This is a genomic window from Acidihalobacter sp., from assembly GCF_037381185.1.
Classification (GTDB): domain Bacteria; phylum Pseudomonadota; class Gammaproteobacteria; order DSM-5130; family Acidihalobacteraceae; genus Acidihalobacter_A.
Window position 1 is genome coordinate 113658 of the sequence record NZ_JARRQY010000010.1, and the last position, 40840, is coordinate 154497.

Annotated in this window: 38 protein-coding genes and 1 pseudogene (1 of these 39 running past the window's edge); 13 read left to right on the forward strand and 26 right to left on the reverse strand. The window is 63.9% G+C overall.

The genetic code is table 11. The features are described 5' to 3' along the window. A protein-coding gene (locus tag P8014_RS05060) for a glycosyltransferase (protein ID WP_337816213.1) crosses the window boundary here: on the reverse strand, positions 1-245 show its start. 955 nt of this gene lie to the left of the window's left edge; 245 of the gene's 1200 nt are visible here — the first part of the coding sequence; its start codon is at positions 243-245; the stop codon falls past the left edge of the window. Between the two features lie 142 nt (positions 246-387). Here P8014_RS05060 and P8014_RS05065 point away from each other — a divergent pair, with 142 nt between their 5' ends. Genes P8014_RS05065 through P8014_RS05080 form a run of 4 tightly spaced genes read left to right on the forward strand, consistent with a single transcriptional unit; the run spans position 388 to position 5141 of the window. After that, entirely contained in the window at positions 388-807 is a 420-nt protein-coding gene (locus tag P8014_RS05065) for a secondary thiamine-phosphate synthase enzyme YjbQ (protein WP_337816214.1), read from the forward strand. Between the two features lie 16 nt (positions 808-823). Continuing rightward, positions 824-1489 carry an ABC transporter ATP-binding protein gene (locus tag P8014_RS05070; protein ID WP_337816254.1) on the forward strand — a complete coding sequence of 222 codons (666 nt, stop codon included), beginning with the start codon at positions 824-826 and terminating at the stop codon, positions 1487-1489. Beyond that, positions 1486-3993 carry an FtsX-like permease family protein gene (locus P8014_RS05075; RefSeq protein WP_337816215.1) on the forward strand — a complete coding sequence of 836 codons (2508 nt, stop codon included), beginning with the start codon at positions 1486-1488 and terminating at the stop codon, positions 3991-3993. Before P8014_RS05070 ends, P8014_RS05075 begins: the two co-directional genes overlap by 4 nt. Then, positions 3990-5141 carry a lipocalin-like domain-containing protein gene (locus P8014_RS05080; RefSeq protein ID WP_337816216.1) on the forward strand — a complete coding sequence of 384 codons (1152 nt, stop codon included), beginning with the start codon at positions 3990-3992 and terminating at the stop codon, positions 5139-5141. The genes P8014_RS05075 and P8014_RS05080 overlap by 4 nt, the downstream gene beginning before the upstream one ends. Positions 5142-5158: 17 nt before the next feature. Here P8014_RS05080 and P8014_RS05085 read toward each other — a convergent pair whose 3' ends face one another. The 3 genes and pseudogenes from P8014_RS05085 to P8014_RS05095 form a co-directional block, all read right to left on the reverse strand. Beyond that, positions 5159-6028: a DUF945 family protein gene (locus tag P8014_RS05085; protein WP_337816255.1), complete on the reverse strand. Its 870-nt coding sequence runs from the start codon at positions 6026-6028 to the stop codon at positions 5159-5161. 27 nt (positions 6029-6055) lie between these two features. Next, a pseudogene (locus P8014_RS05090) lies at positions 6056-6748 on the reverse strand (DUF945 family protein); the annotation flags it as partial. 36 nt (positions 6749-6784) lie between these two features. Further along, complete coding sequence (locus tag P8014_RS05095) at positions 6785-7378, reverse strand: HAD family phosphatase (RefSeq protein WP_337816217.1); 594 nt, start codon at positions 7376-7378, stop codon at positions 6785-6787. Between the two features lie 223 nt (positions 7379-7601). On the opposite strand from P8014_RS05095, the gene P8014_RS05100 reads away from it, so the two are divergent. Beyond that, complete coding sequence (locus tag P8014_RS05100; protein ID WP_337816218.1) at positions 7602-8474, forward strand: DMT family transporter; 873 nt, start codon at positions 7602-7604, stop codon at positions 8472-8474. 24 nt (positions 8475-8498) lie between these two features. Here P8014_RS05100 and P8014_RS05105 read toward each other — a convergent pair whose 3' ends face one another. Both P8014_RS05105 and P8014_RS05110 read right to left on the reverse strand, forming a co-directional pair. Beyond that, positions 8499-9389, reverse strand: coding sequence for a phospholipase D-like domain-containing protein (locus P8014_RS05105; RefSeq protein WP_337816219.1), 891 nt, complete (start codon positions 9387-9389; stop codon positions 8499-8501). Between the two features lie 85 nt (positions 9390-9474). Then, positions 9475-10323, reverse strand: a complete 849-nt coding sequence (locus P8014_RS05110; RefSeq protein ID WP_337816256.1) for an ATP-binding protein — start codon at positions 10321-10323, stop codon at positions 9475-9477. 176 nt (positions 10324-10499) lie between these two features. On the opposite strand from P8014_RS05110, the gene P8014_RS05115 reads away from it, so the two are divergent. Beyond that, positions 10500-11135, forward strand: coding sequence for a TetR/AcrR family transcriptional regulator (locus P8014_RS05115; protein WP_337816220.1), 636 nt, complete (start codon positions 10500-10502; stop codon positions 11133-11135). Positions 11136-11178: 43 nt separating this feature from the next. After that, positions 11179-12162, forward strand: a complete 984-nt coding sequence (locus tag P8014_RS05120) for an MDR family oxidoreductase (protein WP_337816221.1) — start codon at positions 11179-11181, stop codon at positions 12160-12162. A 79-nt stretch (positions 12163-12241) separates the two neighbouring features. On the opposite strand, the gene P8014_RS05125 is transcribed toward P8014_RS05120, so the two are convergent. The 7 genes from P8014_RS05125 to P8014_RS05155 all read right to left on the reverse strand — a co-directional run bounded on the left by P8014_RS05125 (position 12242) and on the right by P8014_RS05155 (position 18659). After that, entirely contained in the window at positions 12242-12973 is a 732-nt protein-coding gene (locus P8014_RS05125; RefSeq protein WP_337816222.1) for a class I SAM-dependent methyltransferase, read from the reverse strand. Beyond that, entirely contained in the window at positions 12970-13386 is a 417-nt protein-coding gene (locus tag P8014_RS05130) for a VOC family protein (protein WP_337816223.1), read from the reverse strand. Before P8014_RS05130 ends, P8014_RS05125 begins: the two co-directional genes overlap by 4 nt. Continuing rightward, positions 13383-13976: a GNAT family N-acetyltransferase gene (locus tag P8014_RS05135; RefSeq protein WP_337816224.1), complete on the reverse strand. Its 594-nt coding sequence runs from the start codon at positions 13974-13976 to the stop codon at positions 13383-13385. The genes P8014_RS05130 and P8014_RS05135 overlap by 4 nt, the downstream gene beginning before the upstream one ends. Then, on the reverse strand, positions 13966-14199 hold the full coding sequence (locus P8014_RS05140; RefSeq protein ID WP_337816225.1) for an acyl carrier protein: 234 nt from the start codon (positions 14197-14199) through the stop codon (positions 13966-13968). Before P8014_RS05140 ends, P8014_RS05135 begins: the two co-directional genes overlap by 11 nt. 33 nt (positions 14200-14232) lie before the next feature. Then, entirely contained in the window at positions 14233-15948 is a 1716-nt protein-coding gene (locus P8014_RS05145) for an HAD-IIIC family phosphatase (RefSeq protein WP_337816226.1), read from the reverse strand. Between the two features lie 64 nt (positions 15949-16012). Then, a complete protein-coding gene (ettA, locus tag P8014_RS05150) occupies positions 16013-17680 on the reverse strand; it encodes an energy-dependent translational throttle protein EttA (RefSeq protein WP_337816227.1) in 1668 nt (555 codons plus the stop codon). A 76-nt stretch (positions 17681-17756) separates the two neighbouring features. Beyond that, positions 17757-18659, reverse strand: a complete 903-nt coding sequence (locus tag P8014_RS05155; RefSeq protein ID WP_337816228.1) for a hypothetical protein — start codon at positions 18657-18659, stop codon at positions 17757-17759. A 367-nt stretch (positions 18660-19026) separates the two neighbouring features. Here P8014_RS05155 and ptsP point away from each other — a divergent pair, with 367 nt between their 5' ends. From ptsP to P8014_RS05170, 3 genes are read left to right on the forward strand one after another with little or no spacing between them, the layout of a single operon-like run. Next, entirely contained in the window at positions 19027-21513 is a 2487-nt protein-coding gene (gene ptsP, locus P8014_RS05160; RefSeq protein ID WP_337816229.1) for a phosphoenolpyruvate--protein phosphotransferase, read from the forward strand. 3 nt (positions 21514-21516) lie between these two features. Continuing rightward, on the forward strand, positions 21517-22467 hold the full coding sequence (gene pfkB / locus P8014_RS05165; protein ID WP_337816230.1) for a 1-phosphofructokinase: 951 nt from the start codon (positions 21517-21519) through the stop codon (positions 22465-22467). Positions 22468-22509: 42 nt separating this feature from the next. Further along, on the forward strand, positions 22510-24273 hold the full coding sequence (locus tag P8014_RS05170) for a PTS fructose-like transporter subunit IIB (RefSeq protein ID WP_337816231.1): 1764 nt from the start codon (positions 22510-22512) through the stop codon (positions 24271-24273). Positions 24274-24296: 23 nt separating this feature from the next. Here the strand turns inward: P8014_RS05170 and P8014_RS05175 are convergent, their stop codons facing one another. Beyond that, the gene (locus P8014_RS05175) at positions 24297-24752 is read right to left on the reverse strand and encodes a sulfur transferase domain-containing protein (protein WP_337816232.1); all 456 of its coding nucleotides are present in this window, start codon (positions 24750-24752) and stop codon (positions 24297-24299) included. Positions 24753-24826: 74 nt separating this feature from the next. Between P8014_RS05175 and P8014_RS05180 the strand changes: the two genes are divergently transcribed. Continuing rightward, positions 24827-25114 (forward strand): YrhK family protein, encoded by a 288-nt coding sequence (locus P8014_RS05180; protein WP_337816233.1) that lies wholly within the window; start codon positions 24827-24829, stop codon positions 25112-25114. A 78-nt stretch (positions 25115-25192) separates the two neighbouring features. Here P8014_RS05180 and P8014_RS05185 read toward each other — a convergent pair whose 3' ends face one another. The 8 genes from P8014_RS05185 to P8014_RS05220 form a co-directional block, all read right to left on the reverse strand. Further along, entirely contained in the window at positions 25193-25885 is a 693-nt protein-coding gene (locus P8014_RS05185; protein WP_337816234.1) for a glutathione S-transferase family protein, read from the reverse strand. A gap of 168 nt (positions 25886-26053) precedes the next feature. Beyond that, positions 26054-26926, reverse strand: coding sequence for a TIGR00341 family protein (locus P8014_RS05190; protein ID WP_337816235.1), 873 nt, complete (start codon positions 26924-26926; stop codon positions 26054-26056). Between the two features lie 657 nt (positions 26927-27583). Continuing rightward, entirely contained in the window at positions 27584-28333 is a 750-nt protein-coding gene (locus P8014_RS05195; RefSeq protein WP_337816236.1) for an alpha/beta hydrolase, read from the reverse strand. 7 nt (positions 28334-28340) lie between these two features. Beyond that, a complete protein-coding gene (locus P8014_RS05200) occupies positions 28341-29543 on the reverse strand; it encodes an HD domain-containing phosphohydrolase (protein ID WP_337816237.1) in 1203 nt (400 codons plus the stop codon). Beyond that, positions 29540-30646 (reverse strand): HDOD domain-containing protein, encoded by a 1107-nt coding sequence (locus P8014_RS05205; RefSeq protein WP_337816238.1) that lies wholly within the window; start codon positions 30644-30646, stop codon positions 29540-29542. The genes P8014_RS05200 and P8014_RS05205 overlap by 4 nt, the downstream gene beginning before the upstream one ends. Positions 30647-30650: 4 nt before the next feature. Then, the gene (locus P8014_RS05210; RefSeq protein ID WP_337816239.1) at positions 30651-31781 is read right to left on the reverse strand and encodes an ATP-binding protein; all 1131 of its coding nucleotides are present in this window, start codon (positions 31779-31781) and stop codon (positions 30651-30653) included. Positions 31782-31784: 3 nt separating this feature from the next. Then, positions 31785-32900, reverse strand: coding sequence for an FIST N-terminal domain-containing protein (locus P8014_RS05215; protein WP_337816240.1), 1116 nt, complete (start codon positions 32898-32900; stop codon positions 31785-31787). 275 nt (positions 32901-33175) lie between these two features. Beyond that, positions 33176-34069 carry an SDR family oxidoreductase gene (locus P8014_RS05220; RefSeq protein WP_337816241.1) on the reverse strand — a complete coding sequence of 298 codons (894 nt, stop codon included), beginning with the start codon at positions 34067-34069 and terminating at the stop codon, positions 33176-33178. A 183-nt stretch (positions 34070-34252) separates the two neighbouring features. Here P8014_RS05220 and P8014_RS05225 point away from each other — a divergent pair, with 183 nt between their 5' ends. Next, on the forward strand, positions 34253-34639 hold the full coding sequence (locus tag P8014_RS05225) for a helix-turn-helix domain-containing protein (RefSeq protein WP_337816242.1): 387 nt from the start codon (positions 34253-34255) through the stop codon (positions 34637-34639). Positions 34640-34696: 57 nt separating this feature from the next. Here P8014_RS05225 and P8014_RS05230 read toward each other — a convergent pair whose 3' ends face one another. From P8014_RS05230 to P8014_RS05245, 4 genes are all read right to left on the reverse strand, one after another. After that, positions 34697-34939, reverse strand: coding sequence for a hypothetical protein (locus P8014_RS05230; protein WP_337816243.1), 243 nt, complete (start codon positions 34937-34939; stop codon positions 34697-34699). A 111-nt stretch (positions 34940-35050) separates the two neighbouring features. Then, positions 35051-37306 carry a VWA domain-containing protein gene (locus P8014_RS05235; protein ID WP_337816244.1) on the reverse strand — a complete coding sequence of 752 codons (2256 nt, stop codon included), beginning with the start codon at positions 37304-37306 and terminating at the stop codon, positions 35051-35053. 181 nt (positions 37307-37487) lie between these two features. Continuing rightward, positions 37488-38294, reverse strand: a complete 807-nt coding sequence (locus tag P8014_RS05240) for a CbbQ/NirQ/NorQ C-terminal domain-containing protein (RefSeq protein WP_337816245.1) — start codon at positions 38292-38294, stop codon at positions 37488-37490. 87 nt (positions 38295-38381) lie between these two features. After that, positions 38382-39767, reverse strand: coding sequence for a ribulose-bisphosphate carboxylase (locus tag P8014_RS05245; RefSeq protein WP_337816246.1), 1386 nt, complete (start codon positions 39765-39767; stop codon positions 38382-38384). 79 nt (positions 39768-39846) lie between these two features. On the opposite strand from P8014_RS05245, the gene P8014_RS05250 reads away from it, so the two are divergent. After that, the gene (locus tag P8014_RS05250; protein WP_337816247.1) at positions 39847-40815 is read left to right on the forward strand and encodes a LysR family transcriptional regulator; all 969 of its coding nucleotides are present in this window, start codon (positions 39847-39849) and stop codon (positions 40813-40815) included. The last annotated feature ends 25 nt before the right edge of the window (positions 40816-40840 follow it).

Sequence of the window (40840 nt, forward strand, 5' to 3'; positions counted from 1 at the left end):
TCTGCAAGTTCGGCGGTCAGTTCGAGCAGCGCGTGGCGCTGCATCATGCGGTCTTCCGGGTCAGCGAAGACGTAACGCGAAGGCATGCGACGGATGCCGACTTCCGGTTTGGCGGTGGAATAGTCGGGAGCGATCACATGTACCGTGTGGCCCAGCGCTTCCAGTTCGCGGCGAAAGGTGGCGATGGAGGTGGAAACGCCGTTGACTCGGGGGAAGTAAACATCGCTCAACATCGCGATTTTCATGCAGTTGCCTCTGCACATGTAGATTCCCCGAAACTACACGGGGCAGGTTTCAGCAGCATGACTCGCTACCTTAAAGTGTAGCCGTCGGGCGGTTGATGAATATTTCGTCAGGTTCCGGCCGAGGCGCTGAGGGAATTCACCTATGACGAGTGCGCAGTATGAGATCATCGTTGCCACCCGTGGGCGCGACAGCGTCGAGTTGACCGCGCAGGTCGCCGCACATGTGCGCGAGTCGGGCGTGCGGATAGGGCTGTGCCACGCATTCGTGCAGCACACCAGTGCGTCGCTGATGCTGTGCGAAAACGCCGATCCGGACGTGCGCCGGGATCTGGAGGCATTCATGCAGCGCCTCGCCCCCGACGGCGATCCGTTGTTCGTGCACCAGAACGAAGGGCCGGACGATATGCCCGCGCACGTGCGTAGCGTGCTCACCGGTGTCGACCTGACCGTGCCGATACGCGAAGGGCGTCTCGCCCTGGGCACCTGGCAGGGCGTCTATCTGTGGGAGCACCGCAGCCATCCTCATCGGCGCCGCGTGCTGGTCACGGTGCAGGGTGACTGATTTCACCACCGCGGCCGTGTGCCTGCGCGGCCTGCGCCACGTCTATCGCGACGGCGCACGCGAGCATGTCGTGCTCAAGGGAGTGGACATGGATATCGTGCGCGGGGAACGGGTGGCGTTGCTCGGGCAGAGCGGCTCGGGCAAGTCCACGCTGCTCAATCTCATCGCCGGCATCGAGCCGCCGGCGGAGGGTAACGTCTGGGTGGCCGGCACCGAGTTGAGCCGGCTCGGCGAGCATGCGCGTACCTTGTTCCGGCGCAGCCACATCGGCTTCGTCTATCAGTTCTTCAATCTCATCCCCACGCTCACCTTGCTGGAGAACGTGCGCCTGCCGCGCGAACTCAACGGCGCAAGTCCGGCCGACGCGCGGCGAGCCGCGGCGGACTTGCTGGCGCGGGTCGGTCTCGGCGACCGTGCCGGTGCGTACCCGGAGCAGATCTCCGGCGGCGAGCAGCAGCGCGTGGCGATTGCCCGCGCACTGGCGCATCGCCCGGCGCTGATTCTCGCCGACGAACCGACCGGCAGTCTCGACGCCGATACGGGGACGCAGGTGCTCGAGTTGCTGGCCGAGACGGCTCGCGCGGACGGCAGCGCGTTGCTGATGGTGACGCACAGCGAGGCCGTGGCGCAGTCGGCGCAGCGTGTGTTGCGCCTGCGCGACGGCGTGCTGGAAAACGCGTGAACATTACCGGCCGGCCGCTGATCGCGCTCGCCGGCCTGCGCTATTGGCTGCGCAATCCGCTGCAACTCGTGCTGGCGTTGGCCGGCATCGCCCTCGGCGTGGCGGTGGTGGTTGCCGTTGCCCTGGCCAACGCCAGCGCCCTGAGGGGATTCGAGGCGAGCACCCGGGCCTTGGACGGAGCGGCCAACGCGCGCATCGTGGCCGGCCCGCGAGGCCTCGGCGAGACGTTCTACGTGCATCTGCGCGTGCATGACGGATTCACCCGTAGCGCCCCCGTGGTCGAGGGCTATGCGCGCGTGGACGGGCGGACGCTGCGCCTGATCGGCATCGACCCCTTCGCCCAGGCGACTCTGGCGCCGGGACTGCTCGGCGCCGGTGCCGGTCTTGCCGCGCTGATGACGTCCGGCAACGGCGTGCTCATGACGCCGGCGACCGCGCACGGCTTGGGGCTGGCGGACAATGGGGCGTTCACCGCGCAGATCGACGGGCGGCCGCGCCGTCTGCGCCTGCTCGGTGCTCCGGGCGGCGATGCAGCGGCGTTGCGTGGCGTGCTGATCACGGATATCGGCACGGCGCAGGATCTGCTCGGCCGGGTCGGACGGCTCAGCCGCATCGACCTGCGACTGTCCCCGGGTCAAATGGAGCGGGTGAAGACGCTGCTGCCGCCCGGGGTGCGGCTGGTGCCGGTCGCCGCCAAGCTGGCGGATGCCGCTCGCGTGACGCGGGCGTTTCGTCTCAATCTCCTCGCGATGAGCGGTCTGGCGCTGCTCATCGGCGCCTACCTGATCTACAACACGCTGGTCTTCTCGGTGCTGCGCAGGCGCCATCTGGTCAGTCTGATGCGGGCGCAGGGCGTGACGCGCGGCGAAGTCGTGCGGGGCATCCTCGGCGAGGCCACAGCGCTGGCGGTGCTTGGTGCGCTGCTGGGACTTGGGCTGGGAGTGTTGCTTGGGCGCGGCCTGGTGCGGCTGGTCACGCGGACCATCAACGACCTGTATTTCAGCCTGACCGTAGATCACCTGTTCCTGAGCCCCTGGGTGCTGACGGAAGGCTTTGCGCTGGCGCTGCTCATGGTGCTGGTCGCCGCCGCACCGTCTGCGCTTGAGGCGGCCGGGCTGCCGCCGCGCGGCCGCGGTCTGCCGATGTCGCTGGAGGCGGTGTCGCGGCGCCGCGAACCCTGGCGCGTGCTCGCCGGAGCGCTGATGCTGGCCTTGAGTGCGGCGATCCTGCTGTGGCCGGGCGGAGGACTGCTCGGCGCCTTTGCCGGCCTGTTCCTAGGCGTGGTCGGCGCGAGCCTGTGGGTACCCGTCTGGGTACGCGTAGTGCTGTGGCTGCTGGGTATGGCGACTTCGCGGCTGGGTATCGGCGTGCGTCTGGCGGTGGGGGGCGTGCGTGCTTCCCTGGGCCGCACCGTGGTGGCGGTGGCGGCGCTGTCGATTGCGCTGGCCGCATCCATCGGTGTCGGCATCATGGTCGACAGTTTCCGCGCCACGCTGGTGGACTGGCTGGGGCAGAGCCTGCGCGGGGACATCTACGTCAACGCCCAATCCGGTCCGGGTGGGCGTGGTTTGGCGCCGGGCTTCGTTGCGGCGGTGGCGGAGTTGCCGCAGGTGGCGAGGGTGACGTCAGGACGCCACGCGCGTATCGACGGCCCGGACGGGCCGCTGGCGCTGCTGGCCCTCGGCGAAGCCGCCGGACATCATCCGAACGCCGTACTCAAGCGCGCCGAGCCGGGCGTGTGGAAGGCCTTCGCCGCCGGTCGCGTGGTGCTGGTCAGCGAGCCGTTGGCGAGCCGCCTGGATCTCAAACCGGGCGGCACGATCGCGCTGGATACCGTGCAGGGGCCGCACCGTTTCCGCGTCGGCGGCGTGTTTTACGACTACGGGGGCGGTTCCGGTCTGGTGATGCTGGCCCGCGGCCTGTATCAGAGGTTCTGGGATGATCCGGCGATCGGCTCGCTGGCGGTCTACCTGCGTCCGGGGGCATCGCTGGATACGGCGCTGGAAGCCGTTCGCGCGCATGCCGGTACGGCGGGCGTGGACGTGTCGGTGCGCGCCAACGGAGCCATCGTGGCGAAGTCGCTCAGGGTGTTCGACCGCACGTTCGCCATCACCCGGGTGCTGCGCGTGCTGTTGCTCGCAGTGGCCATGGTCGGCGTGCTGGCGAGCCTAATGGCCCTGCATCTGGAGCGCAGCCGCGAGCATGCCACGTTGCGCGCACAGGGCATGACGCCGCTCGGGCTGTTCGCCCTGGTCGGCGGGCAGAGCGTATTGCTCGGGCTGCTGGCCGGCCTGGCCGCTCTGCCGTTGGGGCTGGGCATGGCTTGGGTGCTCACGGAGGTGGTCAATCCGCGCGCCTTCGGCTGGACGCTGCAGTGGCATTCGGAGCCGGCCCTGCTGCTGGAGGCGCTGGCGGCGGCGGTGACTGCGGCGCTGCTGGCCGCGCTATGGCCGGCCTGGCGCATGGCGCGCACGCCGCCGGCCCGGGCCTTGAGGGCGGAATGATGCGCGGTCTGCTCCTGGCTGTGGCAGTGTGCGGTTCGCTGATGCTGTCGGCCTGCGGACAGGGCGGCGATGCCCGCCGCACCGGCATCGATTTGCAGCAGGCCCTGGGCGGAGGCGATACGGCGGGCTTCGCGCGCGCGCTGGCGCCGCGGCCCTTCGTGTTTCCCGCCGACTACGGACCGCACCTGCATTTTCGTACCGAATGGTGGTATTTCACCGGCAACCTGCATGACACGCAGGGCCGTCCCTACGGTTTCGAGCTGACCTTTTTTCGTGTCGCACTCGATCCGCACAAGCCGACCGGTGCTTCGCGCTGGTTGACCAATCAGCTCTACATGGCGCATTTCGCCGTTACCGACGTGCCGGCCGGCCGCTTCTTCGCCCGCCAGCGTTTCGTCCGCGGGGCGCTGGGGCTGGCCGGTGCACGGGCGCGGCCGTTTCGTGTCTGGACGGGGGACTGGTCGGTGCGCGGCGGCGCCAACGGTGGTTTCCCGTGGCGGCTGTACGCCGCCGATAAGCAGGCGGCGCTGGAACTCGCCCTGAAACCTGGGCAGGGGGTGATTCTCAACGGCGATCGTGGCTTGAGCCGCAAGGGTTCGGCGCCCGGTGACGCTTCGTACTACTACTCCATGCCGCGCCTGGCCGCCACCGGGAGCCTGCGGCTGGGTGGACGCACGTTGAAGGTGAGCGGCACGGTATGGCTGGACCGCGAGTGGAGCACTTCGGCGCTTGCTCCCGAGCAGATCGGTTGGGACTGGTTCGCGCTGCGTCTGAGCGATGGTTCGGATCTGATGTTCTACCGTCTGCGCGACCGCGGCGGGAGCACCGACTCTCACAGTGCAGGCACCTGGGTGTCACCCCGGGGGCGGGTCGAACATCTCGGCGCGGATGCCGTGAAGATCGACGTGCTGAACCATTGGGACAGTCCACGCGGTGGACGCTATCCCGCGCGCTGGCGGCTGCGCGTACCTGAGCTGGGTCTGAACCTGGAGGTCCAGCCGCTGCTCGCCGACCAGGAACTGGATCTGGCGGTGCGTTACTGGGAAGGCGCCGTGCGCGTGCGCGGCACGCGCGCCGGCAGTCCGGTAAGCGGTGACGGTTATGTCGAGTTGACCGGTTACGCCGGGAAGCGGCCCGCCAGACGCTGACGGACCGCGTTCCGGACTCAGCCTCTCCAGACCGGGCGGCCGTTGACCAGCAAGGTGCTGTTGCGGTAGTCGAGCTTCAGCGAATAGTCGTTGCCCTGCTGACTCAGCAGCCCCTGACTCTGCAGCCGGTCCAGGTAGCGCTGCGAGGTTTCGGCAAGCTGGTCTGCCGGGACGCCCTGGCGGGTCAGGGCAAGCGCGGCGATCTGGTGCGCCAGCGGGCCGGGGATGTTCAGCGTCAACTGTGCGACGAGATCCTCCGGCAGCGTGGTCAGCGACGGCGTGGCGCCGTTGGCCGGCTCGATCCGGGCCTCGCCCTTGCCCTGCAGCGCACCATTCGGGGTGCCCAGGTGCAACTGCGTGAGTTGCAGTACGGGTTTGTGTTCGACCAGTCGCTGCAGCGGCGGCATCAGGACACCCGCCATGCGCTGGAACACGAACTGCGGCGGCACATCGCGCCGCGTGCGCTGCATTTCCTGCAATGCCTTGATGGCGTCACGCATGGCGGGTACGTACAGGTGGCTCATCTGCATTTCGAGGGTGGCGGGGGAGTAGTGCTGACCCTTGGCGTTGATGTCGGCCACGTTCCAGCGCACGCTGGAGCCGGTGTAGTTGTTTTTCGGGTCGTTCGTTGTGCTGTTGAGCGTCATGTCCTTCATGGCGAACAGCGGCGTTTTCGCGTTGGCCGGCTCGCGCATGCTCATTCCGCCCAACACCATGTCGGCCTTGCCGGCGACGATGCCCTGCGCGAAATGGCTGTCCGCCTCGATCTTCATTTTGCCGATGTCGAATGCGAAGGTCGTGTTGCGCCTCTTCTGCGGGCCGTTGGCCTGCATGCCGTCCCAGCTGATGCTGTAGCGCCCGGCACTCTGGTTGTCGACGATCTGCATGTCGTTGATGACCAGCCTGATCGGAGTGACGCGGATGTGCGCGGGGCGTGGACCTTCCTTGGCGACGGTCAACTCGCCGGTGTGGCCGGAGCCGCGCAGATGCTGGCCGTTCTGATCGAGCTGCAGATCGGAGGCGGTCCAGCGGATGTCGTCTCCCTTGGCGTTGGTAAGCTTGCCGGGAGTCATGTGGAATTTCAGTGCGTTGCTGCCGCCGAGCCCCACGACGTCGCGCAAACTGTAGCTGCTGCCGGATTTGCGCAAGGCCTTCTCCAGGCCGTCGATGCGTGTGTCGATGACGGCGCCGACGGGCATCAGGCTGATGCCGTCGCGCCGCCAGGCGGCGACTGGGATCGGGCCGTAGGCGATCGACAGGCGTAGAACGATTTCCTAGGTACCGTTGCGCTGCAGTTCTTTGAATCGGGGGTCGACGGGGAGCAGCTTGAGCGTTCCCTGCTGTCCGAACCAGTTGTAGGCGATGCGGTCGTAATGCGCTTCGAAGAGGCCCTGCTGATTGATCGCGTCGACGGTCGCGGTGATCTGGCGTTCGGTGATCCGGCTGGCGTACCAGGGGCCGAGGCCGATAACGAGCGCAAGCAGGGCGACGATCAGCCCCAGCGCGACGTAGAGCTTTTTCATGTCTTGTCTCCAGGAATAGTTGTTTGTCTCGGGGCGGAGCCGACATGGGGACGGCAAGCCCGCAGCCTCTATTTTTCCACGCATTTTGTGTTCTTTTCGTGTCTATTGGAACCCCGCCTCTTATCCCTCCAGTCGCGTGAGCAGGGCATCGCGGCCGGTGAATACATGGCCCTGCAGCCCCAGCTCCTCGGCGGCGGCGACGTTCTTGCCGGAGTCGTCTATGAACAGGATCTCCTGGGCCAGGGCGCCCAGCGCTTCGATGCAGTGGCGATAGGCTCCGGCCTCGGGTTTTGCGTGTCCGATGTGGCAGGAAAAGGCACGCATGGCGAAGTTGTCGAGCCAGGGGTTGCGCGGCTCGAACACGGCGGCGTGCTCAGGGGGAATGTTGGAGAGCAGTCCGAGGTGGCGGCCGGCGGCAGCGAGTTCGCCGATCAAGGCGACCATCTCGGAATCCACGGCGCTCCAACTCGATACGTCGGCGTCGATCAGCGCGGCGATGCGGGCCTGCGAGAACTCCGTGCCGACTTGGGCGGCGACCCGGTGCCAGTAGGCCCTACCGTCGATGTCGCCGCGATCGTAGTCCTGGCGCTGTCCCCAATAGGCGTCCCATAGAGCCTGGTTGTCGATGTCGGCAATGCGTTCGATCCGCGCACGTCCGGCTTCCGATTGCCGGCAGGCGATGACGCCGAAAAGATCGAACAGCAAGGTAGTCATGGTTTGGCTCCAGGGCTTGTATGGGCAGGCGTGAGGCTGGAGCCGATGGTACCCTATTGCGCCGGCAGTCAAATATATACAGCTTCCGCCCGCCGGTGCAGGGTATTCGACAATGCCCTGAAGACCTACTGGGTCAGCGGCCTAGGCAACGCAATTCGGTTGCCGCTGCATCGCAAGCCCGATTCTTTCCCGCCAACAAACGAACTCCGAGGAGTCTTTCGTCGTGATACGCGCCGTGGCCGCCCTGGCCCTCTATTCCGTGATTCTTGGCTACAACTGGGTAGTGATGAAACGCGCTCTGGCCGACGCGAGTCCGTTCGCTTTCGCCGCCCTGCGTGCAGCGCTGGCCGCGCTGACTCTGTTCGTGATCCTGCCGCTGATGGGGCGCTCGCTGCGTCCGCAACGGCTCGGGTGGGCGTTGCTGGTCGGTCTGCTGCAGACCACGGCGGTGATCGGTTTCATCTTTTGGGCGCTTGAGAGCGGCGCGGCGGGGCGCACCGCCGTGCTCATGTACACCATGCCTTTCTGGGCCGCACTGCTGGGTTGGGTTTTCATGGGAGAGCGCCTGACCGGCATGCGCTGGCTGGCTCTGGGCGTCGGTATCGCCGGACTCGTGCTGATTTTCCAGCCATGGGCGGATACGGGATCCTCGGCCAGCAAGCTGCTGGCCGTGCTTGCGGGCGTGTCCAACGCCGGTTCCATCGTGGCGCTGAAGAAAATGCAGCGCAGCGGTCCGGTCGACGTGTTCTCGCTGACGGCCTGGCAGACCGCATTGGGCAGTCTGCCCTTGATCGCCGCGGCGTTGTTCGTGCCCGGGCAGCATGTGCAGTGGACGTCCGGGCTGGTGGGGGCGTTGGTCTACAACGGCATCCTGGCTACGGCTTTGGCCTGGTTGCTGTGGACCTGGCTGGCCCATCGTCTGCCTGCGGGCACACTGGGTATGGGTACGCTGGCGATTCCGGTCATAGGGTTGATCTCGGCGGCCCTGCAGCTGCACGAGATTCCCGGTGTGTGGGAAGGGGCCGGTATCGTATTGATCTTGGCAGGACTGACGTTGTACATGTTCGCCACCGCTCGGGCAGCGTCCCGGGCCTGACACGGGCGCGAAGGCCATTTGGAATTAGGTTTTTGGTGATGCTTTCCGCCAATCGCGATTGAATTGCGCCCGCAGCGTATCGATGGCCTGGCCGTGCAAAATGATTCCGATCTCTCGATTGTGATTCAGGCTGGTCCAGCTGATGTTTTGAGAACCGATGAATGCAAGCCGATCGCCGACGATCATTTTGGCGTGCATGCGGGGGTGCTGGATGAAGCGGACGTTGACGCCGTCGCGCTGCAGCGGTGCCAAGTTGCCCAGGTCGTAGTGGCTGATCGTGCGCGGTACGATGATGTTGGCTAGCCGGCCCTTGTGTTCCAGGGCGTTGCTGATGCGCGGTACGAAACCGAACTCTTCGCTTTCCAGATCGACGGCGCCGGGCTGGTCGAGCACCTTGAGCATGGCCTGTTCGCCGCCGGGAGAAATGACCAGGTCGTTTGTCTTGCGGGGGGCTGTACCGGCGCGGCGTTTGCTCCAATCGGCGTCGAATACGGTTTCCAGAGCTTGTCCCACGGCACGGTCGTGGCCGATCCATAGATATTCGCGGTTGTCGTGGAAGGCGGCGTAGGTCAGGTTGGCGGTGCCGATCAGCGTTTCGCCCTTTCCGCCGTCGACGACGATGTATTTCGCATGATCGTAGGCGAAGCGATGCTCGAAACGTGCGGGGGCCCAGCGGATTTCGGCACCCGTGCCGGCGAGGGCATTGAATTCACGCTGTACCGTGGCGGCGTTCACCCGATAGGGCCGTGAGGGCAAGATGACGCGCACGCGCACGCCGCGCCGGGTGTCGCCGCGGATGGCCTCGAGAATCCGTCGGTCGTCGATCAGGTAGGCATTGATGTCGACGCTGCGTCGGGCGGAGCGTATGAGCTGCACGACCGGTTGCACGCCAGCATGAGGTTCGACGTAAAGCATGGGACCGACTGTCCTGGATGTGCGTCATAGGACAGACTATCCGACGTTCGGCAGGTTCCCTCCGGCGTCGGGTCTTTGCCTTTCTTTACAGCGAGCTGCGCCCCGCCCAGTCGCGTGCGAACTGCGCGGCGACGCGGCCGCTGCGCGAGCCCCGCTCCAGGGCGAAGCGCAGCGCCTCCGGGCGCACGGTCTCGGCGTCGAAGGGGATTTCCATGCGCTGCAGGGTGTGGAAGACGATGGCCAGATAGTCGTCCTGACGGAACGGGTGGAAGGCCAGCCACAGGCCGAAGCGCTCGGACAGCGATATCTTCTCTTCGACTGCTTCGCCGTGGTGTATCTCGCCGTCGACGGCACGTGAATCCTGGTTGTCGCGCTGGTACTCGGGCAGTAGATGACGCCGGTTGGAGGTGGCGTAGATGAGCACGTTTTCCGGCGCGGCGGCCACGGAGCCGTCCAGTGTGGCCTTGAGTGCCTTGTAGCTGGGGTCGTCCGCTTCGAACGACAGGTCGTCGGAGAAAATGACGAAGCGCTCCTCGCGCCCGTACAGCGGTTCGACGATTTCCGGCAGGTCGGCCAGGTCGCGGCGCTCGACCTCGATCAGGCGCAGCCCCTGTCCGGCGAACTGCTCCAACATGGCGCGGATCAGCGAGGACTTGCCGGTGCCTCGCGAGCCCCATAGCAGAGCGTTGTTGGCCGGCAGGCCCCGAACGAACTGCTCGGTGTTGCGCGCGAGCAGGTTCTTCTGACGCTCGATGCCGAGCAGGGCGTCGGGATCCAGCAGCTGTGGATGCTGCACGGCCTGCAGGTAGCTCGGCCGGCGCCAGCGGAAGGCGAGGGCGTTCCAGTCGGTGGTTTCGGGCGCCTGGGGCAGCAGCGGTTCGAGGCGGTCGAGCAGGGCGTCCAGGCGGGTGAACAGGCGGTCGATGTCGGTCATGGCGAGGTCGGGAGGGGAAAAGGACAATACTACCTTGTCGGGCATCGATTGATGAATCGGGCGATGCGTCGGCTGGCGTAGAGAAGGGCGACTCTGATTCGACTGCCTGCGTCGCCAAGGCTCATGTTTGCGAAGGATTGTTGATTAAATTAGACGATCGGTCTAATTTAATCGTCATGGAACGAAAAGCCACTTCAGGACGCAGGCGCGGACGGCCGCCAAAAGGGGCGGGCGACTACGGCGAAACGCGCGAATCCCTTGTTCGCGCAGGCCTGGAGGTGCTGACCGAGAAGGGCTTATCCGCCGCCGGACTCGACGAAATCCTGCGTCGCGTCGCGGTCCCCAAGGGTTCGTTCTACCACTACTTCTCCAGCAAGGAAGCGTTCGGTCTCGAACTGGTTGAGCGCTACAACGCGTATTTCTCCCGAAAGCTGGATCGCTTCCTGTCCGACCCGTCGCTGTCTCCATTGCAGGGGCTGAAGGCGTTCATTGCCGATGCGGCGTCCGGCATGGCGCGTCACGACTTCAGAAGAGGCTGTCTGGTCGGCAATCTCGGGCAGGAAATGGGCGCGTTGCCGGAGCCGTTCCGCGCAAGACTCATGGCGGTGTTCGCGGACTGGCAGGTGCGTGTCGAAGCGTGCCTGGAAGCGGCCAGGAAAGCGGGGGAGATCCCTCAGAACGCCGATTGCCGGCGGCTGGCCGAGGTGTTCTGGATCGGCTGGGAGGGCGCTGTATTGAGAGCCAAGCTTGAGCAGAATGCAGCGCCGCTGGAAGCCTACGCCGAGTTCTTTCTCGCCGGTATCGCCCGGTAGTCTGCTCGGAAATTAACGGAATGACGCATTCAAGGACGGGACTATGTTCAGAGGCATCCTGATCGATAAAACCGATGACAGCTATGAAGCCGCGGTGCAGGAAATCGAGGAATCTCGCCTGCCCGAAGGTAATGTGACGGTGGACGTGGCGTACTCGACGCTCAACTACAAGGACGCGCTGGCAATCACGGGAAAATCCCCCGTGGTGCGCCGGTTTCCGATGATTCCCGGCGTCGATTTGGCGGGTACGGTCGCGCACTCGGACGATTTGCGTTACCAGGTGGGCGATGCGGTGGTGCTCAACGGCTGGGGCGTCGGCGAAACCCATTGGGGTGGTCTGGCGGAAAAGGCGAGGCTCAAGGGCGAATGGCTGATTCCCCTGCCGCCGGCGTTTTCGCTGCAGCAGGCCATGGCCATCGGCACCGCCGGCTATACCGCCATGCTATGTGTTCTGGCGCTCGAGCGGCACGGCGTCACTCCGGACAAGGGCGAAGTGGTGGTGACCGGGGCGGCCGGCGGTGTCGGCAGCGTGGCGGTCGCGTTGCTGGCCAAACTGGGTTATCGGGTGGTCGCGGTCAGCGGGAGGCCGGAGGAGGCCCGTTATCTCGAGGAGTTGGGTGCGGCCGAGGTGCTCGACCGGGCGGAATTCGCAAAACCCGGCAAACCACTGGGCAAGGCGCGCTGGGCGGGCGCGGTCGACGTGGTCGGCAGCCATGTGCTCGCCAATGTTTGCGCCACCATGCAGTACGGAGGCGTCGTCGCCGCCTGCGGTCTGGCCGGCGGGATGGATTTCCCGGCCACCGTCGCGCCGTTCATTCTGCGGGGCGTGGCGCTGGCGGGCATCGACAGCGTGATGCGGCCTCGCGCGGATCGCATGGAGGCCTGGGAACGCCTGGCACGCGATCTCGACGCGTCAAAGCTCGACGGCATTTCCCGTGTCATCGGATTGGGCGAGGCCGTTACCTGGGCGGAGTCCTTCCTGACCGGACAGGTTCGCGGGAGAGTGGTTGTCGACGTCGGGAGCTGATTTGTCACCACTGTGCTGGTAGGACGGTTGGCTGCGCCATTGCATCCGTCCTTGGGGCTCGATGGGGTCGCAGCGCTGGCTAGGCCGCTGGCGTTGCCGATCCGGCGACCACGTACAGCTCGGCCGCGATATCCGGATAGCGCTCGCCCACCCGGCAGAAAGCATCGATCATCTCAGGGGTGGCGATCTGGGCGAGTTGACCCTGCGATGCGGCCTTGACGAAGTAGCCGCCGAATACCTGTATTGCGAGGCCTGCTTCGATGAAGTCGCGGCGGAAGGTCTCAGGGTTGTAGACGCGCCGGTGGCCGTGTTTGATGTCCAGCTCGTTCAGGGCCTCCTCGAAGGGCAGAAGCCCCATGGTCACTGCTGCCTGCCTGTGCAGCGAACGGCTGTTGGGTACCGCGGCGAAGATGATGCCCTCCGGAGCAAGCCAGTCGCCGACGCGCTGCAGCAGTCGGACGGGGTCGGCGACATGTTCTAGCACGTGTCCGAGGACGATGGTGTCGAAATGCTGGTCGGGGGCGAACTCCTCGAACAGGGTGTTGACGACGTCGGCACCGGGACAGCGGGCCGCGATTTCCTCGCAGAAGCGGGCCGCTCCTTCGACGACGGTCAAGGGATGATCCAGCCGATACAGGCGGTCGGTCATCATGCCTTCGGCAGGCCCCAGCTCCAGGATCTGGCCCGGGCGCAGGTGCCGACACAGGATTTCGAAGGCATGGTCCAGGGTTGCGAGATAGATCTCGTGGGCGTACAGAGACCTCGACGCGATGCTGTCGAGGCGCTCGTGTTCGTCGGAGTGCGGCGTCATCGCTCGATGAACTCCATCAGCAGCATGTTGGGCAGGAACACGAAAGCGATCCGCCGTCCGTCGAAGGCAACCGCGGGAACCGGCTCGACCATCACCTTGCCCCGTATCTGCACAGCCTCCGCAAGCGAGCGTTCCATGTCCGGCGTGGTGTAGGCGAGGTGATACATCTTAAGTCCCTGTGCGAGAACGTTGGTCAATACGCCGGTCTGGCTGTCCAGCGGTTCGACCAGTTCCATGCGCGGGCCGGCGCCGGTCAGAAACCGGCCGCGGATTCCCTGGGTCGGGTCGACGAAGATTTCGCCTTCCGGGCGATAGCCCATGTTCTCGAATACGGTCTGTTCGCGCTCCAGCTTGCGGCAGGCCACGCCGACATGGTGAAACTCGAGGCCGGATAGGGCGTGTGGAGCGTTCATGGCCGCCGCTCCCGGGCCACCAGTCGAGCCGTCCGTGCCGCCAGCGGGGCGAGTCGTGCCTCCACCGCGGGCCATTCGCTGCGGCTCAGGCGTTGTTCCACGGCATCGCGCGGCTGACCGTCCATGTTGAATGCACCGGTCAGCACTCCGGTCGTTTTCAGTCCGCAGGAGGTATGAAACGAGACCACTTTTTCGTTCTCCACCAGAGTCCGGCAGTAGACCGAGTCGAGGCCGAGGTGTGCGAAGGCGATGCGATAGAGATGCATCACGCTTTCGACTGCGGCCAGCGATCCCGCGCGCAGTATCCAGCGTCCCCATTCGGCGGTTTTGTGCTGCGGGTCAAGGTCGTAAATGGAAATGGTGCCTTCGGGGGTTTTCGTATGCTGGTTTTCGATGATGAAGTAGTAATCGCCCGCGCGCTCGAAATAGCGCTCGATCCAGGCTCGCTGGGCGGCGGGGTCGGCAGCGGTCGTGTGCACGAAGCGCGACAGCGACGGGTCGGTTCGCAGGGCGACGATGAATGCGCTGTCTTCCAGCGCCACCGGGCGCAGGCGAAAGGCGTCGCCCTCTTGCGAGAGGTCATGCCGCATGCGGGTTCTCGAGCGCGGCGACGATGGCGCCCAGGCTGGTGAGCGAGGCCATGCGCTCCTCATCGAACTGGACGTCGAACTCGTCCTCCAGTGCGAAGACGATTTCGACATGTTTCAGCGAGTCCCACTTCGGCTCGTCCTCGCGGCGAAGATCCTGCCCCTCGGGCAGGTCGATCTTCAGAATCACGGACAGGACATGGCGGACGCGATCTTCAGTGCTCATGGGGTGCTTGCTCCGGAATCGTTTTTCTGCCGTTCACTGCCAGTCGACGGTGACGGGAATGGCGCTCAGGCGTTCGTCCAGCCCGGCCGGTGGCCACACGAGCCGGTGGGTACCTTGCGGCGCGTCCAGCGGACGCCCCGAGAATCCTACCAGCCAATCCCTTGCGGGGCGGTTGCGCGGTCCCGTGGCGAAGGCGAAGGCAACGCTGCTGCAGTCTGTCTGCTTCATGGCTGCGGTGATGGCGGTCGCGATCATCAGGTCTTCGAGCCCGCGGCCCAGAGCGCGGCAGGAAATGCACAGCTCCTCGACCCGTAGCGTGTCACCCTCGGTATCGAAAAGCATCATACCGACGATGCCGCTGTCCGACAGCCGGTCGGCCAACTGGATGGTTACCGCCCGCGGGCCCGGTTTGTCGAACCAGCGGTCGAGAGCGGCTTCACCGAGCCGTTTGAGGGCGAGGTTGAACTGATTGGTCTTGCCGGACAGTTCGTGCATTCGAGCCAGATGCCCGCGAGGGTTCAATGCGAAGACCAGGCGCGTATCGAGCGTGCCGAGATAGGCGAGAGGATCCGCCGCTTCGGCCACTGCACGCTGACGCGCCTTGGCGGCCTCCAGATCGGCGGCGCGCAGTCCTGCCGTTTCGTCGCCTGTCCAGGCAAGAAGGTCCGGTCCGATGGTCAGTTCAGCGAGCGCCAGTTCGGGGTCTACCCCGTGCACGCAGCGCACCATGGGCATGGCGGCCGCGACCTCGGCAATCTCGCCTGGGTTGTCGTCCACCAGCACTATCGCATCCAGGCCGATGCGCAGCGAATCGGCGATGCGCGCAAGGCCGGCGGACTTCGATTCCCAGCTCACCGCCATATGGGCGAAATGTTCGTGCCGCACTGGGAAGTCGCCGCGTTCGGCCAGCAGACGCTCGACGTCCGCAGCCTCGTTCTTGGATACCGCAGCCAGCAGGATTCCTTCCCGGCTCAATGCCACGAGGCGTTCCTGCAACGCTGCATGCGCCGGCGTGAGCGTGAGGCCGACGGGGCCGTCTTCCCCCAGGACGCCGGCATAGAGCGTGTTGTCGAAATCGACCGCGATGCACTTCAGGCGGGGGCGCACGGCCGCGGGGAACCAGCGCAGGCCTAGATCCCGGGCGGTCAGCAGCGTGGCGAGGCCGCTGAGGCTGGTGGCGCCGATGCCGGCCAGGCGCTTGTCCAGGAATGCGTCGCCCAGTGCCCCCAGGAGCGGCCTGCGGTCGTACACGCGCGCGCCGGGCACCGGAGCGACGGCGCTTTCGACGGCCTGGTTGACCGCGTTGGCCTGCGTATCCTTGCCCGCTTGGTTTGCGACCAGGAGCGGTGCGTCGGTCGTCTGCCGCAGTTGCCGCAGCCGCTCGCCCAACCAGTCGGCCAGCGCGGTGCCCTCGAGGTGAGCGCGATAGCGTTCGAAATCCAGCCAGACGACATGGACGTCGGCATCATCCGCTTCGTCGACGCGAAACTGGAGGCTATCGTCATAGTCGCTGTAGCGGAAGTCGGCCCGCATCCCCGCATAGGCCAGAAAGGCCGGCATGGCCTGGGCGATATACTCGAACGGCGTGTTGCGATGGACCGCTACGGATATCGACGTCAGCGGCCATGAAGGCTGCAGTGCGGCGAGTTCCATGCGTCGCGGACGAGGAGCGAATATCGGCGCTTGCCATTGCGCCTTTTCGATCGCCGCCGGGGGTCGGGCGGCGGCAGCCTCTGTCGAACCGGTCATGACGGATGCCCTCGTCTCGTCGTTCAATCCGCCCGCGCGGCGGCGGGCGGATACGGGCGCCGTCTCAGGCGGACAAGCGCCGGTATTTCATGCGGTGCGGCTGGTCGGCCGCGGTGCCGAGGCGTGCGTGGCGGTCTTCCTCGTAGTCCGTGTAGTTGCCTTCGAACCAGCTCACGTTGCCGTCGTCCTCGAAGGCCAGGATATGCGTGGCGATGCGGTCGAGGAACCAGCGGTCATGCGAGATGACCACGGCGCAGCCGGGGAAGTCGAGCAGCGCCTCTTCCAGCGCACGCAGGGTTTCCACGTCGAGGTCGTTGGTCGGTTCGTCGAGCAGCAGCAGGTTGCCGCCGCTCTGCAGCAGCTTGGCCAGGTGTACGCGGTTGCGTTCGCCGCCGGACAGGTCCTTGACGCGCTTCTGCTGGTCTGTGCCCTTGAAGTTGAAGCGGCTGACGTAGGCGCGCGAATTCACTTCGTAGCTGCCGACGGTGATGATGTCCTGGCCGTCGGAGATTTCCTCCCACACGCTCTTGTCGCCGCCCAGCGCGTCGCGGCTCTGGTCGACGTAGGCGATCTGCACGGTCTCGCCGATGTCGACGCTGCCCTCGTCGGGCTGCTCGGTGCCGGTGAGCATGCGGAACAGCGTGGTCTTGCCGGCGCCGTTGGGGCCGATCACGCCGACGATGCCGCCGCGCGGCAGGCTGAACGACAGGCCTTGGTAGAGCACGCGGTCGCCGAAGGACTTGCTGAGGTTTTCAACCTCGATGACCTTGTCGCCCAGGCGCGGGCCGGGCGGAATGTAGATCTCCTTGGTCTCGGAGCGCTTCTGGTAGTCGCTGGAGCTCAGCTCCTCGAATCGCTTGAGGCGGGCCTTGGACTTGGCCTGGCGACCCTTGGGGTTGGCGCGCACCCATTCCAGCTCGGCCTCCATGGCCTTGACGCGTGCTCCCTCGCTCTTTTCCTCCTGCGCCAGGCGGCGTTCCTTCTGTTCAAGCCAGGAGGAGTAGTTGCCTTCCCAGGGGATGCCGTGGCCGCGGTCGAGTTCGAGAATCCAGCCGGCCACGTTGTCGAGGAAGTAGCGGTCATGGGTGACGGCGACGACGGTGCCGGGGAACTCCTGCAGAAAGCGTTCGAGCCAGGCCACCGACTCGGCGTCGAGGTGGTTGGTGGGCTCGTCGAGGATCAGCATGTCAGGTGCCGAGAGCAGCAGGCGGCACAGCGCCACGCGGCGTCGCTCGCCGCCGGAGAGCTTGGTGACATCGGCGTCCCAAGGCGGCAGGCGCAGCGCTTCGGCGGCGACTTCCAGCTTGTGGTCGAGGTTGTGCGCGTCGGCGGCCTGGATGATGTTCTCCAGGCGGGCCTGCTCGGCGGCCAGCGCGTCGAAGTCGGCGTCCGGTTCGGCATAGGCGGCGTAGACGGCGTCGAGCTTTGTCTGCGCCTCCTTGATCTCGCCCAGGCCCTCCTCGACGTTGCCGCGCACGTCCTTGTCCGGATTCAGCGTCGGTTCCTGGGGCAGGTAGCCGATGTTGATACCGGGCTGCGGACGCGCCTCGCCGACGATGTCGGTGTCCACGCCGGCCATGATGCGCAGCAGGGTGGATTTGCCGGCGCCGTTGTAGCCGAGCACGCCGATCTTGGCGCCGGGAAAGAAGTTGAGCGAGATGTCGCGGAGGATCTGCTTCTTGGGCGGCACGATCTTGCCGACGCCGCTCATGGTGTAGATGTATTGAGCCATGCTTCCCGTGTTCGCTGGGTGGGTGATGTGCGCATTATCCGGGTTCGGCCGCCCTCCCGCCAGCCACCGGGCAAGGTCACCGCGTGCTGAGCAGGTCGAGTCCCGTACAGCCGTTGAAAAAATCGATCATGTCGCCGATCTCGCAGGAGAAACGGGCCGCCCAATCATGCGGCGTGGCCTGTGCGCCGACCATCTCCGGCGCAACCTCCGCCTGCCAGGCATGGTGCGGAAGACGCTTGAAGTCGGGCCGTTTGCGCAGCCCCACGGTATTTGCGCGGGCGATTTCCGGCAGCGGACGGCCGCGGGCGGCGCTCATCAGTCCCCAGAAACGCATGGCGCGATATGAACGGGCGGGGTATTTGCGGCATTGGGCGATTTTTTCCGCCGGCGCATCGGTGCTCAGCACGCATTTGTCCGGGGGTGCGCGCCAGTAGTCGGGGTGAGAGAACCACGTTGGATGCGCGTGTACCGTGCGCACGCCGGCCTGAACGTCGATCAACAGACAGGGGGCGCCGCGTACGGTGACGGCCAGTTGCTGATCGGCCAGCAGTTTCGGCAGTGTGGTGTGAATTCTGCCGGCGAGGCAGGCGTCGGTTTCGAGAGTGTCTGTTTCCGGCATGCGGCGTTCGGAGTCATCCGTCTGCGCCGTGCGGCTGCCGCGGGCGGCCTCGATGACCCGGTTCAGATCGACCGAGCGGGGCGGGCAATGATCGAGCACCAGCAGATTGTCGCCGGATGGCATCCGGTCCTCTCCCCGTGCCTTGCAATACACCAGGAGGCGGCTTGGGCCTGCGGCGGTGGAGAGTTCCTGCAGGCGTTCGGGGGACATGTGGCCCAGAAAGCTGATCTGTGCCGTGTCCGGAACGTCGGTCAGTTCCAGTTCGATGCCCATGGAACCGGCGAAGATACCGAGCAGGGATTTGAGAATGGTGAGTTCCTGGTCCTGCAGGCCGATGGCGGCCACGGAGTAACGATCCATCCGCGTTTCTCCCTCGTCATTGTTGTTATGTGGAGCGGTGCCGGTGCGCCGGCAGACAGGGTGGAGTATAGAACCCCCGGGGAAGAGCGCTGCGGCAGTGCCGTCGGAACGGTTTCGGCAAGAAGGGTGGAGGCGGTAAGTGGCGCAGGGTTTTGAGATTCTCGTGTTGGTGAAAGGTTTGTGTTTTCATGTGGTTGTGCGATGTTTCTCTTGTTTGTTGCGAGATTTTGAAGATTGCAGCCATGGCGATCGGGAACGTATTTCGATCTGGATGGACCAATGCCGTATGGCGGGCGGGGTGCCGGCGGGCAGAATGCGGGCGCGAAAACTACACTGAACTGCAGGACTGTCGTAAGGAAACGAAAAAATGCTGGATCTGGGAACGCAGGACATACAATTGGGCGCGCAGGCGGCCGACAAGGCCGCCGCGATTCGGGTGACGGGTGACGGTCTGGTGCGCACCGGCCATATCCAAGCCGGCTACGTCGACAGCATGCTGGGTCGGGAGGAAGTGGCGAACACCTTTCTGGGCAACGGCGTGGCGATTCCCCATGGTCTGCCCAAGGATCGCGAACTGATTCGCCAGACGGGTATATTCGTGGCCCAGTTTCCCGGGGGCGTGGAATGGAATCCCGGCGAGATCGTGCATCTGACGGTCGGCATCGCCGCCCGATCGGACGAACACATCGAAATCCTCAAGAACCTGACGCATCTGCTCGATGACGCACAGCTCATGGCCCGGCTGGCGAAGACCGAGGATGCCGAGGAAATCGTCCGCGCACTTCGGCGCGAGCCGGTCGAACAGCCGCAGGGCTCGCCGACCGACCAGCTCGCCGGTTTTGAAAAAGGGGTCGAAGCCGAGCTGCAGGGCGGAATCGGTCTGCACGCCCGGCCGGCGACCTTCTTCGTCAACGTCGCCAAGAAATTCGAATCCGAGATACGTGTGGCCTATGTCGACCATGTGGCCAACGGCAAGAGTCTGGCCTCTTTGCTCAAGCTGGGCGTCGAGGGCGGAGCCAATCTGTTGATCATGGCTCGCGGAGCGGACGAGGATGCGGCCCTGCAGGCGCTGAAGGCGGCCGTGGCGGAGGGTTTGGGCGAGGACGAGGCGGAGGCGACCGCCGAACACGAAGCGCCGGCTCGAGCCGCCGGCGCCGGCCTGGAGTTGGCCGCGCCGGGCATCCCCGGTATCGCGGCTTCGCCCGGCGTGGCGATCGGTCCGCTGGCCCGGCTGCACGCGGCGCGCATCGTGGTGGAGGCCACCGCCAAGGATCCGGAACACGAGACCGAGCGCCTGCGCCAGGCGATCGAACACGTGCGCATCGAGGTGCGCGAACTCTACGACGACGTCAAGGCGTGGTCCGGCGAGGGCAAGGCAAGCATCTTCAAGGCGCACGAGGAATTCCTGGACGATCCGGACCTGCTGGAACAGGCGGATGCGCTGATACGGCAGGGTCACAGCGCCGGCTGGGCGTGGCGCGAGGCGGTCAAGGAGCAGGCTGCGGCGCTGGCGCAGATGAGCGACCCGCTGCTGCGCGAGCGCGCGGCGGATCTGGGCGACGTGGGCCAGCAGGTGCTGCGTCTGCTGGCCGAGTCCATCGAGGAGGCGCCGGAGCTTCCGGACGAGCCGGTGATCCTGGTGGCCGAGGATCTGACCCCCTCGGATACCGCGCGCCTCGATCCTTCGCAGGTGCTGGGCCTGTGCACGGCCGTGGGTGGGCCGACCTCGCATACCGCGATCATCGCGCGTTCGCTGGGTATCCCGGCGGTGGTCGGTGCCGGTCCTGCGGTGCTGCGCCAGGCGGAAGGCGCGACCTGCGTGCTCGATGGCGAGGGCGGCAGCCTGTACGTCGATCTCTCCGCGGAGGATCTGGAGAAGGCGCGGCTTGTGCGCGAGGATCTGGGTTCGCGGCGCGAGGAGGAACGCCTCAATCGCTATCAGCCGGCGTTCATGCTCGACGGCCAACGCATCGAGGTGGTCGCCAACATCGGTTCTACGGATGAAGCGGCGCAGGCGGTCGAGGCCGGCGGCGAGGGCGTCGGCCTGCTGCGCAGCGAGTTCCTGTTTCTGGGCCGGAAACAGGCGCCCGGCGAGGACGAGCAATACGAGGCCTACAGCGGCATGGTCGAGGCGCTGAACGGTCTGCCGTTGATCGTGCGCACCCTGGACATCGGCGGCGACAAGCTCGACGTACCTTACCTGGAGCTGCCGGCGGAGGCGAATCCGTTTCTCGGCGTGCGCGGCATCCGGCTGTGCCTGGAGCATCCGGCACTGTTCCGCACCCAGTTGCGCGCGATTTATCGCGCGGCCGCGCACGGCCCGGTGAAGATCATGTTTCCGATGATCGCCACGCTGGACGAGCTGCGCGCGGCGCGTGCCATCGCCGAGGAGGAACGGATTGCGCTGGGCGCGCCGGAACTGGAGATCGGCATCATGATCGAGGTGCCGTCGACGGTGGTGATGGCCGAAGAGTTCGCGCGCGAAGTGGATTTCTTCTCGGTCGGTACCAACGACCTCACCCAATACACCCTGGCCATGGATCGCCAGCACCCGGCGCTGGCGCGTCAGGTCGACGGCCTGCATCCGGCGGTGCTGCGCCTGATCCGGCAGGCCGTGCAGGCGGCCGAGGCGGCGGGGATTTGGGTTGGCGTATGCGGCGGGGTGGCTGGTGATCCGAAGGGCGCGGTGGTTCTGGCCGGGCTCGGCGTCAGCGAGCTGAGCGTGGCAGTGCCCAGCATCGCCGCGATCAAGGAGCGTCTGCGGGGCTACAGCCTGGAGGAGGCACGCTCCCTGGCCGAGCGTGCGCTGAGCTGTTCCAGCTCGGCCGAGGTGCGCGCGCTGGAGGGTTTCTGAGCGATGGCCTCGTCAACGCAGACCGTGGTCACCGTGACCCTGAACCCCGCTATCGACCAGACGGTCTCGATTCCGAATTTCGCCGCCGGCGCGGTCAACCGCGTCGAGTCGGCGCGCACCGAGCCTGGCGGCAAGGGCGTCAACGTGGCGTCCTTCCTGGCCGACCTCGGGCATGCGTCGCTGGCGACCGGCCTGCTCGGAAGCGACAACGCCGAGCCGTTCCAGACCCTGTTCGAGAACAAGGGCATTACAGACCGTTTCGTGCGGGTGGCCGGCGCGACGCGGGTGAACGTGAAGATCGTGGACGCAGCGCGAGACGAGGTCACGGACATCAATTTCCCAGGGCTGGATGCCGGTGGGAAGGCATATGAGGAACTGCTGGCGCAGGTCGAGGCGCTGGCGCGGGAGCATTGCTGGTTCGTGTGCGCCGGCAGCGTGCCCGGGGGCCTCCCGAGCGGGGTTTATCGCGAGTTGCTGGAGCACTTGCGTGGCGCGGATGTACGCGTCGTGCTCGATACCAGCGGCGCGCCTTTACGCGAGGCGATTGCAGCAGCGCCGTTCGCCATCAAGCCGAACATCGATGAGTTGCAGGAGTTGGTCGGGCAGACGCTGGACAGCGAAGCCGCGATTCTGCGCGCCGCGCGTGGCTTGCTGGCCGGCAGTATCGGTTGTGTGGTGGTGTCGATGGGCGAGCGTGGCGCCTATTTCGTCGAGCCGCAGAGCTGTCTGCACGCGCAGGCCGGTGCGCCGTGCGTGCTGAGTACGGTGGGGGCGGGGGACGCGATGGTGGCCGGCTGGGTGGCGGGGCATCTGCGCGGACTCGATCCCGAGGGCTGTGCACGTCTGGCGACTGCCTGTTCTGTCGGCACGCTGGGGCAACCCGGCCTGAGGCTGCCGCCGCAGCAGGAAATAGAACAAATTGGAGAGGGCGTAACGGTACGTACCGTCGTCTGATGATACAGAAGGGCGTATGCCCGACATGGATGGAGAAGAACTATGGCAAAGACACTGGTAGCGGTAACCGCCTGTCCCACCGGGATTGCGCATACCTATATGGCGGCGGAGGCCTTGAAGAAGGCCGCAGAGCTGATGGGCTACGAACTCAAGGTGGAGACGCAGGGATCGGAGGGCACCAAGAATCCGCTGAGCGAGGCCGATATCGCTGCTGCCGAAGCGGTGGTGATCGCCGCCGACACGCATGTCGACATGGCGCCGTTCAAGGGCAAGCCGGTGTACGGGTCCACCACCAGCGAGGCGATCCGCGATCCGAAGAAGCTGCTCGAGGTCGCGCTGGCCGCGGTGCCTGCCGAGGCGGAAGCTGCGGCGCAGGAGGCGCCGGCTCCCGCCGCGGGCGGCAAGCGCCTGATCGGCGTTACGGCCTGCCCGACCGGCATCGCGCACACCTTCATGGCGGCCGAGTCGCTGCGCAAGACTGCGGAGGCGATGGGGCATCAGATGCGCGTCGAGACGCAGGGTTCGGTAGGCGCGCAGGATACGCTCACCGATGAGGAGATCGCAGCAGCCGATGCCGTGATCATCGGCGCCGACACGCATGTCGATCTTAGCCGTTTTGCGGGTAAGACGGTCATCGAGGCCTCGGTGACCGAGGCGCTCAAACAGCCCTCGGCGCTGATCGAGAAGGCACTGTCCGAGCAGGCTCAGGCTCCGACCGGCAAAGGTGGCGAGGCCTATTTGCAGCAAGTGAAACAGGCCAAGGCCGAGCGCAGCGCGCAGCGCTCGGGTCCGTACAAGCACTTGCTTACCGGCGTGTCCTATATGCTGCCGGTGGTGGTCGCAGGCGGCCTGTTGATCGCGCTGTCCTTCGTGTTCGGTATCCATGCCTTCGAGACCAAGGGTACGCTGGCGGCGGCGCTGATGGATATTGGCGGCGGCACCGCATTCAAGCTGATGGTCCCGGTGCTGTCCGGCTTCATCGCCTTTTCCATCGCCGACCGTCCCGGTCTGGCGCCGGGTCTGGTCGGCGGCATGCTGGCAACCAACCTGGGAGCCGGTTTCATAGGTGGCATCATCTCCGGTTTCCTGGCCGGTTACATCGCCCTGTGGCTGCGCGACAACATCCGCCTGCCGCAGAATCTGGAAGGCCTCAAGCCGATGCTGATCATTCCGCTGTTGTCGACACTGGCGGTCGGTTTGCTGATGGTCTACGTGATCGGTGGGCCGGTGCGCGCGATTCTCGACGCGCTGACGGCGTTCCTCAACGGCATGGGCACCACCAATGCAATTCTGTTGGGCGTGTTGCTCGGTGGCATGATGGCGGTGGACATGGGCGGGCCGGTGAACAAGGCGGCCTATACCTTTGCGGTCGGCCTGCTCAGTAGCCAGGTGTATACGCCGATGGCGGCCGTGATGGCGGCGGGTATGACGCCGCCCCTGGGACTGGCGCTGGCGACCCTGGTGGCCAGGAACCGTTTCACGGCGGCTGAGCACGACGCGGGAAAGGCGGCGATCGTGCTGGGATTGTCCTTCATCACCGAAGGTGCGATCCCGTTTGCGGCCAAGGATCCGCTGCGCGTCATTCCGTCCTGTATCGTCGGCTCGGCCTTCACCGGGGCGCTGTCGATGCTGTTCCACTGCCAGCTGCGCGCGCCGCACGGCGGCGTCTTCGTATTGGCGATTCCGCACGCGGTGTCTCATCTGTTGTTGTACGGCGTTGCCATCGTCGCCGGCACCATCGTCACTGCTGCGGCGGTGATTTTGGTCAAGAAGCCAATCGTCGAGACTGCGCCTGTGGTCGGTTAAGCCCCTTCAGTGGATCGGATGCTTCAGCGTCCGATCCACTCCTCGCGCGCCGCGGCGATGAACGCAGGCCACGCGCCGTAGGGCTCCCACACGTCACGGATCAGAGCATCCGCGTCGGTGCGGACCCAGCCGCAGTCCCGTTCGAGGAATAGCGCGGTGAAGACGCTGGCGCGGTAGTTCATGGCGCAATGTACGAACAGGCGTTCGCTCTCGTGGGCGGCCATGTCTTCGGCGAAGGTTTGCAGTTCGGTCAATTGGGGGAGCTGGAAGCCGACCGGTATGTGACGGTAGCTCATGCCTATTTGCCGCGCCAGTCCCGCCTCGTCGGCCAAGCAGTAGGCCGGATCGAGCAGGCCGAGATTGACGACGTGGACAGTGCCGGCGGCGGCGATCGCGGCAAGCTCCGCTTCAGTGGGTTGACCTCCAGTGAGCAGCTGCGGGAGTACTTGGCGGACGTTGATGATTTCGTGCAGGCTCATGCGCGTCGGATCTCCAGCGGATTTGATACAACAGCTTCAGGATGCCCGGCCGGCATCGGTTTAGCGAGGGAGTAATGAGACATATCAAGGTCAGTAACGGTCCATCTCGCGACATGGTGGTGACGCTCGGCCGCGAGCAACTGGTCATCCATCGGCGCTACGAGACTGTCAGCAGTCTCAACGATTTTATGGTGGCTTTCTGGTTCCTGGTCGGCAGCATCATGTTTCTGTTCCCGCACTGGGTCGAGACGGGTAGCTGGCTGTTCGTGCTCGGCAGCGCTCAACTGCTGATTCGTCCCTGCATTCGCATCGCCCACCATATTCATTTGCGCAGATTGCCGGTTTCCAGTTGGGAAATGTGACGGTAGCCGTCCTCTCGGCGCTCGCGGACAGCGCGTAACGCCGCAGATTGCCAGCGCAGCCATTTAATCGGCGTGCCCCTAAGCCAGCCAGATCTCCAGCGCCTCGTATTGCGGCAGGTTCTCGATCTCGTTGCGGGCGGCGGTATACCAGGCGTCGAGGGCCGGCAGGGCGCGCAGCTCCTCGACGTAGCGGGCGGCATCGGCGGGCATCGGCACGTTGTAGGTCAGGAAGCGTGTCGCGATCGGTGCGAAAAACGCGTCGGCGATGGAGAAATCGCCGAACAGCCAGGGTTTGCCGTGTGCAAAGGCGTGGCGGCATTCGCTCCACAGCGAGGTGATGCGGCTGATTTCGTTGCCGACCTTGTCGCTGAAGTCGCGCCAGGCGAATTCGCTGCGCAGGTTCATCGGCAGGTGTTGGCGCAGGCAGGGGAAGCCCGAGTGCATTTCCGCGCAGGCGGCGCGCGCCACGGCGCGCGCACGCTGGTCAGCGGGCCAGCCGCGACCGTCCAGATGGCATTCGGAAACGTATTCGCAGATGGCCAGCGAGTCCCATAGGTGGAGGTCGCTCTCGAGCAGAACCGGTACCAGCCCAGAGGCCGAGTACTCGCGCAGTTTGTCCGCGGTGTCCTGATGACCTAGGGCGACGCGCAGTTCCGTGAATGGAACCTGGTTCTGGCGCATGAAAAGCCATGCGCGCAGCGACCAGGACGAATAGTTCCTGTTGCCGATGACTAGGGTCGTGTCTTCGGTATTCGCCGTCAGGCTGCCCATGCTTGAATTCCTCTCTCTATCCTTTGTTATGTCTCTAACCGGTGTGTGTTGCTGGCCTCAGCTTGGCAGTGTTTGCCTCAGATATATGGTCAGCAGCAGGATCGCGAGCGTTGCTATCCACATCACCAGGTAGATCGTGGTGGCGCGTTTGGCGCGCTCCTTGTCGACTCAGGAACGCGGGCGCGCTCCCTTGAATAGAAAAACGATCTTGCTGGCGAGATTGACGCAAACGATGTTGACCGCCAGCAGAAGTCCGGCGCCACCGGCAAGAGCGATGTCCTGCGCGCCCAGAAACAGACCGAGCGCCGCGGCAGGCGGCAGCAGCGCTACCGAAACCATGACGCCGACCAGAACGCTGGGCAGGCCTGTGGTGAGCGACAGCGCGGCGGCAACGCCCGAGGCCAGTGCTAACGCTACGGTGTCGAAACCGGGAACTGTTCTGGATAGTAGATCCTGGCTGTCGAGCGCGTAGGGCCAGAATACGCCGATCAGTGCCGAGAGGCCGATCGCCAGCACAATACCTGCGACGAGGCTGGTCACCGCCTTGCGCATCAGCGCCAGGTCGCCCAGTGCGGTGCTCAGACCGAAGGCGAGATTGGGGCCGAGCAGCGGGGCGATGACCATCGCGCCGATGACCGCGCTGAGGTTGTTTTCGATCATGCCGATGGCTGCGACCAGGGTCGACAGCATCACCAGCACCACATAATTCGAGCCGAGGCGGGCATTCTTTTCGACGCTGGCGTACAAGGATTCGCGTGCCGAAGTGGCCGAGTCTTCCTTCTGGCTTTCGGTGTCCGGCGGGCGCGGCAGCGCCGTCTCGACCGCCAGCACCAGGATGTGCGCCTGCGGTTGCGCGCCGAGCACGCCCTGCAGCAGGTCCGGGGCGCGTTGGAGCTTGTCGTCGGTTACCAGCAGACGCATCAGCTGTTGGCCGTCCTTGTCCACTGCAGTGCTGTGGAAGTCGTCGGCTTCGACCGTATCGGCGATGGCCGAGACGGTATCCAGGCTCAATGCCTCGGTCACGACCTCGATGACTTTCACGTTTCGTACCCTTTCTCCATCCGCGGTGGGTTGCTGCCCCTATAGAGCGAGATTAGCCGATTCCGCCCGTCAACGGCGAACGGCGTCTGGAGGCGGTTGGTAAAGCGGTGGTGCCAGGTGGTTTGGGAACGGTCGAAACTTGTTGCGTGCATCGAGATGCCGAGGGAGGGCCGGCAGATGGACGAAAAAGTAGACAGTCCTGAAAGGGTGTTTTAACTCTATGATGAATACGCGCACGCCTTCATAGACCGGTGCCGGTTTCTCTCCGGGCAACGACGATCGTGGCCGCGAACTGCAGGCATCCATGACCGGTGGCAAGCTGCGTCACGACTTACGCCGCAGCCCGTTTCGCTAGAGGCATAGAACACGGCAACGGCAGGCTGGGGGCGGTAGGTTTCGGCTATGGCCGTGCGGGATTTCCTATCGACCGGCCGTGGTATCGCCGCAGACCATGGATGCGGCGGTGCCGTTCTACGGAGCTGTGCCATTGCTTACGAAGCGACGCTCAAGCGTTATGGGCCTTCGTCTATCAGGGCGTCAAGCAGGTTTTCACAGCGACGCCGCACCCCGTTACGGGGAGGCCAGCGTCGAGCTTGCCTGACGGCGTAAGCGGGATTTCTTCCGCGAGAGCCTGAGCACTTGAGCCGAACGGCAGGACTAGCGTTTCTGTAAACGATGCAAGGCGTCCAGCACATCGACCCACGCGGCGCTGAGCGGATCGATGAGTTGGAAATGGCCGCAGTCGCCGACTGGGGTCAAGCGCGTGCGCGCATGCCGGGCGCTATAGGCTTCCGACACTTCCAGCGGCACCACTTCATCCTGCATGCCGTGCACGATCTCGACCGCGCAGTTGGGTGCGTCCAAGCGGCAGGGATCGAGTTCCGGGCGCTGTTCCGGCTCCGTGCCGAGAAAGGCCTGCACGGCGCCGTCGCCCAGAGCCAGGCGGTGGGCTAGCGCGAGGTCGGCGACCGGTGCCAGCACCAGCACGCCCTGCAGACGCGGTGCGGGCAAGGTGGCTGCGGCCCACAGAGCCAGATGACCACCAGCCGAATGGCCGATGGCGATACAGCGTCCGTCGTGTTCTTCCACCGCTTCCGGCAGGATGGCAAGGGCACGACGGATGTCTGCCAGCGTCGCGTCGGGATCGCCTGGAATACGCCGGTATTCCGGTGCGGCCACGGTCCAGCCCTGCGTAGCCAGCGCGTCGGCCATGGGGCTGGTATGGGTGCGGTCGTAGGTCGGGCGCCAATAGCCTCCGTGCAGAACGATTGCGAGTGGACGGGCGGATGACTGTGTGTTGCAGCGGCCGTGGCGCACGTCGGCGATCTGCTCGGGGCCGTCGCCGTAGGCGATGACGGCGTCGGCCGGAGGTGCAGGGCGGGTCAGTACTGAGCGGTCTTCAATCATTATCTGACTAAGGCGTTTCCGGGTGTGGGGGGGTAGGGTGGGAGCCGGCGGGGGGCGAGTCTCCCGGCGCGGCATCCTCGTGCGCGGGGCAACTGATCAGGAGGGGTTCCTCAATGGCTCCCGCCGCCAGCAGGTTACGCAGCGTGATGATGGCAGTGAGACTTAGTTCATTGCCTTTCTTTAGGACGATGAGATTGCGGGTGGTGCGCACATCCTCTTCCACTACCCAGCCAGGCACGAGGTCGTGTACGCGCACGCTGCGGCGCTTGCTGTCGCGGGCGGGGTGATAATCGCTCAAGGCCTGCAGGATGTCTCCCGCTATCGCGGGCTTGGCGATCTTCAGGGCCTCGATGGCGCGGGCGATGGACATCTGTTCGGAAACCGTATGCTTGACCAGGAGCAAGGCGGCACGCAACAGCTGCGCCCCTCGGATGATGTCCGCGGGGCTGTCCGGCGGTGGAGGCTTGGCCTGATAGCGTACGATTTCGGCGACCTTCTCCAGGCGCGGAATGGAAGCGAGCAGACGATGGGCTACTTCCGGATGCGAGTCGAACAGTTCGCGTTCCTTTTCGCTGACGGGGCGATGGGCTATTTCGCGCTGCACGATGTCGCTAGGCACGGACACGCAGCCGATCTGGCTCAGGGCTGCCGCGACATGCATCGTCCAGGCGTTAGGCCAGTTGAGCCTGTCCAGCACGTGGCGCACGCATGCCTGAATCATGGCGGTGCGCTCGAATGCCCACGGCGCAGCCATGGCCAGCACTTCGGTCAGCGTTTTGACGGTGCCGGCTAATGTGGTTTCCAGCAGTTCGCGTTCGGCTCGTATGAGGCGGTACTGGGTCACCGCCTGATCGAGATTGGAGATGAGTTCTTCTGCGGGGCAGGGCTTGCACAGGAACCGAAAGATCGCGCCCTGATTGATGGCGGAAATGGCCGATTCGGTATCCGCCTGGCCGGTCAGGAGGATGCGTACGCTGTCGGGGGCCAGTTCACGCGCGCGGGCCAGGAACGCCGCCCCGTCCATACCCGGCATGCGCATGTCTGACACGATCACCGCGAAGGGTTCGTCGCGCTCCAGTACGGCCAGACCGATTTCTCCGCTGGGGGCTGTGCTGACGTCGAATCGGTCGAACAGGGCACGTTCCAATCCCGAGAGTAGTTTGGGCTCGTCATCGACGCAGAGAATGCGAGGCAAGTCATTCTCGTTCATGTCGTCTCATGGTCCTCGGATTGTTGTCGATATGTTTCGGTCCATTGTGGCAGGTGTCCACCGACATCCATTTTCTGTAGATAGGCCTCGTCGACAGGGGTTCCGTTGACCAGTGAGACCGCCACATGTACGACACCGACGGCATCGAACGCGCTGTGGTTGAGCCGACCGGGGCTGCCGTGGTGTGCGACGGCTTCGACGATAGTGGGTGGCAGGCCCCAGACGCCGAGAAGGTAGGCGCCGACTTCCACGTGTGTCGGAAAACCTCTGCCTTCGGTGTCTGCTTTGGCGCAAAGTCTATCAATGTCGGGCAGCAGTCTGCCGACGTCGGCGAGCAGGGCCGCAGTGGTGGCTGTCTCGATCGGCGCGAATGGGACGCAGATTGCGCCTGCAAGGCGCGAGGCCCGTACCGCATTCAGGCGTAGGCGGTCGATCTCCAGGCGATTTCCATCGCCGAATACTTCGTTCGCCAGAACCAGCTTGCTCAGCATGTTGAAGCCAATGCGTTCCACTGCATCCTCGATATCGGTAATGCTTCGCGTGCCGCGGAAGAATGCGCTGTTGGCCATCTGCAGTGCCTTGGCGGCCAGTGCGGGATCGCTGCGTATGGTTGCTCCGATTTGCTCCATGCGCACGTTTTCATCGGCTAACAGTTCGGTGAGCCTGATATATATGCGCGGTGCGGCCGGCAGCGTGCCGATGCGGCCCACGATGCCCTGTATGGTGGCATCGTGCAGCAGTCCCTGCAGGTTTTCGGCCCGGTCGATCGCCTCGATGATGTTGTCGCAGCTGCAGGGTTTGCTCAGGAACTGATGCGCTACGTCCAGGGCGCGCAGGGCCGCTTCCTGTTCGGTATAGCCTGATAAAACGATGCGGATGGTGCGGGGCCAGTTGTCGCGCACTTGGCGCAGCAACTGGGCACCGTCCATCAGTGGCATGCGCATGTCCGAGACTACGACGTCGGCCGGTGTGTCGGACAGCTTCTCGAGAGCTTCGGCGCCACTGTGAGCGAAATCCAGATTCCAGTCGCGGTCGGTCATGAACAGCGCGCGTTCGATGCCGGCCAGGACACGGTCTTCGTCGTCTACGAACAGGATGCGCACGCGCTCAGTCTCCTCCGGTGTCTGCGATGGGCAGACGTACGATGAAGGTCGTGCCCACCCCGACTTCGGTTTCGAAGAATATCTGACCCTGATGTTTGTCGACCACAATGGAATAGGCGATCGCCAGCCCCTGCCCGGTACCCTTTCCGACACCTTTGGTGGTGAAGAAGGGGTTGAATATCTTGTTCCGAATGGCCTCCGGTATACCGTCACCGTCATCCACGACGAGGATGTCGACGAAGTTGCTGCCGTGCTTGCGCAGGCGGATGGTGATCCTGCCTTTTTCTCTTTCGCCGGTCTTGAGCGTGTCGGAGATCGCATGCGTGGCGTTGACCACGAGATTGAGCACGACCTGTCCGATTTCGTCGCGCAGGCAGGGAACCGGAGGCACGTCGTCGTCAAAGTCGGTTTCCAGTTCGGCCACGTATTTCCATTCGTTGCGAGTGACGGTGGCGGTGGTCTCGATTAGTGCGCGGAGGTCGACGGCTTCCTTCTCGCCGGCTGACGGATGCGAGAACTCCTTCATCGCAGCGACGATACTGGAAATCCTCTCCATGCCTTCGAGAGATTGCTCAAGGGCTAGCGGGAACTCTTCGCGTAGATAGGCGAACTTCGTGCGTCTGACGAGTTCGTCGAACTCCGTGATGAGATCGCGGGCCAAGCCCGCGGCACGAGCCGCTTCAATGACCTCGAAAGCCTTGTCGAAGACGCGGTCGGCACCCTCTTTGGCCCGATGTACGAAGGTGAGATTGTCGCGTACGTACTGGGTCGGCGTGTTGATCTCATGGGCAATGCCGGCGGCTAGTTGACCGATGGATTCCATTTTCTGTGCCTGCAGCAGCATTGCCTGGGTCCTACCCAGCTTATCCAGCGTTTCCTGTAGCTCGCGCCGCTCCTCGCTCAGTTCCCGTGTTTTCAGGGCGACGACTTTGCCGAGCGCGATGTTCTGCTCCAGCACGGCCAGCGGCGAGGTTGCCGATTCGTCGCGCGCCAGCACTCGCTTCTTGAGCGCGACGATGGTCTTTTCCTTTGCCTCGAGCTTGCGTTCGAGTTCGGCTATGCGCTTCGACAGGCCATCCTGGGAGGAGGAGGCGTTTTCGGGCGCCGCCTGTCCGGCGCGGCTTTCAGTATTCATATATCAGCCTCCGATGGCGACGCCGGTGAACGTCTGGTTGACGTGCTGACCGTTGAACTGTTCTCCATAGGTGGAAAAACCGAATACCTTTTGTTCGGCCATGAACTGGCCGACGCTGGATGTGCGCGCGGTCTGTTCGAACTCGATGCGCCGCAGAATGCAGTCGCAACCGATGATCAGTGATGGTTCCGGAACTGCGCGTTCAGCGTTCGCAAAGGCTTCCTTCAAGGCGTTCATGACGTCGACCGCCTGACCGACCGAGACCACCAGACCTTCGTCGATCGCGCAATAGCAGGTCAGCGACAGGTCGTCGTTTACTTTCTGGATGGAGCGCACGTAAGGCTCGCCGGCGATCGTCAGCAGCAACGGATGGGTCGAGAACAGGCTTGGCCCCAGGTCCTCCAGCGACGCTCCTATCGCCTCGGCATAAGCCTGGGCAGCCGGTTCGCCATCGATCTCCCGGATGATGCGGGTCTCGGGGTCGGCTGAGGTAATTACCAGTTCCACGTCGCTGGGCACGAAATGCTGTAGCTTGAAGGTGACGAAGGGGGCCGAACTCACGAACAGGGCAAGTATTGCCGCATCGCTGAGGAAACGGCCGTCGTGATAGACGTAGGTGCGCTCGAACTTCAGGTTGTCTCCCGCCGAGCCGCCGATCAAGGGAATGTTTCCGATCATTTGGTAAAGGGCAGCGGCCAGAAGTTCCTCCTTGGCCGAGAGTCCGTCGACCAATAACAGGCCGAAGCAGGAACCCCCGCCGCAGATGCCGGATTCCCGCTGTACGGTGTCCGCGGCGAGTGCGGTCTGTGCCTGCAGGTCTGACAGCGGCGCTATCAGGATGGGGTGCGCATGCAATACCCCACCGCGTATTCCGGCTGCCAATATGCCGTAGTTTTCAAAGCCGTCGGGTCCGATTTGCCCGGATGAGGTGCAGCCGACCACCGGGCAGGGAAACGTCTGCTTGATCAATGGTCCAAGGGCGTCGAGGTCGTAGTCCGTATCGCAGAAGAACAGCAGCGTATCCAGATTCGACACGTCGGACAGCTGCGCCGCGATGTCACGAATCGCTTCGGCATGGTCGCGAGATTGGGTATGTGCGTACGTTACGTCGAGGGGCATCGTCCATCTCCATCGTCCGCATTCGCATGTACTTAATCGTTATACGGCAAATACCACTGAATGTTTAGGGGTACGCTGAATAAATGGCTACGCGGGCGATCTGCCGTTTTGCGCGCGCCTTGCCGCTCATCTATTCAGCGTGTCCCTGGCAGGTTGCCGAAAATCGCTTGGAAGCTTAGGTAGCGGTGGAGCATGATCCGACGTGAGTGGAGCGGTCGGAGGCAGGTGCGAGGGTATGCCGGGCGGTTCGCGGCCCGGCATGGTGAGGGCGTGGTTCACTTCCCTGACAGTGCGGCTGCATTGGCCTGCAGCCAGGCGTCGAAGGCCAGCGGTTCGCGGCCGATGATGCGTTGGTAGTCGTTCGTGACCTCGGTGACGCCACCGGCCGCCGTGTTGCTGTCGAAGGAGGCGAATATGCGCACCATGGGTTCGGGCAGGCCGGCCTCCACCATCCCCTGGACCAGGGCATCCAGCGGGACGTGCACAACCTGGATCGGCGCGCCGGTGGCCGTGCTCACGTGCTGCGCAATCTCCTCCGTGGTGAAGGCCTGTGCGCCGCTCAGCGTGTATACGTTCTTCCCGTCGCCGCCGTTGGCGAGTGTCGTGGCGGCAGCCCGCGCCAGGTCATCGCGTGCGATGTGAGCGATGCGGCCATTGCCCGCTGCGCTGAACCATTGTCCGCTGGCCAGAATGCTGGGCATCGACATGAACAGATTTTCGAAATACCAGTGATTACGCAGTACCGTCCAGCCTGGCAATGCGCTTTGTTCCAGGGCCTGTTCGGTGCCGGCATGATCGGGAGCGAACAGCAGCGGCGAGTGTTCAGGTTTGGGCATGGAGGTATAGACCACGTGCTGGAGGCCGGCGGCTTGTGCCGCGGCTACGGCTGCCCGGTGTTGCGCAAGCCTGTGTCCCGGGCGATCCAGAGCATCGGTACTGATCAGCAGGGCACGGTCGGTGCCGGAAAAGGCAGCGGCCAGCGTGTTGGCGTCGTCGAAGTCTGCGGCACGCACTTCCACGCCGCGCTCCGACAAGTCGGCCAGATTTTCCGGTTTGCGAGTGGTGGCGACGACGCGCTCGGGCGCAACGTCCAGCGTGTTCAGAAGATAATCGATCACGCGGCGGCCGAAATGGCCGGAGGCGCCGGTGACCAGCAGAATATCGGACATGGTGGTGTCTTCCTTTGTTTGAATGTGGGCTTGTCGCTGGGATGCGCAAGTTGTGTTTTCAGTACCTAAAAAGTACCAGCTTCCTTATGTATAGTCGGTATGTGTATGTTCGATCCCATGTTGCGTTTGTACAAAAAGGGAGCGAAACGTCAGCAGGTAACATCGAGGTAACCGTAGATCGCCATGAGTTTGCATAAATCGAAAGCGCCTTACGCGGAGCGTTGCCCCATACGGGATGTTCTGGACAGGATGGGAGACCGCTGGAGCATGCTGGTGATGCTCACCCTGGCCGAACATGGAACCTTGCGCTTCACTGCCTTGAAGGCGCAGATTCCGGACGTTTCCCAGCGAATGCTCGCGCAGACCCTGCGCCGCCTGGAGCAGGACGGACTGGTATCGCGTGCGGTGTATCCCTGCATCCCTCCGCGCGTGGATTACGCGCTCACCGCTCTTGGTGAGTCCTTCATGCAGCCCTTGAATGAGCTGCTGGCCTGGGCGGAAAAGCACCACGATCAGGTGCGCGAGGCGCGTCGGCAATATGTGCCGCCGCAAAAGGCACAGGCGCTATAGCACTGTTTTACACTTTCGGGAATTGTCGTGTGCTTGTCCGGGTTTTTTCCGCCTACGCTAGCGCTTAAGCGAATTCGGCAAACTGTAAACTGTTAGTGGTTCGTCGACAGGCTGCGGCCAAACCACATCGATGTCAGCGCCGCGATAGAGAACGATCAGCAGGTCGCGTTGAGGTATGGTGCGCGCTGCTACGGTGTCCAGCAGGATGCCGATGGAGGTGGTGGAGAACATATTCAGGGGAGCGCCGAGCAGAAACAGCGCGATCGAGCCGGCGATCGGAACGCCGAGTGCGTGTTGCACCGCGAGTCATAACGAAAGCGCGGTGGCGATCAGGATGATCAGGCCGCTGGCCCGGATTTTTGCCGGCATGGTCTCGGCCGGTGTCAGCGGCATGACCATTCCCATGCACGTCTACTTTGTGAGCGCCATAAACAGTTCCGGCAGTTTCTCGGGGAGGCGCGCGATGTTGTCGACTACCGTGAATTGGTGGCCAAAGATATCCGACACATACTCGTCCGCGCGCGGGTCCAGGCTGATGCAATAGGTGAATATGCCCTCGCGGTCCAGTTCCTTGACAGCCTGCCGGGCATCCTCGATCAGCAGGCGTCCGTCCTGTACATCCACGTCGGCTGGCTCGCCGTCGGTCAGGATAAGCAGCAGTTTCTTGTCACTTTGTCGTGCGCTCAGGTAATGCGCGGCGTGGCGCAACGACGCACCCATGCGAGTGGAGTAACCGGCCTGCATTGCCGCCAGCCGCGCCTTTACCTCGTCGCCCCAGTGTTCGCCGAAACCTTTTATGTGCAGGTAGCGCACGTCGTGGCGCGTGTTGGAATGAAAGCCGGAAATCGCCAACGGATCGCCCAGTTGCTCGATCGCCCAGGCTAGCAGCGAAACCGCTTCCTGCGAGAGTTCTAGAATGGTCTGTTCGCTGCCGGCGACTTTTTCGTTGAGCGAGGCCGACAGGTCGATCAGCAGGGTTACGGCAATGTCACGCCCGTCCGTACGATGGCTCATGTTGATGCGTGGATCGGGGGCGGCTCCGCTCTTTAAATCGATCAGCGAGCGGATGGCCACGTCGAGATCGAGTTCGCCGCCTTCTTCCTGGTAGCGGATGCGCACCTTTTCCTGCGGTTTGAGCAGATCCAGTAGTTTTTTCAAGCGCTTGGCGAGCGGAGCGTGTTTTTGCAACAGCCGCTCGATGTCGGCTGCATCGCCGGCGGGGTGCAGCGTTTCGTACACACTCGTCCAGTCCGGGCGGTAGGTTTGGCTGACGTAGTCCCATTCGGGATAGTGACGTGGCGGCAGGCCCTGGATTTCTTCCTCGGATTGCTGCCGGGGTTTATCGTCGAAGCTGTCTTCTTCGTCACCGTGCTCAATGAAACGCCATAGGTGGCGATTATCGTCGCGATAGTCGATGACGGTGTCGTCGAAATACACCTTGGCGAACTGGTCGCTCGGCCGGCGCGTCTTCGCAACGTAGGCCAGGGCCAGCGTTGCGATGTCCCGAGTCGAGGTCTCGTCTTGTTCCATCAGCACATGGAAGCGCATGACGAAGTCGTTGAGGTCCGCATCGCGGTAGTCATGGTCCGGGTCGAGCAGGGACCGTGACAGCATCGCCAGACGGTGCCTCAGACAGGAGGATGCCTCGGGATCGCAGGCGTCTTCCGCAGGCTTGGGATGCAAGGAGAGAAACAGTTGCCGAAGGCCGGGATACTCGCGGATCAAAAGGGTTTCAATTCGGCAGTCTTCGAAGAACTCCACGGCCATGCGCTGGAAGGGACTCCAGTTGTCGGCGACTTGCGACGTCGACCAGCGTCGGTGGCCAACCATGTGGGCGAGCATCGCGCGGTAGCGGTCAAGGCCGGAAACGCCATTCACGTCGTCCTGAACGTCGGGCAGACGGATGCCGAGCCGGTCGTAGTACGGGACTGGCTTGCGTAGTTCGTCGAAAGCGGTGGAGTAGGGGATCAGCAAATCGGCGTCGCGCCATAGTCCACGCAGGTACAGGTCCAACCTGCGTTCCACGTCCACCAGCAGCGTGCCGCGGCGCTCGCGCTGCAGCACGGCGCGAGCGTCTGCCGACTGCAGACTGAAGTAGTCTTTCTGTCGTTCGGGATGTGTGGTGTAGTTCCGCAGGCCGTATTCGACCCATTGGCGCAGGCCGTTGACGTTCAGCTGGGCCAGCAGGGTCGGCGCCTGGACGAAGAAATCGGGCAGACCGGGACTGGGGTAAGTGGTGTGGAAACCGTGGATGGAACTGGTGGTACGCTCCATGAAGTCCAGCACGATATCGAGATAGTGTTGCAGCTGCTCGCCGGTTTGCAGCCGCTTTGCCACCGGGGCCAGCGTCTGCAGGAACGGGGCGATGGCCTTGCCGTTGGGCGATTTCTGCAGACGGCGGACCAGCTCCATGATGGCCGGCAGCCTGTCTTCACCCACGGCGCGGGCAACGGACGGCCACTCTTCCAGAAAAATCAGCAAGGGCTCGACGCCGCGCCCTAGTTTACCGAGAGAACGGCCGACTTCGAGGTAGGCGTCAATGCCGTCGGGCGTCAGCGTCGCCAGCGCTTCCGTCATGCAAGCTTCGAATATTTCTTCCGCCTGTGGGAAGCGGGTGTCGAGTCGTGCCCAGTAGGCGGCCATCGCCTCATCCATCACCGGACTCACGCTAGGACCTGCTCTCACTATTGAGCGAAGAGCGCCCTAGTCCTTCGGGTAGCGTCCGGTTGGCCGCTACTAGGCGTTGCTCATCGCTCATTTGGAGTCACCAAACTTCTCTCCTCGCGTCTTGATTGGCTACCAACCGGACGCCCATGGCACATCGTTCAATAGTGAGAGCTGGTCCTCTTCATGCGAAGGTCGCGTCGATGGCGTGATCCAAGGTCTCGCGGATATCGATGTCGTCGGTGATCGGGCGCACCAGCGCCATGCGGCAAGCATCGGTTGGCTCGATGCCGTCCTTGATCAGCTTGGCGGCATAGACCATCAGACGTGTTGAAATACCTTCATCGAGGCCGTGGCCCTTGAGATTACGCGCGGTGTACGCGATCTTCACCAGCTTGGTAGCCATCGCCTCGTCGAGCCCCGTCTCCTTGGCCAGGATTGTGGTTTCGAGTGCGGCCTGGGGATAGTCGAAATCGAAGGCAGTGAAGCGCTGCTTGGTGGATTGCTTCAGATCCTTCATCAGCGACTGGTAACCGGGGTTGTAGGAAATCACCAGCTGGAAATCGGGGTGCGCCTGAATCAACTCGCCCTTCTTGTCCAGCGGCAGGGTGCGGCGGTGGTCGGTCAGAGGATGGATGACCACGGTGGTGTCCTGCCGGGCCTCCACGATTTCATCGAGATAACAGATGGCGCCGATGCGTGCGGCGGTGGTCAGCGGACCGTCGAGCCAGCGTGTGCCGTTCGCCTCCAGCAGGTAGCGTCCGACCAGATCGCTGGCGGTCATGTCCTCGTTGCAGGCCACGGTGATCAGAGGCTTGCAGAGCTTCCAGGCCATGTATTCGACGAAACGCGACTTGCCGCAGCCGGTCGGGCCCTTGACCATGACCGGCAGGCGATTGCGGTAGGCTGCCTCGTACAACTCGACCTCCCGGTTCTGCGCCTGATAGTACGGTTCTTCTTGGACCAGATACTGCTTCACGTCGCTCGTCATGATCGACAACCTAATTCGGATCGGGGGGGTGAAAACCCCTGAAAAAAACGCCCCCGGCAAGCCGGGGGCGCGTACCGCATTACGTGCTTACTTGTGCACGCCCAGCTTTTCTCGCCAGCCGGGGAATAGCTGGTCGGCATCGCCGGGGAAAGACTCGAAGGCGCGGGCGAATTCGCGATGCTCCTTGGCGTAGTCGATCGGATCGGCACCGGCCTTCCAACACTCGTAGGCCTGGCGCAGCGATTTGGCGCCGTCGGCAGGGGAGTCGATGTGGCCGTAGGCGCCGCCTCCTGCGGTGTTGATCACGTTGCCGTGGCCCAGGTTCTCGAAGAAGCCGGGCAGGCGCAGCGCGTTCATCCCGCCGGAGATGATCGGCGTGGTGGGCCGCATGCCGTACCACTTCTGGAAATAGACCGGGCCCTGGGCCTCGTCGCGCTCGATCATGTAGGCGATGTTGCGGTCGTCCGCTTCGCCTTCCATCTTGCCGTAGCCCATGGTGCCGACATGGATGCCGGAGGCACCCTGCAGGCGCGACATCTTGGCCAGCACGAAGGCGGTGTAGCCGCGCTTGGCGCTGGGGGAGGTCACGGCGCCGTGGCCGGCGCGGTGGTAGTGCAGATACTGATCCGGGTACTGGCGGCGGGCGGTGGTGATCATGCCCGGGCCGCCGACGTAGCCGTCGACCAGGAAGGCCAGCTTGTCGGCGTCGGGGCCGAAGACTTCCAGCGCGAAGTCGGCGCGGGCGCACATTTCGAAGTGGTCGTCGGCGGTGATGTTCATGGAGAACAGCTTGGCCTCGCCAGTTTCATCCTGCGCGCGCTTCATGGCGTCGTAGACCAGCGGAATGGTCTTCTTGACCGGCGCGAACACCTGGTTGCCCTGAGGTTCGTCGTTCTTGATGAAGTCACCGCCCAGCCAGAACTGGTAGGCCGCCTGTGCGAAGGGCTCCGGGCGCAGACCCAACTTGGGTTTGATGATGGTGCCGGCGATGTAGCCGCCGTCCTGAATTGGACGACCGAGGATGCGCCACAGCTTGGAAATGTCGGTGGCCGGGCCGTCGAACATCTGGATCGCGCGCTCGGGTACGTAAAAGTCGACCATCTTGCCGTATTCGACGTCACCCATGCCCTGGTTGTTGCCGATCACCAGGGTCAGGAATGAGACGATCATGAAGCGGCCGTCGGTCACGTTGCGGTCGAACAACTCGATCGGATACGCGATGCGCATATCCTCGGTGGCTTCGTCGATGTAGTAGACCAGCGCGTCGACGCCCTTGGTGAAGTCGTCGGTGGTGCTGACTTCGACGTTGGTGCCGGTGGAAGACTCGGCCGCAAAGTGGGCCGCTGTCGCCAGGTAGTCGTGGCCTGCTTTGGGTTTCATCTTGTAGGCCACGAGAATGTGTTTGCCCGCCGCGATGAGATCCTCTTCCTTCAGGTCCAGATTGGCGTAGCGACTGGATTGATCATTTGCCATGTCGTTCCTCCGAGAACGTTGTGTCGACTCGATTGTGATCGAAAACCTGGTGACACTATAAGCCACATAGTTTATAAGTTTGACTAAGACTTTTTTAGACTTTATCAAAGATTATCTGATGATAAAGGTTACTCTACGACAGCTCGAAATTCTTCAGGCCGTAGCGCGCTGCGGCAACTTCTCCCGCGCCAGCGAAGAGGTTCACCTCACCCAGCCGGCCGTATCCATGCAGATCAAACAATTGGAGAATCTGCTGGGAATACCGTTGTTCGAGCATGCCGGCAAGAAAATCCGGTTGACGGAGGCGGGCCAAGAGACCTTGCGTAGTGCCCACCTCGTCATCCGGGAACTGAACAATCTGGAACATTCGCTGGCCAACCTGAAGGGCTTGAAGGGAGGGGGACTTACGGTTTCTGCAGTCAGTACGGCGAGCGTCTTCGCCGCCCGGTTGATGGCCATATTCCGGAGCCACCATCCTGAGGTTCGGGTGAGCCTCAACGTCGTTAACCGGGAAACACTGCTGCACCACCTGGAAGATAACGCCAGCGATCTCGCGTTGATGGGCATGCCTCCCGAAGGTCATCAGCTGATCACAAAGCCTTTCATGGAAAACCCGTTGGTGATCATTGCGGCGGCCGATCATCCGTTAGCGGGACAGGAGCGTATCAAACTTGAGGATCTGCTGGATGAACCCTTGGTCGCCAGGGAACCGGCTTCCGGTACTCGCAGTGCATTGGAACATTTCTTCAGCGAGCAGGGACTGGCGTTCAAGCCGGCAATGGAAATGAATAAGAACGAGGCGATCAAGCAGGCCGTCGAGGCTGGGTTGGGCGTGGGACTCGTATCGCTGCACACGGTCCAGGCAGAGCTGGCCTCTGGGCAGCTCTGCGTTCTGGACGTTGAAGGACTTCCCTTGAAACGGCAGTGGTATTTGGTGCAGCGGGAAGGTAAGAGACTCAGTCCCGCCGCACAGGCGTTTTCCGAACTTGTGTTGGAGAAGAACTCACAAACTTTGACGGCTTATAAAAAGCCTAGGTTTCTAAAATAGTCAAAAGGGTATAAGCCGGGTTGTG

What these genes read in the sequence shown, in the direction of transcription:
- P8014_RS05065 (WP_337816214.1), top strand. Translation starts at nt 388, where the DNA reads ATGACGAGTGCGCAGTATGAGATCATCGTTGCCACCCGTGGGCGCGAC.
- P8014_RS05080 (WP_337816216.1), top strand. Translation starts at nt 3,990, where the DNA reads ATGATGCGCGGTCTGCTCCTGGCTGTGGCAGTGTGCGGTTCGCTGATG.
- P8014_RS05085 (WP_337816255.1), bottom strand. Translation starts at nt 6,028, where the DNA reads ATGCAGATCGTCGACAACCAGAGTGCCGGGCGCTACAGCATCAGCTGG.
- P8014_RS05095 (WP_337816217.1), bottom strand. Translation starts at nt 7,378, where the DNA reads ATGACTACCTTGCTGTTCGATCTTTTCGGCGTCATCGCCTGCCGGCAA.
- P8014_RS05105 (WP_337816219.1), bottom strand. Translation starts at nt 9,389, where the DNA reads ATGCTTTACGTCGAACCTCATGCTGGCGTGCAACCGGTCGTGCAGCTC.
- P8014_RS05110 (WP_337816256.1), bottom strand. Translation starts at nt 10,323, where the DNA reads ATGACCGACATCGACCGCCTGTTCACCCGCCTGGACGCCCTGCTCGAC.
- P8014_RS05115 (WP_337816220.1), top strand. Translation starts at nt 10,500, where the DNA reads ATGGAACGAAAAGCCACTTCAGGACGCAGGCGCGGACGGCCGCCAAAA.
- P8014_RS05120 (WP_337816221.1), top strand. Translation starts at nt 11,179, where the DNA reads ATGTTCAGAGGCATCCTGATCGATAAAACCGATGACAGCTATGAAGCC.
- P8014_RS05125 (WP_337816222.1), bottom strand. Translation starts at nt 12,973, where the DNA reads ATGACGCCGCACTCCGACGAACACGAGCGCCTCGACAGCATCGCGTCG.
- P8014_RS05130 (WP_337816223.1), bottom strand. Translation starts at nt 13,386, where the DNA reads ATGAACGCTCCACACGCCCTATCCGGCCTCGAGTTTCACCATGTCGGC.
- P8014_RS05135 (WP_337816224.1), bottom strand. Translation starts at nt 13,976, where the DNA reads ATGCGGCATGACCTCTCGCAAGAGGGCGACGCCTTTCGCCTGCGCCCG.
- P8014_RS05140 (WP_337816225.1), bottom strand. Translation starts at nt 14,199, where the DNA reads ATGAGCACTGAAGATCGCGTCCGCCATGTCCTGTCCGTGATTCTGAAG.
- P8014_RS05145 (WP_337816226.1), bottom strand. Translation starts at nt 15,948, where the DNA reads ATGACCGGTTCGACAGAGGCTGCCGCCGCCCGACCCCCGGCGGCGATC.
- ettA (WP_337816227.1), bottom strand. Translation starts at nt 17,680, where the DNA reads ATGGCTCAATACATCTACACCATGAGCGGCGTCGGCAAGATCGTGCCG.
- P8014_RS05155 (WP_337816228.1), bottom strand. Translation starts at nt 18,659, where the DNA reads ATGGATCGTTACTCCGTGGCCGCCATCGGCCTGCAGGACCAGGAACTC.
- ptsP (WP_337816229.1), top strand. Translation starts at nt 19,027, where the DNA reads ATGCTGGATCTGGGAACGCAGGACATACAATTGGGCGCGCAGGCGGCC.
- pfkB (WP_337816230.1), top strand. Translation starts at nt 21,517, where the DNA reads ATGGCCTCGTCAACGCAGACCGTGGTCACCGTGACCCTGAACCCCGCT.
- P8014_RS05170 (WP_337816231.1), top strand. Translation starts at nt 22,510, where the DNA reads ATGGCAAAGACACTGGTAGCGGTAACCGCCTGTCCCACCGGGATTGCG.
- P8014_RS05175 (WP_337816232.1), bottom strand. Translation starts at nt 24,752, where the DNA reads ATGAGCCTGCACGAAATCATCAACGTCCGCCAAGTACTCCCGCAGCTG.
- P8014_RS05180 (WP_337816233.1), top strand. Translation starts at nt 24,827, where the DNA reads ATGAGACATATCAAGGTCAGTAACGGTCCATCTCGCGACATGGTGGTG.
- P8014_RS05185 (WP_337816234.1), bottom strand. Translation starts at nt 25,885, where the DNA reads ATGGGCAGCCTGACGGCGAATACCGAAGACACGACCCTAGTCATCGGC.
- P8014_RS05195 (WP_337816236.1), bottom strand. Translation starts at nt 28,333, where the DNA reads ATGATTGAAGACCGCTCAGTACTGACCCGCCCTGCACCTCCGGCCGAC.
- P8014_RS05200 (WP_337816237.1), bottom strand. Translation starts at nt 29,543, where the DNA reads ATGAACGAGAATGACTTGCCTCGCATTCTCTGCGTCGATGACGAGCCC.
- P8014_RS05210 (WP_337816239.1), bottom strand. Translation starts at nt 31,781, where the DNA reads ATGAATACTGAAAGCCGCGCCGGACAGGCGGCGCCCGAAAACGCCTCC.
- P8014_RS05215 (WP_337816240.1), bottom strand. Translation starts at nt 32,900, where the DNA reads ATGCCCCTCGACGTAACGTACGCACATACCCAATCTCGCGACCATGCC.
- P8014_RS05220 (WP_337816241.1), bottom strand. Translation starts at nt 34,069, where the DNA reads ATGTCCGATATTCTGCTGGTCACCGGCGCCTCCGGCCATTTCGGCCGC.
- P8014_RS05225 (WP_337816242.1), top strand. Translation starts at nt 34,253, where the DNA reads ATGAGTTTGCATAAATCGAAAGCGCCTTACGCGGAGCGTTGCCCCATA.
- P8014_RS05240 (WP_337816245.1), bottom strand. Translation starts at nt 38,294, where the DNA reads ATGACGAGCGACGTGAAGCAGTATCTGGTCCAAGAAGAACCGTACTAT.
- P8014_RS05245 (WP_337816246.1), bottom strand. Translation starts at nt 39,767, where the DNA reads ATGGCAAATGATCAATCCAGTCGCTACGCCAATCTGGACCTGAAGGAA.